Below are 57671 nucleotides of genomic sequence, written 5' to 3' on the forward strand. Positions count from 1 at the left end.
GTTGCCTCAAAAATATAACGCGGGGTGGAGCAGCCCGGTAGCTCGTCAGGCTCATAACCTGAAGGCCGCAGGTTCAAATCCTGCCCCCGCAACCAAAACTGTTTTATCAACTATATCAAAGGTTTCACTCTCAACGGGTGAAGCCTTTTTGTCGTTTGTTGCCGAATGACCCATTGCGAGATGCAGCAGCCCCGCAATCGCACCATAGAGGTCGATATCGAGACCGGCGCCGTCTGCCGATGGTGTCAGGACAATCTTCTCGATCAGATCGCGAAGCGCTTCCTTCGAGCCGAGCATCCGATCAGCTTCGCTCAAGCCAGCGATGAGCGTTGTAACCTGCTCGCGATAGCGTGCCGCCATCGACGGGTGGAACAGGACCGGCTCCGGCGCCTCGATGGATGCGAGCTCGTATTCAAGGGCCTTGCGGCGGCGATCGAGGTCGTTCATGCGGTCCTTGATCTGATCGGCTGGCACGCCCGCGACAATCGCATCAACCAGTTTGGCGTGGTCGTTCTTGACCCTGGCCAGCTCTGCTTCCTTGGTTTTGCGATCTGATGCCGCTGAATTGGCAAGCCGGTTCCGTTCCGCGGTATATTCTTCGCAGAAAATCCTGACAGCTTCCGGCTCCATCAGATTGTTGGTGAGCGCTTCAAGAACACGGTCCTCGAGATCTCGCTGCTTTATGGTGAGCATGTTGGTACAGACGGCGTTGCCCTTGTTGCGCGCGGCGGAGCATCCGAAAGCATCTTTCTGTATTTTGGAAAAACCGCTGCCGCAGCAACCGCAACGCATCAGACCGGAAAACAACGTGCGAGGACGACGCCGGTCCCAGACGGCAGTCCCTGTTCCCTTCGATTTGAGCGCGCCTTGCCGGGCTTTGGCTGCCTCCCAGACGCCCTGATCGACGATGCGGAGATCGGGGACTTCGGTGATGGTCAGATCCTCTTGTCTGTTTGGACGCGACACTCTCTTTCCCGTCTCGGGATCCTTGATATAGGTGAGGCGGTTCCAGACAAGCCTACCGATATAGAGTTCATTGTTGAGAACGCCGGTGCCTCGTTCCCGGTTTCCATGGATTGTCGAGGCGCCCCAGTGCTTTCCGCGGGGTGCTGGAACCTGTTCGCGATTCAGCGCTTCGGCAATCTTCTTCGGCGAGATGCCATTCGCATAGTCGCGGAAAATACGTCGGACAATGGCCGCTTCGCTCTGATTGATCGCGCGTTCTCCATGAACGGGCTCGCCCGTCTGATCGCGTTTGGCAACAACATCATATCCATAGGTCTTGCCGCCGGCGGATTTGCCCGCCGATGCACGGCCGCGAAGCCCTTCGCGTGTCTTTTTGCCAAGATCCTTGAGATAGAGCGCATTCATCGTGCCTTTTAAGCCGATATGCATCTCATCGATGCTGCCTTCCGAGATCGTCTCGATCATCACCCCGGCAAATTGAAGTTTTTGATATAGGCTTGCGATGTCGGCCTGATTGCGTGACAGACGATCGAGGGCGTGCGTGATCACGACATCGAACTGCCGCGACTGGGAATCGCGCATCAGCTTCTGGATTCCGCTGCGCATCAGGCTCGCGCCGGACGTTGCGCGGTCGGAATATGTCTCGACTACATCGAGACCCTGACGCGTTGCATAGTCATGGCACGCGCGAATCTGGTCATCAATCGAGGCGTCCCGCTGAAGGTCGGTCGAGTAACGGGCGTATATGACAGCGCGGATGGGACTGGACATCGCTGGTCTCCGGATAGCCTCTCACCCCGGATCGCGATCATGGTCCTTGCGTGCCTGATCACGAGCGAGAGCGCGGATGAAATTGTAGAAGTCTTCTTTATGGTCTGAAGGAGCAGTCGCATTGTCAACACGCAAAGCACGGGTGGCACCCGCTGCCTTGTTCCTGATTTTGGCATGCCTCGTCCGTTCTCGCGCCATAGGCCCCGAGTGCTCCAGTCCGGTGGAGGCCTTGCCTCCGCTGTGGTTGATGGGAGCACTTTACCCGGTGTGCGAAAATGTTATCCAGTCCAAATAACACGCAAAAATGCGTAAAATGTTGATAACTAAGAGAAATCTTATGAAAGATTTCCCTTATAACGCGAACGCATGTCGTTTGCGTTGAAACGCCTTCACGCTTTATCGACTGCGGCCAGATCTTTCTGCCATCGGTCGAGAGCCCGACCTTGAAGCCCCAGATGTCCACTGACGCCATTCTTCCCTCCTGATTTCATAGGTAGGGAGAAATTACCATCTGGCGATTTGGCTTCGATAGCCCAATTCTCAGGGGCTCGATGCAACGCTTACGGACTAAAAACTAGGCCTGCCCAAGTCTTCCGCAGGCGTCTTTTCGGTCAAGATACGGGAGGGACCTGCTGAGCTGGCACCCGTTCTTCTGATCAGCTTCAGAAACCGTGCGAAAAATTTTCTTTCAGGAGTTGTCCGGAGGTCTGGATTCAGGAATTTCTTGAGTTTTTCGGTGATATTCGGATTCGAGATTTGGAAGCCCCTTGGGGAGAAAAATATCTCGCCCCGTTCCGCTGCAAACAGCGTCTCCTCCATAGCAACCTCAAGCTTATCAAATGCTGAGACCCTGCCGGTTAAGTTCTTCTCTCGCCGCACGATTTCCTCTTCACGAAGCAAAAGCCGCGCTTCCCGTGCTTCAAGGTTCTTTACGAACGTCTTGGTCTTGTCCGCGATGTTTTGAGCCTCTGCCGCCGTTTCTCGCCGCATGTGTTTGACGTTCTTGATATCCTTTGCAAGTTTCGCGGCTTGTCGCTTGCGGGTGGCATGTTCGACGGTCGAAAGTCTCTCTTTGCGCGGCCCGTCGCGCAATAGTCCGCAGGGCTTTCCAACAGCATCGTGATAGTGGTCCTGAAGAGCACGCATAGCATCGTCGTAAGCCTTCATTTCTGGTACGTGCGTGCGGTGCTTTCTCGCTTCGCGAAGATGGGCACTATTTTCTTGGTGCCACAGCCGGAGCCGTTTCTGGTTTTCCTGATGGATTCGAGTGCAGGCTTGCTCCCATTCAAAGATGGCAGTCTCGTACTTCCGTTGATTTCGGACTCGCGTTTGCTGTTTTCTGGCCAGCTTTGGTTTTCGTGGTCTGCGCGAGCGCGGCAGAAGCTCTGGCTTTGGAAGCGGTGGGATCGCCGAGGAAGTGCCGTGTGCTGCGCGATACCTGGATGCTGCATTCTTGCCGCAATGCAGGCTGGCCGCATTGAGCTTCGGGTCGCCTGCATTGATGGCCAAGATGTGTGCGTGGACATACTCTTCGTCACGGTGCAGGACTGCGCTCCATTCGATACCAGACGGCATACGGTTTTCGAAGTCCTTAAGCAATAGTGTAAGCCATTGGTTAATTATAACCCGATTTTGCTCGTAGTTTTCCTGGAGCACCGAGCACTTCATAGGGTGAGAGTGAATTTCCGTATAGAGAGTTTGAGCATCCTTCCTCAGGCGGCGCTCATACGTTTTCCGTGTCTTGGACACAACCTCTTCGCGGATTGACAGGAGTAGTTCGCTCCGTCTCCGAGCGAGTTCCTCCACTGTGTGTGTACCACCCACGCAATGTGCTGGAAGCGGGTTGTCGACGTGCAGCGAGTAATCCGGCAGACGCATCGCCTCGCCGAACACCTGTTGTGCAGTGTTTACGTGGTTTTCGTTCTGCCCCACGCTTCGAGCGCTGTCACCGTATGTCTGTATATGAATAAACTGGTAGCTCATGCTGCACCTGACCTGTATTCCTATCCTCTGAACAGAATACGGGCCGGTTGTGAAAATCGAAAACGGGATGACTGACTTTTTGGTCGACGTAAAACTATCTACATTGACAGACTGTCGATAGTTTTTCGGGAGACATTTTCCGGGAGAATTTGAGAGGTATGTTCGGTGACTGGGGCCAGCCCTATATTCCCTTCAAGGTGGAGCAGGGACCCGGAACGGCCGTTTTGTCGCCCCGAAAGCGGGATGCGGGCGCGCGGCAGAAATGTCTTCTTTCTTTCCAGTCACCGAAGTGATCGATTGGCAGTCAGACGTGCCGCCAGTCGATCATAACGCCTCGGTGCGCTCGACGCCCAACGCACACGCCGTTCATTTTGGCGACCTCTGTCAGTGAAGAGCAATGTTATTTTGTAATACTGCGGAATCCGTCTCCATCGCCAATGCCATCTGATTTACTGATGAACCCACCGTTGTTCAGTTCGCGCTGACCGCGCAAGGTGGTTCCTTCCCCGCGCTCTGGCTCGACACGACCCAGAAGGTCTTCGAGCTGACGACCACTGAGTTCTCGCTTGCTTACCAAGACTTTGGCCATATCCTCCAGTAGTCTTCGATTGCGTTCGAGGATCTTTTCGGCGGTCATCTGCGCATCTTCCAACCGGCGCCTTACGCGCTGCATCTGATAGTCGTCGTGGAGCATGAGGGTGGCAGTTTCACTGCGCCAGACCGGACCGGCCGCACCAAGCCCGGTGCTGGTATCGATCTTCAAAGCCAGATTTGTCGCGATCGCGAGGTCTGAACCCGAGGGGCCGCCTGAGCCGGCGGACACATCTGCGAGCATGAGTTGCTCGGCGGCGCGCCCCGCCAGGAGAAATGTCATCTCCGCCTGGATATCTGACAGCAAGCCCTCATTCTTCTGAATCAACTTGTAGGTCTCGCCGCCTTGGGGTGTAATAGCGATGCGAGAAACCTCTCCAAGCTGCAGAGCCACCGCGACGATGGCATGTCCCACCTCATGGAGAGCGACACGTTGATCAAGTGCTGGAAATGTCTTTGTGCTGATATTCAGAGTGGCTCTGACATCATTCAGAGTGAATGTACGCCCGGCACCTCGTGCTGTGGATCGCGCCTGCCTGATAGCCGCATCGATCTCAGCGGCCGTTAGGCCGACAGCCTGACGTGCGAGCGGTTCAAGTTGATCTTCACTGCCAGCATCAGGTACAGCGCGCTTGAGCATGCCGATAAGTTCGGCAATGCCGGGACGCGGGACTTCCAGTTTGAGGTCGAACCGGCCAGCTCTAAGGATCGCCGGATCAAGCGCGGAGGGGTCGTTGCAGGCGCCGACCAACAACACGCCCTCATGCCGCATGATCAGGTCGATTTGCTCGAGAACGCCGTTGATTACCTGCCTTCTGTAGCTCCTTCCGTGATCGTCAGTGTCGAAACGGGACCCCGCGGAGTCGACTTCGTCGATGAAGAGAACTGCCGGTGATTTGCTTCTCGCTTCAGCAAAAGTTTGCTGCATGGCGGCCAGGAAGTGGCCAAGGTGTCCAGCCGCTTGCCATTCTGCGAGGCTGCTTTGAATGAACGAAACGCCGGCGCTATTGCCCATGGCTCTCGCAAGATGGCTCTTCCCGGTGCCTGGAGGGCCGTAAAGCAGAACGGATCGAGTCATATCATCCCAACTGCACTTGCCGTCTCGCCAAAGCATCAGGTCAGCGACCATGGATCTGGCGGCCATCAGGGCAGGGGACGAACCACTGAATTCCTCCAGTGTTGGGCTTTTTGATTTTCGAGGTTCGGTTCTCGATTTCAACGCTGCGGCCACGCCCCTTGCTGTCGGGTTTCGCAGAGCAACCGCGATCGACCTGAATGGCAGGGATGCCATCTCCTTGTCGTCGGGAAGCTGCGCTTCGACTTCGCCCATGTCGTCATTCTGGATGCCGTGACTTTCCCTGAGATGGATCGCCATTCCCTCACGAAAAAGCGGCGAAACAGCGATGGGGGCAGGTAGAAGCTCAAGCAGGTCGCCGGGCAGTGTCAATGCAGTCGGCAAGATGATTAGGCAAGGTGTCTGTTGCTCCAGAGCCGCGTAGATGTTGCTGGTGAACTGACGGAAATTGAAGTCTGAAATCTTGCCGTCTTCATTCTTTGGAAAAAGGAGGATGAGTTCGTAATTAAACCCGGTGAAATGAGACGGTTCGATTGTCACTGGGCAGTTGGACGGGATCAGCGTCACCGCAATCAACCGGTAAAGAGTGTCGATATCAATAGGATCCGTGCACGTTAGGACCGCCAACTTGCCCTGGCCAAGGCACTTCTGGTCAAAAGAAGCGTCATCCCCAAATGTCTGGGCAAGCCGGATTGCAAGTGACAGTGCGCGCGATGGGAGCGCATGATTGCTCGGTGCTTCGTCGTCGACAAATAGATCATCGGCGTGGTCTTCGCCATCGAAGTGTAGTGGGGCAAATGCCTTTTCCTCGATGGCGTTCAACGCGGCGATGAACGAAGGGGATTTCGCCTCCTCCTTTTGCCGTCCACCTCGGAGTGGTCCGGGATATTTGCCTTCAAAGAGTTTCAGGTCCGGATTCTTTTTGAGGCGCTCGATGAGCGTTGCGGCATAGAGCTGCCAGTCTGTGTTCTTTGTTGATGGAAACATGGAAATCTCCTTTTTAAAGGGGGAGTGCTTCAGCTAAACGGTGTGCGCCCGACGATGATGCGCGGTTATCGTGCACATGACGGGCGGCTTCGGACACGGTCCGTTTCGGGGTGACGGTTTTTCCGTTTCGTTGTCTCGGACCCGGAACAAGGCCTTGAGCTTTTCATTCCGGGTTCTGCGCTGACCCGGAATTTCAGTCATTCCGGAACGGATGCCTCACGGCTTCTTCTTGGTCCCGGTTTCTGTGATCTTCCGGATCCGCGTGGATGCTGATCGGGAACGCAAGCTTTTCCGCGTTGGCCTTGAGGAGGCCGGAACGCATTCGTGTCCTATTCTGACTTCCCGGAAGGTCCGGATGAACGGTTTCGTTCGATTTCCGTTTTCAGCAGACGTTGGATTTCAGTCAGGATGCGCGGACGATAGATCTCGCTCACGACGTTGACCCATCCGGAAAGCTCGCTTGCCGGTACCACCCAATCCGGAAAGCGCTGCTTCAGTTTGCCGTGCAGGGCCTTTTCCGTTTTCTGGGCGATATGGCCGGTCCGCATGGGAAACCGATACAGGAAACTGGCCTCAACGGAACCCGGAATGCCCAACTGATAGCGCAAGCGGCTTTCCGGATCGCGCGAATAGCCAAGTTTGATGAAGCTGCCCTTGTGTGGAACTTCGAAAGCGAGAACATAGATCTCGCTCGGTGCTGCGGACCAGCATGTGCCGCATTGCTCGCATCCGGCGCGACCGGTGATGATGTTGGCGATAGCGATCCTCTGGGTGTGACCGCAGCTATCATGTCTATATGAGCGGTAGTTCGGATTTGCGTCCGGATCTGGTCCAAGCAGTGTCCATCCCCGAGCGGCAGCATCCGAACTCAGTCTGGCTGCGTAGCAGGTCGGGCAGTGGAAGCCCGCTCTGCCGGCGGCCTTTCCCTCGCGCGCAAGTCGCTCGACCCGGCCGAATTGCAAGCGCGCGGCATGGCCGCATGGTAGTCGGTAATGTCCATATTTGTGGTGCATCTCGTCGCGCTCGAGCAGTGTGAAACCGCATTTGGCGGCATCCTGCAAACGGCGGGTCTCAAGGCAACCGCCGCAAATGGGTTGGGCTGTGCGCAGCACATAAGCTTTCTGGACCGTATCAGCGCCGCATTCTCGGCATCGAAGCACAACGTGGCTACGATCACGGACGCGGCCGACAATTGAAAAACCCTTGGCTGCAGCGATGTCCTGCCATTGCGGCGGAACCGGACCGGGATAGGTGTGCCGCCACTCGCTGTCCGGCACATGCCGTGATCGATGCGGGATGTGCAGGCGTCGCCGGGAGTGGCTGGACGATGAATTGCGTTTGCCATATGACTGGCGACCTTGTCTTTTTGACATGATTGTTCCTCCTGAACGCAGGATGAAAGGGGAGTGCACACCGGGCCGACCCGGTGCGATGCTTGATCTCTTGATGGAATAGTCGCGGTCGCCACTTCCAACCGGCAATGCTGGGTGGCCGGAAGGGCGCGACGGGATAAGCCCGGCACGCATGGCGGAAGCCGGAATGCGTGCCGCCAAAGGAAAGCGGTGTCAGGATCAGGAAAACCGACAGGCCTGTGCCGTCTATGAAGCGCGGCTATCCGGAAAACGTTGGTTCCGTATTCAGGGAAGGCTCGTTTCCGGCAGCATGGGCTTCCCGGAACAGCGCCAGTGTCTGCAGCGCCTCGACCAGGCACGTGCCTTGCTGCACGAGCCGGAATGCCCGGTGTCCCTCGGATGTCGTTGCGGTAAACTGCAGCAGGTCGGGCAGGCAGATCGCCTTGACGCGCGCAATTGCCGCTTCATTCGCGGTTTGCGCACTGATGAGCCCGGACAGGATCCCCGTGAAATGCAGCAACACGCCATCACCCTCGCAAAACTTCGGCAGAAGCTGCAGGGCGGCAACCGTATCGGTCAGCCGGTCCAGTGCGTTTTCCGCGTCATGCAGCCAGGCAGCGCACGCGGGATCAAAGACCCGGGCGACGCCGTCGATCTCGTGCTCGGTTTCAATGAAAACCTCAAGACGCAACAGCATGGCCGCAAAAAGCAGTGAAATCGGAGAGCTGGTGAGTGTTGATGGAGAGTATAAGTCTTCATCCGCCGCATGCGGCGTGATAGGAGCGTGAATAGCCATGATAACCTCTAGGCAGGTTTGAGTGGTCAGAGCGCTGGTCGAGGTTGCAGCCTTGCCAGCGCTCGTTTTTTATGCCATTACGCGACTCTGATGTCAACATCAAAAGGTGAAAAAGCGATGGCGCCTCCCAGAAAAGACAATATTCCCCTCACGCTTCGTGTTTCTCAGGAACTGCTGAAGGCGATTGACGACCGCCGTCGCGAGGAAGAGGACATACCGACCAGACCGGAAATGGTCCGCCGGATATTACAGGACTATTTTGACAGGGGCCGGTAGTGTCCCGCGACCACATTTATCGGCTTTTATATGTCGTTCGGGTTGTTCCAGCGGGTTGATGCTCATGCATCCTGCGTCAGAAACCCGAACAACGACAGGGCGGTATTCTCGTCAAGCGACGTCGCCAGCCGGACGATTCGGTTTCCGTGTCGCATGTTGATCCGGTAGTTGATCGATGCCCCCATGCGCGCGCCAAGCCCAATGATCCGGGAGGTCGTGTCGGCGGCCGTGACCATCGACAGTGCGGCGGTCATGCCGGCAGGCCCGCTCCCCGCCACGACAAAGCCCGGCACAATGCCGCCCGATGCGAATGTCTGCCCCTTCATGTGCGGATTGTCGATGAAGATCTCGCCGATCTCCCGGTAGGGATAGAGTTTGCCCTCCCGCTGCAATCCGGATGGCAGCAGACGGAATGCGAATCGCGCGCTTTTCAGTCTGTTGATCCCCCACAGCACCGCCACGTTGATGAGCACACCCAACGGATAGCCGGCGTTCTCCGGCAGGAATCCAAGCGGGCCGTTTACCAGATAGAAGGCGGTAGGCATTGCCAGGAACGACAGCGGGACGAACATCAGGATCATTCGCCCGATCGAAAGCCCGGCGCCCGTGCCGGTGATGAGAAGGCCCTCGCCTTGCTCCTCGATCTGGAAACCGCGATCGAACGTTGCCGCGTTTGTCATGGGAGACTCCTTGAAGATGCCGGCAGCGGACCGACCGAGTATGGAAATCGGAATGAAGTGAGAGGTCAAAGCCCGTGCCGGGCAAAGACCGGAGGGAGGCTGTCGGCATCGGCGCCATAGACATGCGGTGTGCCGTCCACCGAATGAGCGATCACCACCGATCCGTCGGATGCCTGCACCGCGACGGATGTGAATTCGCTGCTGCAGACATGCGCCCGGCATCCGCCATGGACATACCAGCCGTCCTTCTCTTCGAAACCGCCTGCGCTGACTGCCGATGCTCGCTGCAGCGCTTCGATATCGGCATTGCCGATGACAGCCTTGATTGCCGGGAGGAACCTGTCATCCTCAAAGATCTCGTAGGCCGTCAGACCTTCCATATCGCCGGGCAGGATGCGGTGGCCGGCAAGGTCGGCGGAAGCATGAGCCGGGACCGCTAAGTCCCGCGGCGCAAGCGTGAAGATCAGCGGCGTACGGTCCTCGGCGCCATCGACCGCATAAAGCGTGATCTCATGGTTGATGGTACCGCCCTGCCAGGGATCGGTCGGGCGGATATATTCCGGCGATCCTCCCATGTCATCGCCGAGGATGTAGCGCGCCGCGACTGCGTGTCCGGACGAGAAATGCTGCCCGCCCGTATCGCCCCGCAGCCATTCCGGATGATAGGCAATCTCGACATCCGAGCGCAGAAAGGCATCGACATTGTCGCCGAGCATCGCCTCGATGGCGGCGACATGATCTGCCCCGGGCAGGTCGACAACGCCTTCGGCGCGCGTCAGTTTCCATTCATCCTCGATCCTGTCGAAGATGAGAACTCCGCAGGCATCCGCGAGATGCGGTGTGCCGCAGTCAAGCCCTCTTCCTGTCGGATTGGTGTCGATCTCGCCGAGGGGCAGACGCGCCCGCGCCATGAAATCCTGATTGGCGAATATCCCGGCGACCATATCGCCATCATTGCCGAAGCCGACGCGGAATTGCGCAGCTTCATCCAAATCTTCTTCTTGGATCCGGCCTCCGACCATACGGAACCGGCCATCATCGTAGGCGCCGTTATCGCTCACCGCGAAACCGTAGCCGGCCGTCAATGCATCCCGGACAGCGCTCCAGTCCGATCCGATCGGCGGCAGGGATGCAGCGGCAAGAATGTCTGTCTGTGTTTTCTGGACCAGCGCCTCGACCGCCACGTCATCAAGCGCCGGCGTTCCCGGGGCATGAGCCATGCTGGCAATGATACCGCCATCGCCATCGACATAGTCGAACTGGTAGAGCGTGGCGAGCAGCCCGTTGGCATGTCCCGGATCGCGACGGAAGTCGCCCGCGCGCAGGATCGCCGAGTTCAGGGAAGATGACGCCTCCCGTTCCCTGATAGCGCGTCCTTCTTCCGGCGTTGCCGGCAGGATCGCGTAGTCGCTGCCGTTGGAGAACCGCAGTCCGCCCCCGACCCGCAGATAGGTGCCCGGTGCAAACAGGCTTACCGGAAATCCGCCGCGCGCCGCGTCATAATCCCCAAGCCTGACGGATGCCCGGATCACCACCTCCGTCTCGGGCCCGATCGGCGAATGCCGTGCCTCAAGCCGCGCCACCTGCTCGGCCAGCACCCCATCCCGGGAGAACTCATCCGCAGCCCTGTATTCCGGCGTCCGTTTCGCCAGCACCTCAAAATCCGGCCCGTCACCGGCAAACGACTGCGTCAGAGCCCGCCAGAAATCATCTTCGGGGAACTCGATGGTTTCTGCCTGCGCCGGCAAAGACAGAAACGCCAGCATGCCAGCGATAATGAGGGATGGAAGTCGCATGGAATGGGTCATGTCAGGATGCTCTGCTATCTGGGATCAAATTACATAAAGATGAGTATACTCCGTGGCTATATACTCATCAACCCATCGATGATCCGGATCATGGAAATCCGGAAAATCTTCGCGCAAAATCTAAAAGCAGCCCGTAAGGCCAAGGGTCTCTCCCAAGAGGAGCTTGCGCATCGGGCGGGCATCGACAGGACCTATGTCGGCGCCCTTGAACGATGCCGTTACGCCGTAAGCATCGATGTCGCGGATCGGCTTGCGGTGGTACTGGAAACTGAGGTGTGGAGGCTTTTGCGGCCGACGGACTGATCTCGGAGTTCAATCGGAGAACGCGCCCTAAGCGGTTCTGAACGTCCATGCGATGGTGGATGTCAGATATTGTTTCATGGATCCGGGAAGCCGGCAATCTGGTGGCTTCATCGCATCATAGGAAGACCACACTTATGGGATAAATCTTTGATAATACAACATTATCAATCATTTTATCAAAAAGACAAGCTGTGCGGTTTATGTCGAAAATTCTAGATTAAACCGCGCATATGATGTAGCCTTGCCTGCATGGATTCGCGCGCTGAAACACATGGATCAACCTTGACGGAACCCGCCCGGTTGCCGGGCTGGGCTTTGCCGCAAGCACTTGAAACGACGGAGGCGGATGCTGCCTTTTCCGCAGGTATCGCCTTGAAAATGCTGGATGATCTTGTGCGGTCCGATTCCGTTTGGGCCGGCTGCTGGCGCTCTCGTCAGGCGCTGAAATGTGCGGCAACGGCGCTGCGGCTGATGGGGCGCAGGGAGGATGAGCGAGGCCTGCGGGATGCCGTGTTGCTGCGGTCCGTTGACGATGACGCTGGGCCTGCCGGCCGCGTGTTTCTCGGCTATCGCAGAATGGCCATGCGTCGTCCCGCCCTGTCGGCGGACGCTATTGCTGTTCTTGCCGACCATTTCGGTCTGGCCGTTCCGGATGACCGGCTTGCCGTTATTGCAGGGCATGCGGATGCCGCACTGCAGTCGGGAAGACCCGCGCCGTTTGCCGCCGCCGCTTTGATCACGGCCATCTGCCACGATGCTGGCGAAGACGAACCATTGGCCTTTGCGCTGGCCGACATGCTGATGGCGGCGATGCTGGGCTGGAGCCGGCCCGTGCCGCTGCTTCTGGCCGAGCGCTATGCCAGTGCGTTTCGGGTCGGCGTGGGTAGGGGACGCGTGGGCAGCGGCGATGCCGGTTTTGACCGGGCCGTCTGCCTGGCTGTGGTGTCGGCGGCCGGACACGCCTTGTCTTCGGCGCGTGACATTTCCCGGCGGGCGGCAACGCTTCTGGCCGCGGCGCCAAAGATCAGGACCAAAGGTGCCGATGCCGTTTTTCGAAAACTGCTGGAGGAAGACGCCGTGTCCGCCTCCGGTACGGATCTGTCGCGCTGGGCCTCGGCGCGCCTGTTCGAGCGGCTGGAAGGGTTCGGCGCCGTGCGCGAACTCTCCGGGCGGTCTTCTTTCAGAATTTACGGGTTGTGACGATGACGGGTTCCGGTTCCACGCGCGGCAAACGACAGCCGAAAAAAGGCGAGGGCGGCGAAGGCCTGTTCGACCGGGAACTGGCGGATATGCCGCCGGCGCTGCGCTGGCGCGAATGGATGCTGAGGGTCGAAGCGGTGATCTTCGCTTCGTCCGAGCCGGTGACGCGTGATGTTCTGGCACGGGTCGTCGGCACGGACTGCAGCCTCGACCTGTTGATCGACGATCTGCGCGAGGAACTGCGTGACCGTCCTTATGAGCTGGTCGCGGTCGCCGGCGGCTGGCAGCATCGCACGCGGCCCCGTTTTTCCGAGGCCATTCGCGCCTCGGCCGCGCCGACCCGCGCGCCCGCCGCAGCGCTCTCGGAATTCGAGTCCATGGTCCTGATGGCCATCGGCTATTTCCAGCCCGTCACCCGCAGCGCCCTGTCGGATATTTTCGGCCGCACGGTCAGCCGCGACACCATCGCGTCGCTGCGCAGCGCCGGCCTCATCGCCTCCGGTCCCCGCAGCCCGACCCCCGGCGCGCCCTATACGTATGTCACCACCAAGCAATTCCTCTCCGCCTTCGGCATGCAGACATTGCGCGACCTGCCCGATATCGAGGCGATGGAAGAAGCGGGGTTGCTGAGCCGTCAGGCTGTGCAGGAGGAGGCGATGGCGGCCGTGGTGGAGGGCGAGGAGGAATAGGGCTGCTGCCGCAGGGCTCTGGCGACGCCTTTATCCTTCAGAGTAACTGCCATTTCGAACCCGCCTTCAGTTGAAGGCAGCCTGAAACTGGGTCGCCATCAGCGAAACATGGGTTTCGAGTGGCGGCCGGAGCTCGAATGCGCGCGCATTCCGGGAAAAGTCGAACAGACGCACCAGGCTCCATTCATGGCGACGGGCCTCTGCGACCGCCAGCTCGTTTCGCGAGATATAGAAAGGCGTGCGCTCCCATCCATTCGTCGTTTTCACCTCGATCAGTCGTGGCAATCCATCGGGTGCGAAACTGGCAATATCATAGCCTGCGCCATCACCATCCTCCTGGGAGACCCAGCGGACCTTCGCCGCCAGATCTCTTCGACCCGAGGCCGCAAGATGGGCGCGTTCGTGATGGAAAACGCGCTCTTCGCCAGCTTTGCCAAGCGAGCGGTTTCGCTCATCCCTTCCCGCCACGTCAAATCTGCGCGCGATCGCCTCGATCTGTGACAGTTCGGCCGGAGGCGGTGCATTCTTCATCGTCGGCGGTACGCCGAAAAACAGGGGTGGGGCTTCCGCGAAACCCGAAGGCAATTCGGCCGCGCTTGCAGTCTCGAACGACGGGTTTCTGACAAGCCATCGCGAAACGGCCTCCGCCAGCGCCATCTGAAAATTGAAGCGGGGTTGGTAGCCGCCGATGTAGGGCAGCCCGAAGCCGATCAGCGTGGCCGAGATGTTGCTGTTCTTGAACTCAATCGAGCCTTTGGACCGGCCAAGAGACTGCTGCAGGCGTCGGTTGTTCATCGCCTTGTTATAGGCGCGACCGGCCAGCTCCTCCTGCAGCATGTCGAAGTAGACGGCGACGATCGCGTCGTTTTCTGGATCGGACCAATGCTCAGCGTTCATGACGTCAGGCTATGATGGCAAAATTGCTTTGTCACGGGAAACCCGTCAGCTGAGCATCTGCAGCCCATGCTTCTGTACCAGCGACAGGAGCTTGAGCGCCGGCCCGCTCGGGCGTTTGGCGCCGGTTTCCCATTTCTGCACCGTCGACGGGCTCGTGTTGAGATAACGCGCGAAGACCGGCTGGCTGACATGGTTGTGTTCGCGCAGAGCCTTGATCGCGTCAGGCGTCAGTTCTTGCGGGACTACAAGGCAGTCCTCATCGAAGATCCGCATTGTTTCCTTGTCGATGGTCCCGGCTGCTGCCATGCCTTCGACTACACTGTGGATCGCCTTGAAGGCATCGCTCTTGAACCTGCGCTTAGTCGCCATGATCTATCTCCAGCAGGGCGCCGATCCCGAGTTCCGCCTCGAGGTCGGCAATCGTCTTTCGGCGGTAAAGCTCTGCGAGCTTCCGGAATGCCGCAAGCTCGTCGTCATTGATGTTTGCCCGGTCCCTCTTGGGGAAGAGATAGGCGAACACCCAGAACTCACCGGCCTTTGCCAGAACAATGGACCGATGCATGTTTTCGTTGAGCCGCTTCTTGAAGACGCCACCACCGAGATCCACATTCGCGCGGGCTTGATCGGTCGTTTCAACGCCTTCGGTACCGCCGAGCGCCGAGTTTCTACGCGTGACTTTGCCTCAGCCGGGGACAGGGCCTTCATGTCCCCAAGGCGACGTCTCCATCGACGCCGGTCCGATGCCTAGGTTTGGATCAGTTCGCAGACCCATCGTTGCTTGTCTTTCGGCGGGTCGTCCATATTCCGGCAATTGTTGTAGATCGGGAATGTCCGGCGCTGCGCTTCGACATGCATCTTCTGGTTCCCGAACCGCAGCGCGACCGAGGCCCGTGTCTCGTCATGCATCTCAATGCTTTCGATCGTCACAGGCGTGTGGTTCGCGCTGGCCTTCAGGTGGTGGCGCACCGCCGCTTCGGCGGTCTGTTCCAGTTCCGTCAGGGCGGGGTTGCCGCTGTAGCAAGGCAGATAGATATGCCCGCGCTCGACGGTGGCCAGAAACTCCGGCACCATATCCGGTGCCAGCCTTCCGTATCGCTGGCGGTCAGGCATGACGATGACCGAAGGGGCGAGATGGCAGCCGCCGATATGGGTGCATTGCAGGATGTCGATGCCGAATGCCGGAGCCGCGGCGCTCAGCGCCTTGAAGAGCGGGAAACCGTAGCGCGCGCAGCAGGCGTCGGTCTTGGCGTCGGTGCAGCACAGGATGGTGCGAGGGATCTTCTCTCCGTGCAGACCGGCTCCGCTGTGCCAGCGCTCGACAAGCTCCGTCGCATGGCGCTGGTCGCGCGCGATCACGCGGGTCGCATCGGGAAAGGAGATCAGTTCCAGAACGGCCCCATCCACCAGACCGACATAGCGACCCTCGCCCGAAGCGGCTTTCAGGGCGCTCCGCAGAGCGTCGTCCAACCCGACGGCGTCCAGACGCGGGCGCCGCCATTTGCCCTTGGGCCAGCGCAGGAACAGGTGCCGCTCGGCCAGAGCGGCCGTGCCGGCGAGCGGTTCACCGCAAGTGCGGGCGTGATCGGTGCAAAACGGGCGCATCAGGTCGGTCGATTGGAAATATCCTTGCGGTCTTCATGAATGCAAGTCCTGCCGAAGTCAACCTGACTAAATTTGTCACCTTTACAGGGCGAGGTCGATGGATGTACTCACGGGCCATGACATCCCCGTCCAGAACTGAGCGGTCTTCCATCATTTTGGGGTGTGCCCGATTGCTGCTTTGAGAAAGGATAAAGAATGCTCTTTTACACTGGTGTGTTGCGCGCCCTACTCGTGACGGCAGTCACGTCTGCGGCCATGGTCGGAGCTACGGCATTTGCCGGTCTTGCCCAGGCGCAGACCCATGTCATGACCCATGCGCGCGGCGAAACCGAAGTTCCCTCGACCCCGCAGCGGGTTGTGGTCCTGGAACCTGTCCAGCTCGATACCGCAATCGCCTTGGGCATCGTTCCCGTAGGCTCGCCGGTCGTCAATACGGCTGCGGGAATTCCGGCCTATCTGGGGGAGGCTGCCGCCGATATCGCTGTGGTCGGCACGTTCACCGAACTGAACCTCGAAGCGATTGCGGCGCTGCGCCCCGATCTGATCATCGGAACGGAACTGCGCTTCTCCGCCCTCTATGACCAGCTCAGCGCCATCGCCCCCACCGTCTTCATGGCCGCGCAGACCGATCCGTGGCGTGACAATGTCGATTTCACGGCGCGCGCCCTTGGCTCGACGACCGGTGCTGACGAGCTGCTTGCAACCTACGACGCCCGCTGCGCCGAGATCAAGGATCGCTACAGCGTCGAAGGCAAGACCGCCCAGTTCATCCGCCCGCGCGACACCGTGCTGAGCATCTATGCCCCCACCTCTTTCGCGGGCGCGACACTCGAGTGCGTGGGCTTCACCATTCCGGAGCGCGACTGGGACGATGCCATTTCGTCGGATATCTCGCCCGAGAATGTGCTGGGGGCCACCGCCGATTACGTCTTCGTCTCCTCCACACAGCCCGAGGATCCCAATGCCATTCCACCCTCGATACAGGCCAATGCGGAATCCTTCCCCAACCTCTTTGCCGTGCAAATGGGCTATTGGGTGTCGGGCGTTGGTTCGGTCGGCGGCATGGCCGTGCTCGACGATATAGAGAAGGCACTTGCTGCTGAGTAAGATGGTGACGGCGCAAGACAAATCGGGGGGCAAGCCGCCCGCTTCCTCCCGCTTTTGCCAGATGATGGTGGTCACACTGGTTTTGCTTGTCGTGATCCTGTCCCTGTCCATGCTGGTGGGGGCCAATCCCTTGCCGCCTCGGGCGATCTGGGAGTCACTGCACGGGAATGGCTCGACCGAGGCCGATTTCGTCCTGTGGACCCAGCGCATTCCGCGCAGCGTGGCGGGCATCATGGTGGGCGCCGCCCTTGGCGTGGCGGGCGCCTTGGTGCAGTCTTTCACGCGCAATCCTCTGGCCGATACCGGCCTTCTGGGGGTCAACGCAGGGGCGGCCTTCTTTGTGGCGATCGGCGTGGTGTTCTTCGCCATTTCCTCGCCCGCGGCATATGTCTGGTGGGCCTGCGCCGGCGCTTTCGCCCTGACCGCGATCGTCTATACCATCGGGGCGGGAGGCGGCCCTGCGGCGGGCCCCGTGCGCCTGACCATGGCGGGAGTGGCGTTGGGTGCCGTTCTGTCAGGACTGACCACGGGCATGACCTTGACCAATCCCGATGCGTTCGAGCGCATGCGCGGATGGAGCGCGGGCAGCCTGCTGGAACGCGATTTCACCGTTCTGGTCCCCATCGCGCCCTTCCTTTTGATCGGGCTGGGGCTGGCGGCCGTGATCGCGCCCAGACTGAACGCCCTCAGCCTTGGCACCGATGTGGCCCGCGCGCAGGGTGTAGATGTCGGGCGCACGCAGATCATGGTTCTGGCTTCAGTCACGCTTCTGGCGGGCAGCGCAACCGCGATTGCCGGACCGATGGTGTTTGTCGGGCTCGTCGTTCCCCATGTCGTGCGCTGGTGCGTCGGCGTGGACCAGCGGAAGATCCTGCTCGGGTCGGTACTGTTCGGGCCGTGCCTTCTGCTGCTGTCTGACATCATCGGACGGATTGCGGTCCTGCCCAGCGAGATGCCCGTCGGCGTCGTCACCGCCTTTGTCGGCGCGCCGGTCCTGATCGGCCTTGTGCGGCGGGCGAAGGCCACCGGATTATGAGCGGGCGTTTGCAACAGGGACCGTCTCCCGCAGTGCATGTGCTGGGCACCGCGCGCCATAATGTGCTGGTGGACCGCCGTGCCGGAGCTGTGGCGATCGGCGCCGCGCTCATCGCCTTGCTGTCTTTCCTTTTGGCGCTGGTTCTGGGGGATTTCCCGATCACATCTGCGGATCTACGCGATGTCCTGTCGGGACAGGCAGAGCCGCTGATCCGCACCGTCGTCCTTGAATGGCGGCTGCCGCGCGCGCTGGCAGCTCTTGTCTTCGGCGCGGCGCTGGCAGTGTCCGGGGCCATCTTCCAGACCATGACCCGCAACCCGCTGGCCAGCCCCGACATCATGGGCTTGGCCAACGGATCCTATACGGGAATGATCCTGGCGCTGTTGTTCTTGGGGCCGCAATGGCACCTGCTGACAGGGGGGGCGCTGTCGGGCGGACTCCTGGCAGCGGCAGTAATCTATCTTCTGGCCCTGCGCGACGGATTGCAGGGGTTCCGCTTCATCATCATCGGCATCGGCGTTTCGGCCATGCTGGCCTCGGCCAACACATGGCTGTTGTTGCGGGTCGATGTGGATGTGGCGCTGATGGCCACAGCCTGGGGGGCGGGAACCCTGAATGGCATGTCCTCTGCGGTCCTCTGGCCCACAGGGATCGTCATCCTGATCCTGATGTGTTGTGTGCCGGCACTCTCCGGTCCCTTGCGGCAATTGTCTCTGGGCGATGATGCGGCGGCCGCGTCGGGGGCGCATGTCAGGCGCGCGCGGATTGCGGCCATCGCCATCGCGGTGGGATTGGTCAGCGCTGTGACCGCCGTGGCCGGCCCCATCGCCTTCATCGCCCTTTCTGCCCCGCAAATCAGCCGCCGTCTGGCCCGAACCGCCGAGGTGCCGATGGTGGCCACGGCGCTTGTCGGCGCGGTGCTGCTTCTGGGCTCGGATATCGCGTCGCAACATGTGATCTCCGTGCCCATTCCCGTGGGGGTGGTCACGGTCGTTCTGGGCGGGATGTATCTGGTATGGCTGCTCATCAAGGAAGCGCGAAAAGTGTCATGACAAACCGAATGCCTGCGCCCCTGCAAAGCCTCTCGGCCACCTTGGCCTATGACGGACGTATCATTGCCGAGAACCTGTCTTTGGATGTGCCCGAGGGGTCCTTCACGACGATTATCGGACCCAATGCTTGCGGGAAATCCACCCTGCTGCGGGCGATGGCCGGTCTATTGTCCCCTTCGACGGGGCAGATAATCCTCGACGGCAAGGATATTGCGCGCATGGTCCCGCGTGACATCGCGCGGCGGCTAGGGCTTCTGCCGCAGACAGCGATCGCCCCCGAAGGCATCATCGTGTCCGAGCTGGTCGCCCGTGGCCGCTATGTCCACCAGCGCCTGCTGCGGCAATGGTCGACAGGTGATGCCCGCGCGGTGGCCGAGGCGATGGCCCTGACCAATGTCGGCGATCTGGCCGAACGGCGCGTCGAACACCTCTCTGGCGGACAGCGCCAAAGGGTCTGGATCGCGATGGTTCTCGCACAGGACACGCCGGTCATCCTGCTTGATGAACCGACCACCTATCTGGACATCACGCACCAGATCGAGGTGCTGAATCTGTTGCATGCCCTGAATGTGTCGGGGCGCACCGTGGTTGCGGTGTTGCACGACCTCAACCACGCGGCGCGCTATGCCAGCCATATCGTCGCGATGAAGGCAGGAAAGATAATTGCCGCAGGCGCACCCGACGACGTGATCACTGCGGAAACTGTCCATGAGGTCTTCGGCCTGCGCGCCGATGTCCTTCCCGATCCCGTGACGGGAAACCCTATGGTGGTGCCCCATGACATGCGCGGGAGATAGTCCCCTTGTTTCATGCGGCTCGGATTTCGCCAAACCGAGGTATGCGATGAGCACCTGTGAGCGGAATGATGTGCAATCCAAGGGTTTGATGGGCGCTGCCCTCCTCCCCTGAAATGCCCGCGGTTGCCTGCTCTTGTTCTGACCCCATAAACGATATGCACATTCTCCAACGCGGCCCGAAGAATTCCGATGCAAAGGTCGGAGCATTGTTCTGTGAGTATTGCAAGGGCTTCTTCCTGCTGTACCCTGTCGGCGGGAATGTATATCGTGACGTTCGGCATGGAGGTTGGCCTGCCTTTCCGGCAGCGGTGTTGCCATCCGGCGCTTCTGGGGCGAAGCGAAGACGCAGTATCCTTGAATGACCTTCCGCGCCTTCATCGGCGATAAAGCCCGGATGCCTGGCAAAGCTATGCGCAGGAAACCGGGATCGTACTCACCAATCCCGCAGTTGGTACCCGTTACGATCTTCATGCTATGCAGATCGAAGCCGCGCTGGCCGGTCTCGGCGTTGCCCTGGTGCCACGCCTCTATATCGAGACCGAGTTGGCCGAAGGCCGTCTCGTCGCGCCCTGGCCTGACGGCCGGTCGATCTCCAAGACCTTTTGCCTCGTCCTGCCAGAGCCGATCCGTTTGAGTGAGGGGCCGGTGCAGGTGTTCGCGAACTGGCTTCTTGCCGAAGCTCGATCATCCGATCCGATGACATAAAAACCTTACGTTTGCAGGTACCGTGTCGCGTCCTCGAGCTTTCATTCGATGACGGACCTTTTTCGGAAGGTGCTGGGGGGCAAGCCCACGCGCTGCGAAAATGCGCGCGTCAGGTGTGTGGAATCGCTATATCCGAGTAGATGGGCGATCTCGGTCACCGGCATGTCAGTGTTGACGAGCAGCGCCTTGGCCCGCTCTATCCGCACTTCGGTAACAAGCTGCCGATAGGTGCTGGATTCTGCCCGCAACCTGCGCTGCAGGGTTCTTGGTCCAAGACCAAGACGATATGCCACTGTATCGATTTGCGCTGCACCTACTAAAAGATCGATATGGATCGTCTCGCGCACGAGTGACGAAAACGTTCTGGGCGGACCTTTTGTCACCATGTATTTCAAATGATGGCGCCGGATTAGAGACGCGCTTGCATTCTGGCACTGCTGCGGCCGATCAAGAAGTGCCGGAGAGAAGGCGAACGACATGGCCGCACTGCCATGGCGGATCGGGACACGGAGCATTTTCGCAACTTCCTCGACGCGTTGATCATAGTCGACATCCAGTTCGATCCAGTCCGGCCTCCAGTCGTCGCCGGTATAAACCTGAAACGTCTTGAGCAAGGCGGGGATCGTGTGTTGCAGATGCTGCAGACGATCGGCAGGTCGCTTTCCAAAGATGCGATAGGAATAAAGCGTCTGCCCACCGTTGGTCGACAGCGCCAGCTCAGTGCCGGTCTGATGGTATTCTATTGCCTTAGAAGCACGCGCCAGACATGCGCGCAGTGTGGGGGCCGTGCGCGAATAGTCGACCCAGGTGCCATAGTCGTCGATCATTTCCTGTCCCGCCTTCAGTCCGAACAGCGGATCGCCGGTCATAGCGGCGGCGGCCTCGTAAAGCGCGATCAGGCTATTGAGCGGCAACATCCGGTCGGCTTCCCGCGCCACATCGACTGGCAGGCCCACTTCGGAAAAAACATGATCGGCCGCATAACGGCCTTCGCGTCTGTCGATCAGCGCGGGAAGCGGGCCGATACCCCGAACCGAGGTCATCGCGATTGAAGTTTCCAATCGAGGCATAACGGAACTCTGTCGTGAAATGGCAGGCTAATATTTTTTGATTCTAATAGACCTGAATGCGGGTGCGGCGGTCAAGGTTCCGCTTTTAGGGCGGAAAAGCCTGAAGCGGGACGATTGTGTGTGTGATCTCTGACGCGTGTTTGGCGGGGTTTGCCCGGGCTTTTCGACTGCACCCGCAATGTCTTCCAGTCTTGCCTTTGGAAGGGCGCCATTCTGGGTTCGGGGAATTTCGATATGCCAATGCCATCCATTGCCGATCGCCATCTTGCGCTTGCGCCTTTTGCCGGGGGCGAGCGGCATGCTTTTCGGCCCAAGCGGCTGCAAGCCGTTCTTCTCGCGACTGCCGCAGTTTCGGCGCTTGGCGCAAGTCCGGCCTTTTCCGAAGGCGGGTTGCCGGTTGGCGCCAGCGTGGTGTCCGGAGCGGCCAGCATTGAAACGACGGGATCGGCCATGACCGTCAGGCAGGGCTCAAAGCGCGCCATCGTCAACTGGAACGACTTCAGCATCGGCCAGGGCAACAGAGTCGATTTCGTGCAGCCGGATGTGCATTCGGCGATCCTCAACCGCGTCACCGGCAACACCCGGTCCTCGATTGCCGGCGCGATGACCGGCAATGGTCAGGTCTTCCTCGTCAACCCCAATGGCATTGCAATCACGCCGACCGGGACGGTCAAAGTCGGCGGCGGTTTCGTTGCTTCCACACTCGATATCATCAATGACGACTTCATGTCCGGCAACATGGTGTTCCGCGGCAATGGCGCATCAAGCACGGTTTCCAATGAAGGCGTGGTCACGATCGGGCGCGGCGGTTATGCCGCGCTGATGGGCGGCAAGGTGAAGAACAGCGGGTTGATCGCGGTTCCCTATGGCAAGGCCGGGCTTGGCGCTGGCGAGGAGATCACACTTGATCTCTCCGGCGACGGTTTCATGCAGGTGGCCGTTCCATCCTCTCTCGTTGATGACGGCGAGGCGCTGGTCGAGAATTCCGGCAAGGTGACGGCCGAGGGCGGCGTGATCGTGATGAAGGCGGCAACGGCGCGGGTGGCGGCCCGCAATGCCGTCAATCTTTCCGGCGTCGCCAAGGCGCGCTCGGTTTCCGGCCGCAATGGCAAGATCACGCTCGGCGGCGGCGCGGGCGGCAAGGTCAAGGTTTCCGGCACGATCTCGACCCGCGCCCAGCAGGCCGAGCCGAAGACGACCAAAGGCGGCGCGATCGAAGTCACTGGGCTTGAGATTAATATCGATGATGCTGTCATCGACGCATCCGGCTATGGCGCGGGCGGCAAGGTGCGCATCGGCGGCGACTGGCAGGGCACCGGCGATATTCCGCATGCCGACATCCTGACGGTGAGCGCCGGCACGGTGATCAGCGCGGATGCTGTGAGCGAGGGCAATGGCGGCTCGGTGGTGCTGTGGTCGGATCACCGCACCGCGTTCGCTGGCCGGATCAGCGCCACCGGCGCGACCGGAACCGGCGGCGATGCCGAGGTCTCCGGCAAGGCGGTTCTTTCCTATACCGGTTTTGCCGATCTGACGGGCGCTTCAGGCTTCGGCTCGCTGCTGCTCGATCCCTATAATGTGACCATCTCGAACGCCGCGGACCAGACGTCTTCCGGCTTCACCGCTTCGGGTGATAACAGCGTCATCAATGTCACAACGCTGCAAAACGCGCTTGCCGGCGCCAATGTCACGGTTTCGACCGGCGCGGGCGGCAGCCAGGACGGCGACATCACCGTGGCCGATGCCGTGACGTGGAACTCGGGCTCCACGCTGACGCTCTCGGCCTATCGCAACATCGCCGTCAACGCCAGTCTTTCTGGCGGCACGGGATCCAGGATCGTGCTGCGCGCCGATAGCAGCGCCACCGGTAGCGGCACGGTCAGTTTCGGTTCCGGCATCACGGCAACCGCCGACGGCGGCGTTTCCCTCTATTACAATCCATCATCTTACAGCGCGCCGGTCGATTATGCGGCCAATGCGGGCGTCGGCACGACGCTGACGGCTTACATGCTGGTCAACACGCTCGACAATCTCCAGGCCATCAACGCCACCCCCGAAAGTCTCGCCGGCACCTATGCGCTCGGAAAGAACATCGACGCCAGCGCGACCGCCGGCTTGAATGACGGCGCAGGTTTCGAGCCGATCGGCACTTACCGTACCCGTTTCAAAGGCACATTTGATGGTGACGGGCATGTGATCACCGGGCTGACGATCAATCGCTCCGATACGGATTATGTCGGCCTGTTCGGATATGCCGGTTCCGGTTCGATCCTGCGCAATGTCGGCCTTGTGGGTGGCAGCGTTTCGGGCAGCGGCTATGTCGGTGGGCTGGCCGGGTACAATTATGGCAAGATCAGCAATGCCTATGCGACCGGCAGCGTTTCGGGCGGCAGCTACTATGTAGGCGGGCTGATCGGGTACAATTTTGATGGCAAGATCAGCAATGCCTATGCGACCGGCAGCGTTTCGGGCGGCAGCTACTATGTAGGCGGGCTGGTCGGGTTCAATGATGATGGCACGATCAGCAATGCCTATGCGACCGGCAGCGTTTCGGGCGGCGGCGATGTCGGCGGGCTGGTCGGGTTCAATAATGATGGCACGATCAGCAATGCCTATGCGACCGCTAGCGTTTCGGGCGACAGATATGTAGGTGGACTGGTCGGGTTCAATAATGATAGTGGCACGATCAGCAATGCCTATGCGAGCGGCAGCGTTTCGGGCGACTCATATGTCGGTGGACTGGTCGGGTTCAATGATTCTGACACGATCACAGCATCCTATTTCGATACGGACAAGACGAACCAGTCGAATGGCGTCGGCGGAGGCTCCGCTGCTGGCGTGACCGGCTTGACGACGGCCGAGGCACGCACGCAAGCCGGCTACACAGGCTTCGATTTCGACAACACCTGGTATCAGGCCGGCGATATGCGGCCGATCCTGCGCTCCGAAGCGGCCGCGTCCGTGGATGGGGTGATCACGGTTTCCAACCTGCACCAGTTGGCGCTGATGGGCGCCGATCTTTCCGCAAGCTACCGGCTTTCCGGCGATATTGATGCCAGCGCCACGGACGCCGCAGCCGACGATTACGATGCGAGCGGCATCTGGGGTGCTGGCGGCTTCGTGCCGATCGGCACGAGTTTCAGTTCGGCTTTCGCCGGCACGTTTGATGGTGACGGGCATGTGATCAGCGGGCTGGCGATCAATCGTCCCGATACGAGTTACGTCGGCCTGTTCGGGCTTGCAGATTCCAGGTCGATCCTGCGCAACGTCGGCCTTGATGGTGGCATCGTCACGGGCAACTTATATTTCGGCGGGCTGGTCGGGGTCAATGCTGGCACGATCAGCAATGCCTATGCGACCGGCAGCGTTATGGGCAGCGGCGACTTTGTCGGCGGGCTGGTCGGGTTCAATCGGGGTACGATCAGCAATGCCTATGCGACCGGCAGCGTTATGGGCCGCGGCGAATTTGTCGGCGGGCTGGTCGGGTACAATGAAGGGGGCACGATCAGCAATGCCTATGCGACTGGCATCGTTACGGGCAGCGGTAAAGCTGTCGGCGGGCTGGTCGGGTACAATGATGGGGGCACGATCAGCAATGCCTATGCGACCGGCAGCGTTGCGGGCGGCTCCAATGTCGGCGGGCTGGTCGGGTACAATGATGGAGGAACGATCAACAATGCCTATGCGACCGGCAGCGTTACGGGCGGCTACGATGTCGGCGGGCTGGTCGGGTACAATGATGCTGGCACGATCAGCAATGCCTATGCGACCGGTAGAGTTACGGGCAGCGGCTACTATGCCGGCGGGCTGGTCGGGTTCAATCGGGGTACGATCAGCAATGCCTATGCGACCGGCAGTGTTTCGTCCCCAGACCATGTCGGCGGACTGGTCGGCGGCACTCTTTCTGGCACGATCAGCTATGCCTATGCGACCGGCAGCGTCACGGGCGGCTCCTATGTCGGCGGGCTGGTCGGGTCCAATTCTGGTGCCACGATCACAGCATCCTATTTCGATACGGACACCACGAACCAGTCGAACGGCGTCGGCTCAGGCGACGGCGAAGTGACCGGGCTGACCACCGAAGAGTTTCAGGATACGGCTGAGTTCTACGCACGGGCTTTGGCCGCCGGCTGGAATTTCGAGACGGTCTGGGCGCCGCCGAGCGAAGGCTATTATCCGGAGCTCTACGCACTTTCCGATGTGGTCTTCGTCAAGACCGACGGCCAGACGATCACCTATGGCGATGCGCCGGGCACACTCACCTATAGCGTTTACGGTGGTCACAGCGGCGCGGGCGTTTTCGCGCCGACGCTGACAACGGATGCCACGGCGACATCCAATGTCGGCAGCTACGCCATCACCGGCCAATCGAGCCTTGTCGGCGATGACGGGATCATATACCGAACCGTCTACGGGCCCGGCGAAATCGAGATCAGCCCGCGCGCGATCACGGTCACGGCCGACGACACCTCCAAGATCTATGGCGATACGGCCAGCCTCAGCTACAAGGTGACGTCGGGCACGCTCGTCAACGGCGATACGCTTTCCGGCGCGCTTGCCAGCGATGGCGCGGCGGCAACCGCCGACGCCGCGGACTACCTCATCACCAGAGGCACGCTGGCCAACAGCAATTATGCGATATCGTTCGTGAACGGCAATCTGCAGGTCGACAAGGCCATATTGACGATTACAGCCAATGGCGGATCGATGGTCTATGGCAACGCCGTTCCGAACGATCTCGGTTACACGACAGGCGGCTGGAAAAACGACCAGACGAGCGCGCTTCTTTCCGGCGTGACGGTCGGCAGCGATGCGACCGGCACGTCGGATGTCGGCGCCGGCTATATCACCATCGCATCGGGCGGCATGCTTTCAGGCGATGCGGCGGGCAATTACGCGTTCGATTATGTGAATGGCAGTTTCGCGGTGACCCCGCGGGCGCTCGTCGTAACGGCTTCGGACGCATCGAAGACCTACGGCGATGCCTTCACGCCGACGCAGTTCGCCGTCACCGGCCTCGTCAATGGCGACCAGGTGGATGCGGTCACGCTGACAAGCGCGGGCGCTGCGGTCGCCGCCAATGCCGGCAGCTATGACATTATCGCCGCCAACGCCACGGGCTCGGGCCTTTCCAACTATGCGATCAACTATGTCGACGGCACGCTGACGGTCGCAAAGGCCAAGCTGACAGTAACGGCCGATAATGGCGCGATGATCTACGGCGATGTTGTGCCGACAATCGGCTATTCAGTCAGCGGCTGGAAGAACGGACAGGGCGACGCGCTTTTGACCGGGGTGAACGTTGCCACGGATGCGACCTCGACCTCCAATGTCGGCAACGCTTATGCCACGATGGCCGCTAGCGGGAATCTGACCGGCGCGGCTTCGGGCAATTACACGTTGGAACATGTGAACGGCAGTTTCGCTGTGACCCCGCGGGCCCTGACAGTGACGGCATCGGATGCGGTCAAGACCTATGGCGATACGGCTAGCCTGACCGGCTTCACCACCACCGGGCTCGTCAATGGCGACAGCGTCGCCGCCGTTTCCGAAAAGAGCCTGGGCGCGGACGCAGAGGCTGATGCCGGCGTCTACGACATCATTGCCAGCGCCGCGACGGGCACGGGTCTTTCGAACTACGACATCAGCTACGGCATGGGCACGCTGACGGTCGACAAGGCGGCGCTGACGGTCACGGCCGATAACGGCTCGATGATCTACGGCGATGCCGTGCCCATGATCGGTTACGCGGTTTCGGGCTGGAAGAACGGCCAGAATGGATCGCTTCTTTCCGGGGTTGTCGTGACGACGGATGCGACATCGTCTTCCGATGTCGGGACCGGCTATAGCACCGCCGCTTCCCGGGGCGCGCTTTTGGGTGCCGCGGCGGGCAATTACGACATCAGCTATCAGGACGGGTCGATGACAGTCGAGCGCCGTGCGATCACGGTTGCGGCCAATGCTGGTGCCAAGACCTATGGCGATCTCGGCCTGTTGACCTACACGGTCGGCGGGATGGGTCTTGCCAATGGCGACAGGCTTTCAGGCAAGCTGGAGAGCGACGGCCAAGCCATGCTGGCGAATGTCGGTTCTTATGCCGTCACCCAGGGTTCGGTGACAGACGCCTTCAACCGCAATTATGCAATCAGCTATCGTGCAAATACGCTCGCCGTCACGCCGCGGCCGATCACCCTGACTGCCGACGATGCCGTCAAGCAGCTTGGCACGCAGGCAGGCGTCCTGGGCTGGCAGGTCACGGCAGGCAATCTCGTCGATGGCGGCGCATCGCTGAACGGCAGTCCCGCAAGCCGCGGCGCACCGTCCTCCGCGACGGTCGGCACCTACGCTATTACCGCAGGCAGTCTCACGGACGCCGAAAATCCCAACTATGCCATCACATTTCTGCCGGGCCAGTTGGAGGTGCTGCCGGTTCTGGCGCCGTCGGCTCCTGCTGGCGGCGTTCCGCTTCCCGGCCAGCAATTCGACCCGTACACGCTTGCCGGCGGGTCGCTTCAGGAGGCGCTCTTTGCCGACAACATCAATCCGCCGGGAACGCTGATCGTCACCGATCAATCCCCCATTTCCAATGCCGCCTGCGATGCAGGGCCGCAAGTCCTTTTCATATGCCCATAGACCTCGCGGAGCTTAAATATCAACGGCTCTGATCTGCGGGCAAGCAAAGAATGCTGGAGTGACTTCCCATGCGAATTTCCAGGATCGCCGTTCTTTTGGCCGGTACGCTCATCCTAGGCGCGCTCCAGTCTCACGGGACAAATGCGCAAACGGCAGGCCAAGTCGTTGAACCTTCCTACGCCCCGCCCGTCATTCGAGAATGGGGGGGCGGGCTGACATTGCCGCAATTGGCGGGACAGGAAGCGCCGGAAGGCGCGGATCAGCTGTTCGTAACGCCCTCGGGCCTCGATATAGAGGGCGGGTTTCCAGCGCTTGCCGGCGAGACCGCCCGCATCGAGGCGGAGTTCGCCGACAAGCGCGTCAGCGCCGCCGACCTGTTCCAGGCCGCAAACGAGCTGGAGCTTGCCTATATTCGTGCCGGCTATCCGCTGGTGCGGGTGTCGCTGCCGCCGCAGACGATCGAGGACGGGCAGGAACTGAAGCTGGTGGTCAGTTCCGGCTATGTCGAGGGCGTTGACGCATCGGCGCTGCCGCAAAACGTAGAGCGCCGTGTGGATGCCGTCATGGCGCCGCTGGTCGATGCCGAGAATCCGAGCGACAAGGAGATCGAACGCCGTTTGCTGCTGGCGGGCGATACGCCTGGTCTCGACATGAAATCCACCCTCAGGCGTGGCGATACGCCCGGCGGCACGCTGATTGAGATTTCCGGGCGCTACGATCCTGTGACCGGTTTCATCGGCGTTGCCAACGACCTGACCGAAGAACTCGGCGATTACTCCTTGAGCGCCGGCGTCAACTTCAACAATTTGCTGGGCCTCGGCGAGGTCGGTTATCTGCAGATCGGCGGTTGGCCGGGCTTTTCGGAAGGCAACTTCTTCTCAGAAGATCCGCGTAACCGCCAGATTGTGGCGGGCTTTACCCTGCCAATAGGAACGGATGGTGTCTGGCTCAATGTAGAAGGCGTTGACAGCCGCACGCGGTCTGAGACCGGTCTCGGCTATGACCTGCCCGATCATTACCAGCGGCTTTCGACCAATATTGGCTATGACTGGCTGAGAAACCGCGCCGCCAACGCGTCGACCACCATCAGCTTCGATGTCATCGATGAAGAACAGACATTCCGCGCGCCGGGGCTGACCACGCCGTTCACACTCGATCGGCTCCGGGTAATCCGGCTGACCCAGTCCGGCGACTATGTCTTTACCTCCGGCGCAACGGTTGCGGGCTCGGCGACGCTGTCGCTTGGTCTTGACGGGCTCGGCGCTTACCAGCCGACCGTGGCACTCCCGATGTCGCGCGACGGAGCGGAGCCGGACTTCCAAAAGCTGACGGCAGAAGGCAGTTATCTTCAGCCGCTTGGCGAATTGTTCAATCTGTCGCTCACGGCCAAGGCCCAGACCTCGTTCGGACAGCCGCTGGCCTCATCGGAACAGATGGGCCTCGGCGGCCTCAACTGGGTTTCAGCCTATATGGTAAGCGAGATCGAGGCGGATAGCGGCGCAGCCATGCGCGCCGAGTTTGTCTACCCGACCACGTTCCGCCCGTTTGAAGCTCATTCCGAACTCGCGGTCTCGGCCGCCCCTTACGTGTTTGCAGCCGGCAGCATCGCCAAACTTCAGCAACCGACCGTGCTCGAAGACGAAATTACCCGCGCCGGCACTTTCGGCCTCGGCATTCGCTTCGCCGCCGCCGAAATCGGCAGTTCCTATGACGGCAGCCTGACGCTCGAATACGCCCACGGCGCCAGCAGTGCCGACGGACAGGCCAATCGCTTTAATCTTAGCTTCGTTAGCCGGTTCTGAGCGGCCATTCTCGACTTGCCCTTCAAACGGAGAGGTGGCTCAGCTTGTTTGAACAGTTTCGGGCGTCTTGTTAAGTGGATTTCCGCCTCGATTATGCTGCCAGTATTATCGGTACCAGCCCGCGGGCGTCTTTGACGGGAACGAGATCGCACCCTTTATGAAGACTGGTGGTCAACTTCGAGTATGTCCAGGGAATAGCGATCCGACAGCGCGTCATCCCTCAAATGGCATTCCAGATTGGCAATGCAATCCGTCAGGAATGGCGCGGCGCTTCCGCTGCGGGCAATCGCCGAAAGGCCGAAGGCGCCAAATTTGTCGATATCCGCCCCCGAGCAATTGCCGATCTGGGTCACGACACGGCTCATCGCGACCCGCGGAACCGAGAGTACGCCGTGTCCGGTTTCCAGCAAGCTAGCGTAGCTGTGATCCCATGGCCCGATGACGCAGCCGATCAGCGGCGGGTCATGACGCACCATCATGTGAAACCCCATCGTCATAACGTTCGGACCGGTGCGACCGTTCGTTGTCACCAGAAGAACCGGCCCCGGCTCGATCAACCGAAAGCTCTGCCCTCGATCGATCTCATGCATGGCATCACTCCTTGGCAAAGAGCCGCCGCCGGTGCGAGCCGGCGGCGGTGGTAACTCACCAGCCCTGTTCGGTGGGCATGATGAACATTTCCGACATGTCCATGCGCTCTGGTGCCTTCAGGGCGAAGAGGATGGCGGCGGCGATGTCTTCGCCTTCCAGATAGGTCATGCTGGCGGCGAGATCGTCCATCTGTTTGCGGTAGCCCGGATCGCTGATCTGTTCGTAAAGCTCGGACTTGACCGCGCCGGGCTGAATGCTGGTGACGCGGATGTTGTGCTTGGGCGCAAGTTCCATGCGCATGCCATCCGACAGGGCCGCAACCGCCGCCTTGGTTGCACAATAGACAGACAGGCCGGCAAACACCTTGCGCCCCGCAATCGAGGAAAGGTTGAACACATGGCCCGATTTCTGCGCGATCATCTGCGGCAGCACAGCAGCCGAGACATTGAGCACGCCGGTGATGTTCACATCGACCATGCGCTGCCATTCGTCTGTCTTGAAACTGTCGATGTCCGACAAGGGCATCAGTCCGGCATTGTTGACCAGCACGTCGATCCGCCCATGGGCCGTGATCAGCGTGTCGGCTGCCTTTTTGCACGAGGCCATGTCCGTCACATCGGTTTCAAGCGCGATGGCACTGCCACCGTTTCCTTCGATTTCCGTGGCGAGCGCATCGAGCCTGTCGCGCCGGCGTGCAGCGAGCCCGACAATGACGCCTTCTGCGGCCAGCTTGCGTGCGGTTGCCGCGCCGATACCACTGGAAGCGCCGGTAACGAGGGCGACCTTGTTCTTGATGTCCATGTCTTTTCTCCGTCTGTGGTCCCGAAGGGCCGTGAATGACGTGAAAAGACCTAGAGATTTTATCCCCGCCGCGCGTTCGCACTCTTGCAGAGACTGTCGCGATTTTGCGCAAATCTCACATGGCGCGATAGGCCGTGGGGCTCAGGCCCGTGTTTTTCCGGAAGACCTGGGAGAAATGTCCGGGACTGTCATAGCCCACGGCCATGGAGATTTCGATCACGGGCATCGTAGTTTCGCGAAGCAGCGACTTTGCCTTTTCGACCTTGCGCGCCATGAACCAGCGTGAAGGAGACTGGCCCGTGGTGTTGCGAAAGGCGCGGCTGAAATGGAACCGGCTCATTGCACAGAGTTCCGCAAGGACATCAAGGTCGAACTTGTCTGCAAGGTGCGCGTCCATATGGGCTAACACGCGTCGCAGCAGCCAGGCGGGCAATCTGGCTTGGGAGCGCCCCCGCACCGCGCTGTGTTCAGAAAAGTTGCGCAGCAAATGTACGCAGAGCCCCCTTGCCAGACTTTGCACGAAATAGGCATTCCCGTCCGGGCCGCGCCGAAGCTCATCCGCCAGCGCTGCAAGAATGACGGCGACAAGCGGATCGTCCCCCGCTGAGATATCCCGCAGCCGCGTTGCCGAAAACTTCAACCCAAGCGACTCGGCAGCCGCCTCCATCAATGCGTGGCCCGGATAGAGTTGCAGCACCTCGAACGGGCGGTCATCCGACGTCCGCCAGCGCATGTGATAGGGCTCATCGGCATGGGTCAGGTAGAAAGCGCCCTCGCGCACCCTGGCGCCAATCCAGTCGCCATCCGGGTCGCGTTCCTCGACGAAGGCCTCACCTGACAGAATATAGACCACGAGCGGTTCCGCGACGGCTGGAACCAGAATTTCCTTTTCCTGAGCGGGACGGGAGAATATCTGGGCATCGAGATCGCGCCAGGCATCGCCACTTCCCTGAGCGATTTTTCTACCGGGGAGATAGTTTTCCAGCCCGGCGCCCGAACTGCGGACGAGGTGAGCGTAAATCCGCTGTTCTGTCATTTTGTCGTTCTCGAGGTCAAAAAGGAATCCTCCAGTATAGGAAAGGTCGATTGTTGCCTCACCATGATATATGGCGTCGACCGCACCATTTCCGCCCACGAGGGGCGTGCGGATGCTGCGCACGGCGTTCGGCCCGGGCATCGCCCGGTTTCTGCAAGACGCCTTCGTCGTCGAGGTGATGCTGAACCCGGACGGGCGTATCTGGATCGATCGACGGTCCGAAGGGTGGAGGACACGGGCGAGCATCCGTTGCTCTCGATTGACCTGCTGCTCGGTACCTGACTGGGAACAGCCATTCTGGCCTCACCCTGAAAGCGTCGGGCACATCGGCCCACGGTTTCCCGGTGCGAAAGTGCCAGAGGATTGAGCCTAACAGATATCATATAGCTACCGGATAGCTATCCGACAGCAAATTGTTACCGACAAAGGGTACTCGTCAGCTATGAGATGCCATACTGCTTCGCCTCTGAACCGCTTCAGATTTCGTGTGCGGCGATGATGGCGTCGGAGATGCTGGCGATGCTTTCCTTGCTTTGCATCGATCGGTCGCGGATGCGCTTGTAGGCTTCCGTTTCCGAGATCGATCTGCTTTCCGCCAGGATCTGCACCGCCCTTTCGATCTTGCGGCGGGCCTTCAGGGTCTCGTCCAGCGATTTCACCCGCTTTTGCAACCGGGATTCGTGCCGAGCCAGGCTGATGGCCGTTGTCAGGGCCGCCAGCACCCCGAACAGGCGGATCGGCTTTGACAGCACGCCATGAACGTGCAGACGTTCGAGTTCTGCCAGAATTTCGGGCGTTTCGAACGAGATGATGCCGATGCGGGCGATATTCTCCGCCGACGCCATCCACGATATCGCGCCCTTGTCGTGAATCCGGTTGACCAGAAACAGCACGACATCCGCCTCTCCCGGCAATGAGGAGGGCGCGGGCCACATGCTTTCGACCTGACAGCCGATCCGCCTCAGATGCGCCAGAAACATTTCGCGTTCGGCGTCATCCGGGTGGATCACGAGAACGCGCATGCGCCGCAGGCGGCGCAGCAGTGTGTCATTGCGAAGCGGCAGTTCATCGCTCATGCGCCTGCGTGCTCCACGATCGAGCGGTCATAGCCGACGAGATAGGGGTCCGGGCGGATGACGCTCGCGCCGCGCCAGACGATGTCGAATGTGCCAGCCCGCGTGGCCCGGCCAATCAGCGGGCGCAAAGAGGCATGATTGGTTTCCGTGTCGAGGAACAGATCGCCCGCCGGCCCCTTGAGCACGGCGCCGGAAAGCGCGGAGAGCAACGCATCCGTCTCGTCCGAACCTGCCTGGCGAACCGCGTCGGCAAACATGTGAACCTGCGAATAGCAGACTTCGCTGTAGACGCCCGGCTCTTCATCCGCGCCGAAACGTTCGAGAAAGCCGCGCCGGAAGGCATCGTTTGCGGGAACATTCAGGGTCGAGAAGTAGGAGGTGACCGAGATATGTCCTGCACGTGCGGCAGGCTGCATCGCCGCAAGCTCCGACTCCGTCGCGGTCAGGGAGGCAATTGGCAGTTGCCCGCCCTCAAGCCCCTGCGCGGCAAAGGCGTTATAGAGCGTCACGCTGTCCTCGCCGACCACGGTGGAGATGATCGCGTCGGCCTGCGACGGATCGAGACGCGACAGGACGACGCCGAAATGATCCGCGCTCGCGCCGATCGGCAGATAGGTTTCCAGCACGGTTTCTCCGCCGCTTTCGGCCAGAAACTCGGTCACGATCCGGTTGACCTCGCGGGCATAGAGCGTGTCCGAACCAATCAGCACGATGCGTCTGCCCTCGTGCTCGAACAGATATTCGAGCAGCGGCAGGACGACCTGGTTCGGGACCGCCCCGCCATAAACGACATTGGGCGAATATTCGAAGCCTTCGTAAACCGATGGATAGAACAGAATGCCGTTGAACCTTTCGATAACGGGCAGAACCGCCTTCCGGCTGGTCGAAAGGCAGGCCCCGAATATAACATTGACGCGGTGCTTCACGAGCAGTTCCGTCGCCAGAGATGCATAATGTTCGTCCGAGCCTGCGGGATCAAGCAGGATAGGATCGAGCATCCGTCCGAGAACACCGCCTGCCGCGTTGATTTCCTCGCAGGCCAGCAGAATGCCCTTGGTATGAGCGTTTTCGGTGACGGCCATCGGCCCCGAGCGTGAAAACAGCACGCCGATCTTCAATCCTTTCGCGCTCACATCCGATCCTTTCCGTTGATCCGGCGATCCATCAGCCCGGCAATTGCAAGCAATTCCTCGTCCTGGCCCGGCCGCCCCATCAGCATCATGCCCACGGGCAGCCCGGAAACAGGGTTTGGCACCGGGATCGTGACCGATGGAAGCCCGGCGAGATTGCCGATCCAGCAGAACCAGGTCATGCTATCCTGCGTCGTGACCCTGCGACAACCAAAGACCTGCCAGTCTTCACCGGCGACGGGCGCCACGACAGGCAATGCCGGCAGGACGAGTGCATCCCATTCGCCGAGCGATTGCAAGAGCAGCTCCATGAAATGCGTCCGTATGGCCTGGGCCTTCAGGAACTCCTCGGCGGTCAACTGGCTTCCGGCCACCAGATGCGCGCGCGTCACCGGCGAAAATCCCGCCGGGTTTAAAGCCATCCGCTGACGGTGATAGGCCATTGCCTCACAATGAAGGATCGTTTCCCACGCGGCGAAATAGCTTTGAACCTGCGTGATCTCGGCTGCCGGAACGTCAAGGCCGCTCTGCGCCAGAGCAGCCTGAAGCGCCATCTCCACCTCATCGGAGCGCTCAAGGCCCGCGCCTGTCAGCGCGACCAGTTTCGGGCTGGCCACAGGTTCGACGGATCGCATGGGGGAAGCGGCGAACGTCGAGGGGTCGGCGCTGTCCCTGCCGAGGAAGAATGGCAGAAGATATCTGATATCATCAAGCCTTGCCGAAAGCGGCCCCGGCGCATCGAGCGACCAGCTCAGCGCCAGAACGCCTTCGCGCGATGCCCGGCCATAGCCCGGTTTGAAGCCGTATATGCCGCAGGCGGCGGCGGGAATGCGCACGGAACCGCCAGTGTCGCTGCCGAGCGCGGCTGCGACAATTCCCGAGGCGACGGCGGCAGCCGAACCGCCGCTGCTGCCGCCCGTGATCCGGTCCCTGTCATGCGGGTTTTTCGTGGGGCCGAAGGACGAGGTGCCATTCGTCGCGCCATAGGCCCATTCATGCATATTGGTCTTGCCGAAGATCACCGCGCCGCCAGCGCGAAGGTTCGCAACCACCGTTGCGTCGCGTCCACAGGCCTCTGCGGGAAGTGCGTGCGAGCAGGCCGTGGTCGGGTAGTCCCGCGTCAGGTAATTGTCCTTGACGGCGATGGGAACGCCATCGATCGGGCTTGACGGCCTGCCCGCCTTGCGGCGGCGGGTGGCGGCTTCTGCCTGGGCAAGCACGATATCGGGATCGAGCGCGACGAAGGCATTCAGATCCCTGTTGGCGGCTTCCCTTTCCAGCGCCCGTTCGGCCAGCGTCACCGGCGTTTGTGCGCCATCGGCCAGCGCCGCGATCTGGCCGGCAAGGCTTGCGAGATCATAATTCATCGAAAATCTCCGGACTGAACAGGCTGGCGGGTTCTTTCGGCTGGTCCGCCTCAAAGCGCCTCAGCCCCGCGCGAATCCGCTTCAGTGTGGCCTCTATCCGGTCGCGCTGGTCCTGCGACAATTCGTCGGTCCTGTTGCTCATCTCAGACCCCCAGAAGCTCTTGCTGCAACGCCTTGTCGGCTTCCAGGGTTGCCCGGTCGGTTTCCAGCCGGATGGCCCCTTTTTCCATGACATAGGCGCGGTTTGCGATCGACAGGCAGAAATCGAGATCCTGCTCCGCAACCAGAATGGCGATGCCGCGTTCGGCGTTGATCCGTTTGAGAACGCCAGCCATTTCATCGATGATCGACGGCTGGACACCTTCGGTCGGCTCGTCGAGCAGCAGCACCGCCGGACGGATCGCAAGCGCCCGGGCAAGCGCGAGCACCTGCTGCTGACCGCCCGAAAGGCCGCCCGCAAGGTCATGGGCTTTCGGCTTCAGCATCGGAAAATCGGCAAGCGCTTCGGCAATGGCCGTCTTGCCGTCATGGCCGTTGCTGGCGGCTGCGACCGCGATATTCTCGATGACGGTCATGCGCTCAAAGACATAGCGGCCCTGTGGTACATAGCCGAGACCGGTCTTCGCCCGTTTCGCCGATAATGGCGGCGCGACACGGCCGTCGATTTCGACCGTGCCGCCCATTGGCGGGATCAACCCAGTGGCGTAGCGCATCAGGGTCGATTTGCCGACGCCGTTTCTGCCCAGGAGCGCCACGATCTCGCCGCTGCCGACTTCGAGTGAAACATCGCGGACAATGACCGTCTTGCCATATCCGCCGGTCGCATTGCTGATCCTAAACATGCTCGCGCCTTCCCAGATAGATATCCAGAACCCGGTCGTCGCCGCGCAGCGTATCGATATCGCCCTCGGCAAAAAACTCGCCCTGATGCAGAACCGTGACGTGGCCTTCGAGCGTGCGCACGAATTCCATGTCATGCTCGACCACGATCACGGTCGTGAATTTCGAAAGCGTGCGCACGAGGCCGGAGAGTTCCCGCGTTTCTTCATTGGTCATCCCCGCCGCAGGCTCGTCGAGCAGGACGACGCGCGGCGCAAGACACAGCACCATGCCGATATCCAGCCATTGCTGCTGCCCGTGCGACAGCACTGAGGCCATCACGCCGGACTGGGCCTCAAGCCCGAGCATGGCGATAACCTTTGCCGCGATAGCACTGGCCTGCTCCCGGCTCCGCACCCTGGCATAGGCGGCGATCCTGAGGTTTTCGCGCGTCGAAAGATCGGCGAAAACCTGCGGCTTCTGGTTCTTGACGCCCATGCCGGCATGAACGCGCCGGAAAATCGGCGCACGGGTGATATCGTCATCGCCGATGATGACCGAGCCGCCTTCCGGTGCATAAACACCCACGCAGGTTTTCAGAAACGAACTCTTGCCCGCTCCGTTAGGCCCGATCAGGGAAAATGGTTGGCCGGGTGCAAAGGCGAGCGAGACATTGTTGACGGGAATGACGCCGCCGAAACGCTTGAACAGCTTTTCGGTTTTCAACGGCTTGGCCGGTCCGGCCTGTCGCTCCGCCTCCGTCAGGATCTGTTCGAGTTCGCCGGTGTCGATCGCGACCGCACCGGCATTGCGCACCGCCTCATTGGGGTCCGGCAGCCGTGATGCCCAGAGCTGGCCAATCGCGCCCAGAACGCCGTTTTTCAGGAACAAAACTAGCAGGATCAGCACGATGCCGAGGATCAGCGTCGTCTGGCCGCCGACCGCGCCGCCGCCCAGCCAGAAGGAAAGTCCGCCGATCAAAAACGCGCCAACGAACGGCCCGGCAAGGGTACCAAGACCGCCGACCAGAACATAGATCGGGACCAGAAGCGCTTCCTGAACCGAAAAGATCGAGGGGTTGAGATAATTGGCCCATCCGGCAAACAGCGCGCCCGCGAGACCGGCAAGGCCCCCGGACCAGGCGAAATTCAGAACCTGATAGCGGCGAACATCATAACCGAGCAATTCCGTCTTCTGGATATCGAGGCGGATGCCATCGATGACCTTGCCGAACGTGCCGGTCATCAATTTGCGCGTGGCGAAATAGGCAAGCGCCGACACCACAACGACGAACATGAAGCCCGCCTGCGGTCCAAGCGCCTCGGCTCCCTTTCCGAAACCGGGCACGAAACCGGGAATATTCGACATGCCATTGTCGCCGCCGATGACGGCGGACCCGATCGTGAGTTTGAAGGACTGGCTGACGGACCACAAAAGCAGGGTGAACGTGTAGGAAAGGATCGTGGCCTGAAGCGGACCCATGCGGGCGTAAAAGATGATCCAGCCGAGAGCGGCGGCGACCAGCGCGCCAAACAGCGCCCCCGCAGGCAGGCTCCACAGGATGGAATGCCCGGTCATATCGGCAAGGTTGACGGCGACGAGACTGCCGAAATAGCCGCCAAGCCCGTAAAAGGCGGTCTGGGCAAGGCTGAGAAAACCGCCGCGGCCCCACACGATATCCAGACTGAGGCTGAGAAGACCGAAGATCACCCAGGATGTCGCGACATAGGCAAGATAGGGGTCGATGATGCTGCCTGCGGCCAGCGTGAGGGCCGTTGCGACAAGAGGAAAGACCGTTCCCGCGCGCGCGTAAAGGGTTTGTGAAAATGACATGAAGCGCCTCACAGCTTACGGCGCCACCTGGCCGAGATCCCGAGCGGGAACAGCCAGAGCAGAGCAGCGGTGATCAGGAAGAAGAAGATGTCGCCAGCGACCGAGGTGAGGAAGCTCGCCGTGATCGACGCGCCGCCACCCAGCCCGATCGCGGTCAGGACGGACCCCGTAAGCGTGACGGGACCGGCCACCACGACGGTCAGGAATGCCTTGATGACGAAGGCGAAGCCCATGGAGGGCGTGGCGGGAACGATCGGCAGCAGCACGGCGCCCGCAAAACCGGCAAGGCCGCAACCGATCGAGAAGGTCAGCGTATTGATCCGCGCGGCTTCAATGCCGATGGCCCGCGCCATTTCCGGCTGCTGGATCGAGGCACGCGCCTTCATGCCGTAGACAGTGCGGGTCATCAGAAGATAGACGAAAACCGCCATCAGCGCGGCGACGCCGATCATCAGCAGCGGATAGCCGGCAAGGCTGTAATCGCCGATCCTGATATTGTACTGCGGCATGCCGATGCCCGGCGTCACCGTCCCGAAAATCAGCACGGCGAGCTGATAGAAGACGATGGAAATGCCCCAGGTCGCCAGCATCGTATCGAAAATCCGGCCATAAAGCCGGTTGATGATCAGGATTTCGACCACGGCGCCGATTGCCATGGTGACGGCGACCGCTATCGGGATCGAAAGAATGAACGGAACGCCCATCTGCGTTGCCTTCAGGGCCGAATAGGCCCCGATCATGAGGAATTCCCCATGGGCCAGGTTGATGACGCCCATCAGCCCGAACACCACCGCAAGACCGATGGTGGCGATGAGCAGAATGGATGCGCTTGAAAGCGACGACAGCAGAACCGTCGCCAGATAGTCGATACTCATGGAGGTCTCCCGAAATCTGAGCCTGCCGGGCGGAAAAGATCGCCTTTCCCGCCCGCCGCGCATTGCGCCGGTCAGTTGCCTTCAGGTGAGAAATGCTCGACCAGATCGGGGTTTGCGATCAGATCGCATTTCTCGTTTTCATAGACCGGGGCGACGTCGGCGAAGGTCTCGAGAACGGTAAAGCCGTGGTTCGCGTCACCCTCGACGATATAGATGTTTTGTCGAAGATGGTGCGAACCGGGTTCGAGCATCACCGTGCCGTTCGGGGCCTCATAGGACAGCCCGCTTTCGAGCGCGGCGATTACGGCATCATTATCGCTCGTGCCTGCCTTTTCGACGGCGGCGGCCCAGAGCTGAACCGCGTTCCAGGTGTCCACCGCCTCCGAGATGATCGGTTCCTTGTTGCCATATCTGGCTGTCCAAAGTTCGATGAAATCGGCATTGGCGGGGTTGTCGACGACCTGGAAATAGCCCTGATTGGCGATCAGACCTTCACCGGCGGCGGGGGAAACGACGACCTGCTGATTGCCCGATCCGTAATTGGTGGAGACCACGCCGATCTCGTCCTTCAGACCGGCGGCGGCGAACTGTTCGAGAAAGCCGGTCTGGTTTGCGCCGACGGGCAGCGCCACGACGAAATCGGGTCTGGCGGCCTGGATTTTCTGGATGGTCGGCGCGTAATCGGTAACGGTGAGCGCGAGAATGTCCTCGCCAACCACTTCCGCGCCGAGTTGTTCGGCATATTCGTTTATCCAGTGCGCGGAAATGGTCCCGAAATTATAGTCGGGGGCCATGATGAAGATCTTCTTGCCGTATTTCTCGACCGCCCAGTCGATCAGCACGGAAAGCTGCTGCGAGGCGGAAGGCCCGGTCACAAAGGTCTGCTTGTCGCAGGCGCCGCCCTCATAAAGGGAAGGGTAGAAATAAGGAATATCGGCTTTGCGGATGATCGGGCGGATGGCCTCGCGCGATGAACTGGTCAGCCCGGCAAAAAGCGCGTCGACGCGATCCCTGAGGATCGCGGTATTGGCGTACTGGGTATATTTCGACTGTTCGGACTGGGCGTCATAGGAGACGACCTCGACCGGCTCTCCCAGAACCCCGCCCTTGGCATTGATGTCCTCTACGGCGAGCTGGAGTGCATTCATCTGCTGAATGCCGTAAATGTTCAGACCGCCGGTCAGATCGAAGATCGCGCCGATCTTTGTTTCGGCATAGGCGGCCTGCGCGGCCATAACCGCAATGGCCGCAACACCGTATCGAATGAATGGATGAGAGTTCATGATGGGTTCCCGTTCTCTGGATTAGAGCTGAACACCCGATCATGTGTGCCTTGAAAGCACAAAACGACGCACACGAGACGGAATGTCCAGCGACGTCGCTTTTGGATTTGATGTGCACCGATGCACCTTTAAAAGGTATGACTTCATCGATTGCGTGTCAAGATAGCGCAATGCGGATGCGTAAAGGCCATGTTTCCTATGAAAACCTTCAAAGGCGACAGCCCCTGAAAAGAAAGGCATCTCAACGTTCGCCCCTGCCTCGTTCTTCGGTTTCGGCGACGGCGACGAAACGGGACCGTTCAGTTCAGCGAGAGATGCTTTCTCCCGAATTGGAGGTTGATGATGAGTGAGGTTGCCGCCTGATATTTGCAGGAGATGCCGTCGCGTTGTGCTCGGTTCATCAGAACCATCTTTGAAATTGGACCGGAACATGGACGCTCTGTCTTGCAGGTCTTCAAAATGTCTGCAGGTTGGCTGACACGTTGAATGCGTATATCACGCTCGCGGAACGCTCGAGTCGCAAAGCTATGCACAACAACAATCAGAATATCGTCTACCGTCTCGTCACAGCCTTCGGGGCCTGGGGGATCGTAACATTTGCAAGACTTCTGACCGCAGTGCAGCCGTTCTGGCAAGGGGCAGATCCGACGCGGCAGAAGACATGTGTCTATTTTGCCAATCATGTCAGCCATGGTGACTTCGTGCTGATCTGGGCGACGCTGCCAAAGCGTCTTCGTTATCGCACCCGTCCGGTTGCCGGCGCGGATTACTGGCGCAAGAACCGGCTGCGGCGGTTTATCGGTGAAGGCATATTCAACAGCGTGCTGATTGCGCGCACGCCGCAGGCTCACGGCAGCCATCCGATCGCGCAGATGACCGAGGCCTTGGACGAGGGTGCATCACTGATCGTCTTTCCCGAAGGAACCCGCAACTTGAACGATACGGATCTGCTCGCCTTCAAATCGGGCCTTTTCCGGCTGGCCCAGGCCAGACCGGAGATTGAACTGGTACCGGTCTGGATCGACAACCTCAACCGTGTTCTGCCAAAAGGGGCTTTTGTGCCGGTACCGCTGATGTGCCGGGTGGTCTTCGGCGCACCGCTGGTTTTGCAGGATAACGAAACAAAACCGGATTTCCTCGATCGTGCGCGAAAAGCGCTGCTCGCCTTGCGTCCCGGCGTGGAGAAACCCTAATGTCCGAGATTCATCATGACCTGCTGCGCGTTTTCATCGGTATCGGTGGCGTACTGATTTTCGCATCTGCGATCGGTTTTGTGCTGCAGCGACGGCTGTCACCCAATGGCGAAAACGAGGCCATCGAAAACCTGAACGACCGTATTCGTGCCTGGTGGGTCATGGCGATAACGCTGTCGATCGCCTTTCTGGCCGGCCGCACCGGCGTCATCATTCTGTTTGCCGTCTGCTCCTTCGCCGCCTTGCGTGAATTCATGACCCTGACCAATACCGTCAGGGCTGATCATCGCACGCTGGTTGCGGTGTTTTTCGTCGTCCTGCCCGTGCAGTTCTATCTGATCTGGATCGGTTGGTACGGTCTGTATTCGATCTTCATTCCGGTCTATGTATTCTTGCTGTTGCCGATTGTCTCGGCGCTTGCGGGGCGCACGGAGGACTTTCTGACCCGTGTCGCCGAGATGCAGTGGGCGCTGATGATCTGTGTTTTCTGCGTCTCGCATGTACCCGCGCTGGTGAACCTGAAAATCCCCGGCTACGAGGGGCAGGGCGTGCTTCTGATCGCCTATCTTGTCATCGTGGTTCAGCTGAGCGATGTCCTTCAATATGTCTGGGGCAAGCTGATCGGGCGGCACAGGATTGCTCCCAACCTGTCTCCTTCCAAGACGGTGGAGGGGTTTATCGGCGGCATTTTGTCGGCGACGCTTGTCGGTGCGGGGCTGTGGTGGATGACGCCGTTCTCACCCGTTGAATCCGGCCTGATGAGCCTGTTGATCACCGTGATGGGCTTTTTGGGCGGACTGGTCATGTCGGCGATCAAGCGCGACCGCGGCGTCAAGGACTGGGGGCACACGATTGCGGGGCATGGCGGCTTTATCGATCGCCTCGATTCCGTGATTTTCGCTGCGCCGTTCTTTCTCCACGTTACCCGCTACTACTGGGGTGTTGCGTGAGCATTCTGAAAAACAGCGCCGTTCACGTGGCCGTTGCCTTTGTCGCGATGGGAAGCTGGGCCGTCTATGTCAACCGTGCCTATCCGATGCCCGCGCCGCTTGTTGCGGGGCTCAGCCAGGGCATGGCATCAGCAGTGATCACGCTGTTTCTCAAACGCATGATCGAATTCACGGGAAAGGCACTTAATGGCCTTGCCTCACTAGTTGTACCGCCGGCCGCTGCAGCCCTTTGTTCGCTGATCATCCTGCTCACCATACATACGCTGTCGCATACGCCGGACATTCTCGCCACGATTGCCCTGCCGCTTTCTGTGACCACGGTCTATGCCTGTGCCTACAATTTTCTAAACTGGAGACGCTCCGATGGCAGAAGAACCTGAAAACCGCCGGCCTCTTTCCAGTCGCAACACGGGCTGGGCCAGAAAGGTCGCACGCTGGCTGGCAGCGACGTCGGTAACACCCAACCAGATTTCGATGGCGGGCATGGTGGCGGCGTTTGCGTCGGGTCTGAGTTTCTGGTGTTCCTCTCTATTGCCCGGACAATGGGCTTTTCTGCTGATGGCTGCGCTGTTTTGCCAGCTGCGTCTGTTGTGCAATCTTTTCGATGGCATGGTGGCCATCGAAGCCGGACGCGCTGCGCCCGATGGCGGCTTCTGGAACGAGTTTCCCGACCGAGTATCGGACCTCCTGATCATTGGCGGTATGGCGCTTGCCACCGGCAGTCCCGATCTGGGCTGGGCCGCAGTCAGCTTTGCGTTCCTGACAGCCTATGTGCGGGAGCTGGGTGTTAACTGCGGCACGCCGGCGGATTTCGCCGGACCCATGGCCAAACAGCATCGCATGGCAGTGGTGACCGCCGCAGCTGTGATTTCAGCTTTTGAACGACTTTGGGGCGGTCGTGGTGAGATCCTTGAGGCCGCTCTTTGGATTATCGCCATAGGCGCGGCCCTGACCGCGCTGCGCCGGTCGTGGCGTCTCGTTTTGCGGTTGCGCAACCGTGGAACACGGCCTGAACGTTATTTGTGAGGAGCTTAACGGCGTTTCCCGCAGATCCTCTCCTTGGCTAATGGAGAATGCGTGTGTTCACGCTATTTCCGGCGATTTCGGTCGTTTCGGAGCCTCGTTCGGAGAATTCTTAATCCGAACTGCCAACCCTTTTCCGTTCCCACCACGCGCAACCAACCAAAAAACGCAATCAGTGCTACAATGGGCAAAGGCTGTATCAGTGCAATCAAAACATGCCTATGTGCGGGATCTACAGCTGGCGATCTCATCTCATAGGCCATTATAGCAAGAACAACCCACACCAAGAGGCAGCCCACCGCCAGGATACGGTAGTTTCGTCGCTTCCATTGCCTCATTCTGCATCACCGGTTTTGTTGGTGTGACGGCGCCAGAAATCGGCAATGTCCTGCTGCACGACATAATCGACGAAACTGCCATGCATGGCCGTGGCGCTGTTGTAGATATTGTCCGGCCAGGGGGAAAGCGAGGTCGCGGTGATGAAATCACCTTCTGGCCCCATGGTCACCAGCACGCTCACGCCGAGCTTCGCGCCATCGCCGGCAAGGTCGACCCGGAAGTAGAAACGCTTATGCCAGGCTGCGGCCTCTGCAAGCGCGTCATATGCCCAGCTTCTGCCGGCCTTGGTGTCGAAATCCTGATCGGGCAGCAGGTTCATCATCGAGATCTGCACGAGGTTTTCGGCAAGGATCTGGGCCTTTTGTTCCAGAGCTTCGCCTTCCGGCAGCGTGTCGCCGTGTTCGACCCAGGCAATCATTATCCCCAGATTGCGTCCAGGGTCGCTCATGTCGGTGTAAATCTGCGCGCCGGCTTTCGCCCCGGCTTCATGCATATCACCGGTCGGATCCTGCCACGCAGAAGGAAGCCGGAACAGCAAGCGCCTGTTGCCGCCGGCAGCGATCGTGTGGGAAACCATGTCTTTGCGGATGGGATCTCCCACATTCGGCTGGCTGAACACCATCGAGCCGATGAAACCGGCAATCGTCTCCGCATTGTCCGCAAACGTCTCCGGCGCGAACAGGACGCGCAGCACCAGCAAATGTTCGCCGCGGCGGAACGTGACATAGCGGGAGATCTGCATCTGGCCTGAAGTCTCGCCGCCGCCGATCACCTCCCCGAAATCGCGATCATGGGTGCGGACACCAAAATTGACCGGCGACCAGATCCGGCCCAGCATCCGGCCATAATCCGCAGCCACGGCCACGCGGTCCGGGATGATCCGGGCGCTGTAAACACGAATCTCGAGGGCATCGCGCTTGTCCCGCTCGTAGCCGACCCAGCGCAGGGTGAAATCGGAAAACATCTCGGCTGCGGCGAACGCATCGATGCTTTCATCGCGCGCCTCCCAGCGAAAGGTCTCGGGGCTCAAAGTGGAGAAATCGAGTTCTGCCGCGCCCATTGCGAAATCGCGATTGGGGTCTCCCCCAATCAGGGCAAATCTCGGATCGTCTTCCGTGGCCATCACCGCTGAACTTGTTGTGACAAGCAGGACGAAAAAGAGAGTTGTCAGCCAGCGTTGCATTGAACTTTCCCTGAATTCTATCTTTCACACCTCAATCCAGCCAGATCGGCAGGACCATGCCAGTGAAGCGGCCATAGAGATCATCAAGATGCAGCTCCGGCTGGAAATAGATGACCTCGTTGTTCACCCAGCCATTGCGGCCATCGCCGATGGGCTTTCAGGCTGGTGGCAGCGACAGGGCATCAAGTGAAGGCTCCGGAAATGCCATACTGCCCGGAAGCCAGAACCTCTGTTCGACACTGCCATGCGCAACCCCACCAGCCCCGTCAAGCGCGGATTCCATGGTGATTTCGTCCGCCTCCGTCTCGTCCCGGCCGAAATCGATCAGCAATGCCCCCAGATCGGCCAAACGTTGCGGCGTGGTGGCTATGACAAGGCTATCGGGCGTGGCCGTCTGTTCATGATTTTGCACCTGGTTCGACCATGAGAAGCCGGTCGCCAGCAGCTCCTTGTCATGCAGCTCCGATTGCGCGACGTCCGAGGAGTAGAAGCTGTGCCGTTCGATGCTTTCGGGAATATAGAGATAGCTAGTGAAACGGACCGGCTCATGCGTCAGAAGTGGTGACACACGCATCGGCGGACGTTTGTAGAAATAGATGTTTCTGATCCGGCTTTCACGGTGCGACAGACGGATTGTCAGGCAGGCAATATCGCTCAGCACAAACGCGATAAGCTGGATGCCGAGCGCGATATAGCCGTCACGCTCCGCATACCAGTTTGCGACCGGACGACGCTGCGTCACCTCCACCGGTAAATCGTCCTCGATCAGGCTGAAGAAGTGAAATGACCGGTCAAGGACCAGTTGCGGGAAGTTCAGTTCTGCCGCGTCCAGATGCCACTCATCTGCGGCGAACAGATATTCGTGGTCGTCATCCTCGACCTTCCAGCCCCGGAGGTCTTCAAGCAAGGCTCGGGTTCGGGCGTCCAGCATTGTCTGAGCCGTATCCAGTTTCAGTTTCCGTTCTTGCCCGTACGCTCGGACGAAGGGCACGTCACACGGAGGTATCACCGGAATCATCTGCCCGCAAACTTTACCGCACCCGGTCATTTTCGCACATTTTCATCCAGATGAAGGAAAGGGTTTGAGCTGCACGCTATGCGTGTTTGAAAAGTAAGTTGAATGTGACAAAATGGTGCGGCGCTACGACAGAGTCCTCTGCCCACTCCATTGCTCCAGCGGCGAACATGTCTCCATGTCATTTCAGTCCTTCATCAGAAAAATCCTGCTGAAAGCAATCACAGCCGACGAGCGCCGGTTCCTTTCTGCCGACAACACCCCGACGCCGGAACTGCCCTGGACGCCGGGCGGCGAGAATACTGTTCAGGACATTCTGGATGCGGTCGGGCTGCCGTGGCGAAACACGACAGAAGAGATTATCGCCCGTTATGGCCTTACCCATCATCAGGCCTATGAGCGCAAGCAAAGCCCCATAGAGCCATGTCCGCTCGGGCTCGACGGGCTGATCTATCCGCTTTCGCCGGAATTCGGTGCGTTCTACAACCGGGATCAGGTGCCTCTGTCGTTTTCAGCGGTTCTCTGGGGCAAGCACAGCCCGATTGCCAATATCGAGCACGCCGAACACCAGCTTTCAAAGTTGCTCGGGAACGGTCATATCTGTAAACGCTGGAATACTTACGACGTCACCTGGCGGTCGGGACCAGCCAGCATCTCGGCAACGGTCTGGCCTGAGTGGTATCAGGACTGGCCAGCGCCCAATCCCGCCCATGAGCGCGACAAGCGGCTGCAATCAGCCTGTACCATCAGGGTGCAACCCGGCTATCGCCGGCCGATGAGCGATCAGGAACGGGAGCAGCTCCGAAGCTTTACGCCCTTCGCCAGAAGCAAGGGCCTTGTCGCCCCGGACACGCTTGAGAAATTATGGTCCCGAGCCCCCGATACCACCGCTCAGGATTACATCCGCCTGCCGCCGACAGATCAGGACAATTTTCTCCGTCAGATCGGCTTTTCCGGCGACGGAAGATCGATGATCATCTGCGGTGGACAGCTTCATATCGTGCCACTGGAGCATATAACCGGCTTTACGCTGTTCAAACTGTTGCCTGCCAAAGGTCCCGGCGGCGCGGGCCTGTCGCTCACATATCGTCCACCCGGTGTCAATCTCGAACGCGACCGGACAATCGGCCTCATGGAATCCTGCGAAGACATGGACGATCTGGACGAGGTCACATACCAACTCAGCGAAAGGGTCGGGCGCCCGGTGACCTGCCCCGAACCGCAATATGACTGCTAACCGAAAACCCGCCCGGCGCTTCATGTCAACGAACTGAAATTACCAGGCTGCCTCCCGAAAACACAGGCTCGGACGCCTATTCAAACCGGACTTGCCGAAAGACGCGCATCGCATGCTCAAGACCATTCTCACCCGAACTGCCGTCATTGTTGTCGGTCTTATCATTCTCCTGTTTGTCTTCGCGCAGATCTTTCGCGGCCCGTCGGCGGGCGGGTATCGGTTTATCTCGGAATACCAGCTACAGGTGGAACCTGATGCTAAAGGGAGCCTTGCAGAAATTCCGGCATTCCTGCCGCTCGTCACCCTATATGGCGACTACGGCGAAAGGCGGATGAGACTGCTTCTTCTGCCCGGCGTGAAACTGGCCGTGCCGCTCGTCCATCCAGTTTCGGTTCTGCGTGATGCACTGCTGCTGCGATATGAAACGACGGAAGACGGGGCGATAACGTTCAGGCAGTTCATGGGCAGAAGGGGAACACGTCATATGTTCCCGATTTCGGCTCAGGAGACCGAAGCGCGTCGAGAACAATGGCAAGGCCTGCTTGACCTGCGCGTGGCGCAGATGCGCCAACTCGCCGAAGTTCCGGCGACAGAAAACGGTTGGGTCAGCGGTCTTGGCAACGGCACCACGACGCTGGTTTTGCCGCCGGATTACGTCTATCGCCGCGGGGTACTGGAATCGCTTGATGTCAACAAAGACAGCTACATGAAGTTTGAACGCGACATGGGGCGGCCTCTGCCGGACATAGAGGAGCAGTTCAGCAGGCGGTTTTATGACTTTATCCACACCGAGGATGACATATTCCTCTCAAAGACAGCGGATGGTGGCTTCTTCCTTCAGGCGATCCGCGAATTTGACAATGATAACTGGGTGATGACCGGTATCGCGAACGACTTCGAAGCCGCTGTCAAACATATTGCCATCATTCGCTCGCTGCGTGACGATGGCCAGCCCTGGCGTATCGTCGGTGACGATAGCGACTATCTGATTTCTCCCGTTCTTCGCCAGTTTCCGACCTATCAGGATCAGGTGAACCGGGCATTTCGCGAATGGCTTTCGGTATCGCTGCAACCGGGGAGCATCGTTCGGGAGGAGCCGTTCATGAAACGGACGTTCACGCCTGAAATCGAGAATGATGCTGGGGCAAAGCTCTACAATTCGTTTTCGGTCGGGTTGTCGCTGTCTGCGAAAGATCGCGACCTGAGCACCGAAAATGGTGAGGTTCTGGCCGTCTCCGCCGACCAGTCGGTTCACATCGAAACACTGCCGCGCACCGACAATATGCCGCCTTCGTGTCTGGCACAGGGCATATTTACATTGCTTCCCGCTGATGGGGACAAGCAGCTTGGCGTGGAGATTTCCGTCGAATCTGCCAGCCTGCCGGACTGCAGACTGGCAGCCGAGGTTCTGGTCGGCTTTGGCAAAAGCGGTCTTGCCGCTGGGTTTGATCTTGAGAGCATCGCTCCCTTGAGCGACTATTTCGGGCAGTTCAACGATGCCACGCTACATGACGGCGGCATCATGCTCCTTCGCCAGGGCCGGGCAGGTGCCGTGACCCGCACCACCGGCGAACCTGTTGTTCCTTTGAAGGAAAACACCCTCTTTCTGTTTCTCACCGAAGATATGCTGATTGGCAGATCGAATGACCCGGATCGGCCGGGCGTTACAGTCTATGATCCGGCCGGAAAAAAGATCGTCGAACTGGATTATGACGATCTTCAGAATACCGGCAACCCGGAGGGTGTCTGGCGCAATATTTTCGTGACGGCGAAGGGTGAGAAACACGGGCTTTATGACCTGAAGAATAAACGCGAGATCGCAGACGCGCGTTATGACCGTTTTTCGATCCTTCCTGACTGGAACATGGCTCTTGCTCGCCGGGGAGATGTGACGGATTTTCTCCGACCCGACGGCTCAGTGCTGATACCGGACGGCGCCAGCGACTATATTTTCGCCGCTCCCATGCGCGGCATTCCGCCCGAAGACGACTTCATCGCCGTCAGACACGTCTCAGATGGAAACTGGCGTTTTCTGACCAAGAAGGACATCCCCTTGCTGGAGGGTGTCTTTACCGATGTCAAACGTCTGCCGCGGCCCGTCGCGCGTGAGTTTGAACTCACGAAGTTGAACGGCGAGAGGCTGTACATCGCTGTCACCCGTGAAGGCAGGGTGCAAACCATTCCCGCTCCGGACTGATCTGCCGATTGCCGCGCCGTTGCGGACATCAAGATGCGTCCGCCGTTTGGCAATGCCCTGCGATATTGGTAGAAGCGGTGGAACAGAGCGACCGGGGGCGGAGTAAAATCCGGCCATCTATTTGCCTTCTGCAATGAGCGCAGGAGGGACAGAGGATTTACACCGTGGATCTTTATCTGAAGGTTCGTCTGGCCGTCTTGGAAGGGATGCGTCGACGTCAGGCAGCCAAACACTTCAACATATCCCGCGAAAGCGTAGCGAAGATGCTGTCGTATTCGACGCCTCCTGGCTATCAGCGACGATCACCAGTCCGGCTGCCGAAGCTTGACGCGTTTATCTCTACGGTCGACCACTGGTTGGATGAAGACAGACAAGTACTGCGCAAACGGCGCCATACGGCCAAGCGCGTGTTTGACCGGCTTCGTGATGAGTGCGGGTTCACCGGCGGCTACACGATTATCAAGGACTATATCCGGGAGCGAGAACAGCGCCGTCGGGAAACCTTCAGGCCGCTTTTTCATCCCCCTGACCATGCGCAGGCTGATTTCGGTGAGGCGACGGCCATGATCGGCGGTGTCGAGCAGAAGGCCCATTTTTCTGTTGGGTCTGCTGCACAGTGACGGTTGCTATATACGGGCTTATCCGGCGGCGGTAGCCGAGGCCTGGGCGATGGCCACGGCAATGCGTTTGCTCATCTCGGAGGCATGCCGCAATCGATCGTCTACGGCAACGATCGCTGTCTTGTGGCTAGGGTCCTGCCCGATGGCACGTGCAAGCGGGCGGCGCTGTTCAGCGGGTTCACTACCTGATCCGGGATCGCTATGGCCGTTCTGGCAAAGGTAACGACAAGGTAGATGATATGCAAAAGATAAAGTGTCGTCGGATCGGTAATCATGACCTGCTTCCGAGTGATCTGAAGCGTAGGCTCATTTAACCTGTGGTCGCAAAGATCTTGAAACTCCAATCTGCCTGAGAAGCTTGCTCCGGCTTCGCATTGCCCCATCACCAACCGCCGCCCCCGCCGCCTCCGCCACCGCCGCCGGAGAAACCGCCGCCTGAGAAACCGCCACCCGAACCGGATCCGTTGGGCGAGATGCAGGCGGTCAGGTTGGTGCTGAGCGCCTGGCATGCGCCAAAGATGGTCGCGCCATTTGCGCCGGTGTCGTAGAAGGTCGGATGGAGGCCGTAGGGGATCGGGTTGATCGTTCCGTGACCCGATTCCAGCACGGTGTCAAAGGCGTGGCTCCATTCGGATTTCATGTTGAGCGCCACCGCGAAGGGCAACAGGGTCGGAAGCGCGTCTCTTTCGCTGCGATTGGCGTGGCGCATGTCGCCGACACGCTCGAGATAAAGCCGCAGGCCTTCAATCTCCGCCTCGCGCGCGCTTCCTTCCTCCGTCGGCTGTCCGATCCGTGCAGCAAACACCCAGAACAACACCGGCGTCGCGACGAGGCCGAGCGCGGTCGCCCAGCCGAAGGCGCCGGTGAAGAACCCGACCATCAGCCAGAGACCTACGCTTGCGACAAGCCCGCCGCCCATGCCGTTTCCGGCGGCATTGCGGAACGTATCTGCGGAAGCTCGTGCATCGAAGCCGGCGAAGCAAAGGCCGAGCACGATGGGCAACAGCGGACCATAGACCAGGACCGGCCCTTCGCCATCCATACCGGTTAGCGCAAGTGCCGCGGCAACTCCGCAGCAGAGGAATGCGGCAACAAGCTTCCACTTGCCATTCGGCGCGTAATACCGACGTCCGTGGGCAGCGCGCACGGCGCGGCTGAAATCTCCGTAAAGCAGCCTCAGCGTCTTCCGGTTCTTGCGATCGACGAGGATACTGCCGCCTTCATCCCGTAGCCCCAGCACCAGGGTTTCCTCTTCCGGCGCCAGCTCACGGGCCTTGTCTGCACCTTCTTGCAGCACGATCCGCCAGGCCTTTCCCTCTGGCACGATAGTCATCAAGCCGCGCAGGCCGAGATTGATCACTGTGGCGACCAGGGCGGAATGGCCGAGCATCCGCCGCATCGTGATATACTGAACTTCAGCCGGCGTCGTGCCGCGCGGCGGCTTGCGTCGCTCGACCACCGGATATCTTTTGCTGTGCACTTCGGCAGGTTTCCTGATCCGCCTGGACACGAGCAGGAAGATGAGGGCCAGCGTTCCAAGGCCGATGACGGAAATCGCGGCCCCAGGATTGCCGCGCACCGACCACCAGAGCTGATCGGCGGCATCCGGTTCGCTGACGAAGCCTTTGGGGAACCCGACAGCAACAGTCAAGCCTTCCTCTGGGTCGAGAATATGGTAGGTCGCAACATCGACCGTGCCGCCATCCGGGCTGACGCGCCGGGTCACATCGGTTCGTGTCGATCCGAACGCTCCGGTATATCCGGCGATCCGGGAGGCCGCCGCGCCCTCAGGAAGGTGGATGATCGCAGCGGCGCGGTCGATCGGGAATGCCCAATAGGAGCCTGTCACATTCCAGTAGAACTCGCCCTGTCCTTCGCGGCTGTTCACCTGCGGTCCGGTGCGATAGGAGAGCACGAAAGTGTGGCTACCGGGCTCAAGATCTGTTCCGGCATCACCCAGGAAGATGCGGACATAGTCACTGCGGCGCGCAATCCGCATGGCCACCGGTTCGCCGTCAAGCGTGGCGGAGAGCACCTGCAACGCGCCCGGATAGATGCCGCCCTCCGACGTCTGTCCGGCAATCGGAAGGTCGCGATAGATGCCGTGTTCGATCCGGTATCCCTCGGCCTTGATCGCGATGGTTTCGGTGATGTCGAGCCGGCCGGTCGGACCGATTGTGATGTCGCTCTCGAAACGCTCGATCCGCTCGCGCGCGGCTGCCGGCGCAAGCGAGATCAGGAGAAGCAAAAATCCCATGATGATCCGCTTCGCCGAGATCGAACGGCCACGGACGCGACCATGCGATTTGAAATGGCGGGGATGAAAAAACGAATGCGTTCCCATGGCTGAATGCTGCTCACGGTCCTGACTTTTGCGTGGCGAATCCGGGTGACGGCGCCTTATAGACCGGCGCAAAAGCATAAACAAATCCGTTCGTTGCAAAGGAGAAAGCATGGTCAAACGACGCTTCTGGTTCGCCCTGCTTGTCGCCGCCATTCCCGGCGTGGCAGAGGCCGAGACCATCACTTTCGACCCTGCCGTCGGCAGCGAACGGACCTATCACCTCGAGATCTCCATGCATTCCGGCTTTACCGATTCGGACGGTTGTCTACGACAACACGTTCGTTTCGGCGCTGACCAGGTTTTCGGCCCTGATAAAACGGGAAGAAGCTCAAGCCATTCCAAGGCAAAGCCAGCCCCATCGACCGGCTGATCGCTTCTCAACCGTCATTTCAAGTGTTTCCTGATCTGTCTTTACAGTTGCGTACAGAAACGCGTCAAAATGTCCAGGGGACTGCGGTAGCGGCTTCAGTTCGCTGACCCCGTTTAATTCTCCAGCCTTCTGGACAGGCGGCACGGAACCATAGTTTTCCGGAATTCTGATACCGATTTTCTTACGTAAGCGACGCATATGTTTCCTGACGATTCATGGGAAAAAATGTAAGTCGAGGCCTAATTGAAAATCCGACCGAAAAAGAGGCGAGGACGATATCGTCGACAACTGCCTGCCGAGTGTTAGCTCATCGTCGGACTGCATGTTTGCAGAAAGCGTTCTTGGTCGGAGAGTCTACCGTCTTGTCGTTCCATCCACGATGACGTGGTCATAGTCCATCGAGCATTGTTCGATGCGCGCTTCGATCCGGTAGACTTCACGCAGCATGTCGACTGTCACCACGTCACGCGGAACGCCACAGGCGCGCATACGCCCTTGTTCGATTACCAGCACCTTGTCTGCGAAACGCAGCGCCTGGTTGAGATCGTGGATAGCAATCATCACGATCATCCGGTTCTGTCGTGCTTGCTTCTTCATCAGTGCAAGGACTTCGATCTGCCGGTGAAGATCGAGTGCGCTGGTCGGCTCGTCCATCAGCATGATGTCAGGCTGGCGTGACAGGGCCTGTGCGATTGATACAAGCTGGCGCTGGCCACCCGAGAGCGCGCCAAGGTCCCGGAAGGCAATCGGCGCGATGTTCAGCGCCTGCAGGATCGTGTCGATCAGCCTTGTATCCTCGTTGCTGACTGTCCAGGATTTCCCCTGCTTGCGGGCTAGCAGGATCGATTCATACACCGTCAGTACGGCATTGGCGGATGTATCCTGCGGCATATAGGCAATTGGGCTTTTCGCCCTCGCGCCTTCGATGTGCACATTGCCCGGCCCCTTGAGGATTCCTGTAATCCGTTTGAACAGGGTCGATTTTCCGGCGGCATTGGGGCCGATCACAGCTATAAGCTCACCCGCCTTCATCACAGGCGTCGTCACCTCCTCGACGAAGAGCTTTCTGCCATGATACGCCCCGACCGACTGAAGCTGCAGGGCTACCATGACCGGCTCCTGTTCGAGATGATGAGCGAAAAGAAGAACGGGACGCCCACCAGGGCTGTGATGATGCCGATTGGAAAGACCACGCCGGGGACGATGGATTTCGAAACGATCGATGTGACCGAGAGCAGGAGCGCCCCGGACAGAATGGCACCTGGCAGGAAGAACCGCTGGTCCTCGCCGAGGATCATGCGCGCGATATGCGGCCCGACCAGTCCGACGAAACCGATCGTGCCGACGAAACTGACCGGCACGGCCGAAAGCAGCGAGATGATCAGCATTGTTTCAAGGCGAATGCGCCGGACATTGATGCCGAAGCTGGCGGCCTTGTCCTCCCCCAATCTGATGGCTGTCAGCGCCCAGGCATTGCGGGCAAAAAGCGGAAGCGCAATGACGAGCACGGCAAGGGTCACCCAGATTTTCGGCCAGGTCGCCTTGGTCAGGCTGCCCATGGTCCAGAACACCACGGCAGAGAGCGCCTGCTCGGAGGCGAGATACTGAAGAAAGGCCAGAAGCGCATTGAACGAGAACACCAGAGCAATCCCGAGCAGAACCACGGTCTGAACGGAAACGCCGCGAATTTGTGAAACGAAATGGATGAAGAGCGTTGCGGCAAGGGCGACGATGAAGGCGTTGACGGGAACCAGCATGCCGGCTGCGACCGGAACCAGCGCGATGCTCGTGACAATGCCGAGAGCCGCACCGAAACTGGCGGCCGCGGATATTCCAAGCGTAAACGGGCTTGCAAGCGGATTGGCGAGGATGGTCTGCATCTGCGCGCCGGCGACAGACAAGGCCGCCCCCACCACGATCGCCATGACGGCGACGGGCATGCGGATGTCCCAAACCACGGTTCGAACCTGAGGCGATACCGAGGATGGGTTGAAAAGTGCCGCGACAACCTCACCCAGACCGTAACGGGCCGGCCCCCAGGCAAGATCGACGGCGAACGAGAGACAGAGCAGCGCCGTCAGGCCGATCAGGATCATGATCTTGCGACGGGCGAGCGCGCGATAGCGCACTCCCCCTGTTTCAGTCTCGAACGCTGTTGTCGAAACGTCCATCATGATGGCTTACTTCGAAGCCTTGATGTCGGCCCAATAGCCGGGCTCATAGGCAATCGGCAGGAACTTTTCATGGAAGTCCGCGAAGGTGGCATCGGGGTCAAGATCAGCGAACAGGTCCGGGTGGAACCATTTGGCAAGCTGCTGCACGGCAACGAACTGGTATGGGCTGGTGTAGAACTGATGCCAGATGGCATGCACGTCGTCATTCGCCACGGCACTGGAGCCGGTAAAGGCAGGATGCTCCATGAGGGCAGCAAGCACCTCGCCGCTTTCATCGGCAACGGAGGCAGCACCTGGGCCGACATTGACGAAATCGCTGGCGTTTTCCGTATTCGACCAGTTGGCTCCGGTGACCACTATCACATCAGGATTGGAGGCGAGCACCTGCTCGGCATTGATCGTGCCGGTATAGCCCGGCAGAAAATCGGAGCCGATATTGTGGCCGCCGGCCCAATCCACCATCAGGCCGAAATTGTTCGGTCCGAAGGTGCCGCAGCACTCCACCAGACCGGCCGCGCGATACATGAACACGTCAGGCTCTTCCGGCTGGGCCTCTTCCAGCGTGTCGGTCACACGCGCCATTTGCTCGTTCCAGTAATCGGCGACGGCCTGGGCGCGATCTTCATGACCGAACAGCTTTCCGAGCACTTCAAGGCTCGGCTCGGTATTCTCCAGAATGTGCTCACGGAAATCGATATAGACGATCCTGGCGCCGGTGCCCTCAAGGGTTTGTTCGAGATTGATTTCGTCTGCGGCTTCCTTGTCGCCGATCGGCAGCAGTAGAACATCGGGATCTAGATCGACGACGGTCTCAATCGAAAGCGTGCCATTTGAAAGCCGCCCCAGGAATGGGATATCCGCGGCTTCAGGGAATTTCGCGACATAAGCCTTATAGCCGCCCTTGTCGTTCATGTAGAGATCGTTGCGCCACCCAACCACTTTCTCAAAGGGATTTTCCCTTTCGATCGGCGCCAGCCCGTAAATCATGCGCCCTTCCCCGAGGATCACACGCTTCACGGGACCGTCGAAGCTGACTTCTCGGCCTGCAACGTCTTCAACCGTGAACGACTGCGCCCATGCCGACAACGGCATCAGGCTCACCGCAGCAAGCGCCGAAGCGGCAAGTGTCTTCGCGAAATTCATTCTGAAACTCCCTCATTTCATGGAATGAACCGACGCATATAAAACATGACTTGTTGAATCAAGTTTTATGTTTTAGAGCCTTTCCAAAGAGATAGCACTATGCGGGACCCCTTATGACGACGGCCAACAGCAACTACTCCATTCGTGACGAAATCCGCGACTACTGGTCCGAGCGCGCTGAAACCTTCGATCAGAGCGTCGGCCACGAGATCTTTTCCAAGGCGGAGCGGCAGGGCTGGCAAAGGCTGATCAGAAAGCACCTGGGAGAAGGTGATGGGCGCAAGGCGCTCGATCTCGCTTGCGGCACGGCGGTCATTTCGCACCTGCTGCACGATCTCGATTTTTCGGTAACCGGCCTCGACTGGTCGGACGCCATGCTCGCGCAGGCGCGGGCCAAAGCGCAAAAACGCGGTGCCGTCATCCGCTTCATTGCCGGCGATGCCGAAAACACGTTGGAGCCACCGGAAAGCTACGACGTGATCACCAATCGCCACCTGGTCTGGACATTGGTGGATCCCCCCGCCGCATTCGACGAATGGTTCTCACTCCTGAAACCGGGCGGAAAGGTCCTGATCGTCGATGGCAATATGGGCAAAGAGACTTGGGTCAAGAACCTGCAGAAATTATGGACACGCATCGTCGGCAAGCAGGTTACCGGCCCGGTAAGCCCCGATATGGCAGAGCGGCTCCAGAAAATCCGCGAACGGGTCTATTTCTCAGGCGAGATGCCGGCGCAAGCCGTCGCCGACCTTTTGGAGCAAACCGGATTTGAGAATATCGTGATTGATCGCAAGCTTTCCGATATCCACTGGGCGCAGGCCCGCCGCATGCCCCTCATGCGCGGTCTTGACCGCCTGGTTCAGGAGCGGTTTGCCATTTGTGCCTCAAAACCGG

The 57671-nt window shown here is 59.8% G+C and carries 48 protein-coding genes, 1 tRNA gene and 3 pseudogenes (1 of these 52 running past the window's edge); 24 read left to right on the plus strand and 28 right to left on the minus strand.

Translation table 11 applies throughout. The annotated features are described in order from the left end of the window. Positions 1–18: 18 nt before the first annotated feature. Both ABID12_RS19910 and ABID12_RS19915 read left to right on the plus strand, forming a co-directional pair. Positions 19–95 (plus strand) — tRNA-Met (locus ABID12_RS19910). A gap of 85 nt (positions 96–180) precedes the next feature. Continuing rightward, entirely contained in the window at positions 181–555 is a 375-nt protein-coding gene (locus tag ABID12_RS19915; protein ID WP_354435810.1) for a hypothetical protein, read from the plus strand. 99 nt (positions 556–654) lie between these two features. On the opposite strand, the pseudogene ABID12_RS19920 reads toward ABID12_RS19915, so the two are convergent. From ABID12_RS19920 to ABID12_RS19935, 4 genes and pseudogenes are all read right to left on the minus strand, one after another. Then, positions 655–1737 (minus strand): annotated as a pseudogene (locus ABID12_RS19920) (recombinase family protein); the annotation flags it as partial. A 567-nt stretch (positions 1738–2304) separates the two neighbouring features. Then, positions 2305–3720: a hypothetical protein gene (locus ABID12_RS19925; protein ID WP_354435811.1), complete on the minus strand. Its 1416-nt coding sequence runs from the start codon at positions 3718–3720 to the stop codon at positions 2305–2307. Between the two features lie 400 nt (positions 3721–4120). Next, a complete protein-coding gene (locus tag ABID12_RS19930) occupies positions 4121–6373 on the minus strand; it encodes an AAA family ATPase (protein WP_354435812.1) in 2253 nt (750 codons plus the stop codon). 329 nt (positions 6374–6702) lie between these two features. Further along, the gene (locus ABID12_RS19935; RefSeq protein WP_354435813.1) at positions 6703–7746 is read right to left on the minus strand and encodes a GIY-YIG nuclease family protein; all 1044 of its coding nucleotides are present in this window, start codon (positions 7744–7746) and stop codon (positions 6703–6705) included. Positions 7747–7912: 166 nt separating this feature from the next. Here ABID12_RS19935 and ABID12_RS19940 point away from each other — a divergent pair, with 166 nt between their 5' ends. Together ABID12_RS19940 and ABID12_RS19945 are read left to right on the plus strand one after the other, a co-directional pair. Then, complete coding sequence (locus tag ABID12_RS19940) at positions 7913–8440, plus strand: hypothetical protein (RefSeq protein ID WP_354435814.1); 528 nt, start codon at positions 7913–7915, stop codon at positions 8438–8440. A gap of 198 nt (positions 8441–8638) precedes the next feature. Further along, positions 8639–8797 carry a ribbon-helix-helix protein, CopG family gene (locus ABID12_RS19945; RefSeq protein ID WP_144409676.1) on the plus strand — a complete coding sequence of 53 codons (159 nt, stop codon included), beginning with the start codon at positions 8639–8641 and terminating at the stop codon, positions 8795–8797. Between the two features lie 62 nt (positions 8798–8859). Here ABID12_RS19945 and ABID12_RS19950 read toward each other — a convergent pair whose 3' ends face one another. Both ABID12_RS19950 and ABID12_RS19955 read right to left on the minus strand, forming a co-directional pair. Then, the gene (locus ABID12_RS19950; RefSeq protein WP_354435815.1) at positions 8860–9477 is read right to left on the minus strand and encodes a hypothetical protein; all 618 of its coding nucleotides are present in this window, start codon (positions 9475–9477) and stop codon (positions 8860–8862) included. A gap of 65 nt (positions 9478–9542) precedes the next feature. Continuing rightward, positions 9543–11273: an Ivy family c-type lysozyme inhibitor gene (locus ABID12_RS19955; protein WP_354435816.1), complete on the minus strand. Its 1731-nt coding sequence runs from the start codon at positions 11271–11273 to the stop codon at positions 9543–9545. Positions 11274–11375: 102 nt separating this feature from the next. On the opposite strand from ABID12_RS19955, the gene ABID12_RS19960 reads away from it, so the two are divergent. The 3 genes from ABID12_RS19960 to scpB all read left to right on the plus strand — a co-directional run bounded on the left by ABID12_RS19960 (position 11376) and on the right by scpB (position 13477). Next, on the plus strand, positions 11376–11588 hold the full coding sequence (locus ABID12_RS19960) for a helix-turn-helix domain-containing protein (RefSeq protein WP_354435817.1): 213 nt from the start codon (positions 11376–11378) through the stop codon (positions 11586–11588). 249 nt (positions 11589–11837) lie between these two features. Then, positions 11838–12788: a DUF1403 family protein gene (locus ABID12_RS19965; protein WP_435528270.1), complete on the plus strand. Its 951-nt coding sequence runs from the start codon at positions 11838–11840 to the stop codon at positions 12786–12788. Between the two features lie 2 nt (positions 12789–12790). Further along, a complete protein-coding gene (gene scpB / locus ABID12_RS19970) occupies positions 12791–13477 on the plus strand; it encodes an SMC-Scp complex subunit ScpB (RefSeq protein ID WP_354435819.1) in 687 nt (228 codons plus the stop codon). A gap of 66 nt (positions 13478–13543) precedes the next feature. Here the strand turns inward: scpB and ABID12_RS19975 are convergent, their stop codons facing one another. The 4 genes and pseudogenes from ABID12_RS19975 to ABID12_RS19990 all read right to left on the minus strand — a co-directional run bounded on the left by ABID12_RS19975 (position 13544) and on the right by ABID12_RS19990 (position 15976). Continuing rightward, a complete protein-coding gene (locus ABID12_RS19975) occupies positions 13544–14374 on the minus strand; it encodes a protein NO VEIN domain-containing protein (RefSeq protein ID WP_354435820.1) in 831 nt (276 codons plus the stop codon). A gap of 45 nt (positions 14375–14419) precedes the next feature. Beyond that, complete coding sequence (locus ABID12_RS19980) at positions 14420–14743, minus strand: helix-turn-helix domain-containing protein (RefSeq protein WP_354435821.1); 324 nt, start codon at positions 14741–14743, stop codon at positions 14420–14422. Then, a pseudogene (locus ABID12_RS19985) lies at positions 14733–15005 on the minus strand (type II toxin-antitoxin system RelE/ParE family toxin); the annotation flags it as partial. The gene ABID12_RS19980 and the pseudogene ABID12_RS19985, both read right to left, overlap by 11 nt. A 113-nt stretch (positions 15006–15118) precedes the next feature. Next, a complete protein-coding gene (locus tag ABID12_RS19990; protein ID WP_354435822.1) occupies positions 15119–15976 on the minus strand; it encodes a sucrase ferredoxin in 858 nt (285 codons plus the stop codon). 195 nt (positions 15977–16171) lie between these two features. On the opposite strand from ABID12_RS19990, the gene ABID12_RS19995 reads away from it, so the two are divergent. The 5 genes from ABID12_RS19995 (at position 16172) to ABID12_RS20015 (ending at position 20673) form a co-directional block, all read left to right on the plus strand. Next, on the plus strand, positions 16172–17083 hold the full coding sequence (locus ABID12_RS19995) for an ABC transporter substrate-binding protein (protein ID WP_354435823.1): 912 nt from the start codon (positions 16172–16174) through the stop codon (positions 17081–17083). After that, positions 17070–18119 carry a FecCD family ABC transporter permease gene (locus tag ABID12_RS20000; RefSeq protein ID WP_354435824.1) on the plus strand — a complete coding sequence of 350 codons (1050 nt, stop codon included), beginning with the start codon at positions 17070–17072 and terminating at the stop codon, positions 18117–18119. The genes ABID12_RS19995 and ABID12_RS20000 overlap by 14 nt, the downstream gene beginning before the upstream one ends. Further along, complete coding sequence (locus ABID12_RS20005; RefSeq protein WP_354435825.1) at positions 18116–19171, plus strand: FecCD family ABC transporter permease; 1056 nt, start codon at positions 18116–18118, stop codon at positions 19169–19171. Before ABID12_RS20000 ends, ABID12_RS20005 begins: the two co-directional genes overlap by 4 nt. Before the next feature lie 8 nt (positions 19172–19179). Next, positions 19180–19968: an ABC transporter ATP-binding protein gene (locus tag ABID12_RS20010; protein ID WP_354435826.1), complete on the plus strand. Its 789-nt coding sequence runs from the start codon at positions 19180–19182 to the stop codon at positions 19966–19968. A gap of 426 nt (positions 19969–20394) precedes the next feature. Further along, positions 20395–20673, plus strand: coding sequence for a LysR substrate-binding domain-containing protein (locus ABID12_RS20015; RefSeq protein ID WP_494337879.1), 279 nt, complete (start codon positions 20395–20397; stop codon positions 20671–20673). A gap of 41 nt (positions 20674–20714) precedes the next feature. Here the strand turns inward: ABID12_RS20015 and ABID12_RS20020 are convergent, their stop codons facing one another. Beyond that, entirely contained in the window at positions 20715–21743 is a 1029-nt protein-coding gene (locus ABID12_RS20020) for an AraC family transcriptional regulator ligand-binding domain-containing protein (RefSeq protein ID WP_354435827.1), read from the minus strand. Between the two features lie 234 nt (positions 21744–21977). Here ABID12_RS20020 and ABID12_RS20025 point away from each other — a divergent pair, with 234 nt between their 5' ends. Together ABID12_RS20025 and ABID12_RS20030 are read left to right on the plus strand one after the other, a co-directional pair. Next, the gene (locus tag ABID12_RS20025) at positions 21978–28376 is read left to right on the plus strand and encodes an MBG domain-containing protein (RefSeq protein ID WP_354435828.1); all 6399 of its coding nucleotides are present in this window, start codon (positions 21978–21980) and stop codon (positions 28374–28376) included. A 68-nt stretch (positions 28377–28444) separates the two neighbouring features. Continuing rightward, a complete protein-coding gene (locus ABID12_RS20030) occupies positions 28445–30178 on the plus strand; it encodes a ShlB/FhaC/HecB family hemolysin secretion/activation protein (protein ID WP_354435829.1) in 1734 nt (577 codons plus the stop codon). A gap of 155 nt (positions 30179–30333) precedes the next feature. Here the strand turns inward: ABID12_RS20030 and ABID12_RS20035 are convergent, their stop codons facing one another. The 11 genes from ABID12_RS20035 to ABID12_RS20085 all read right to left on the minus strand — a co-directional run bounded on the left by ABID12_RS20035 (position 30334) and on the right by ABID12_RS20085 (position 40989). Continuing rightward, a complete protein-coding gene (locus ABID12_RS20035) occupies positions 30334–30768 on the minus strand; it encodes a flavin reductase family protein (protein WP_354435830.1) in 435 nt (144 codons plus the stop codon). Between the two features lie 55 nt (positions 30769–30823). Next, on the minus strand, positions 30824–31570 hold the full coding sequence (locus ABID12_RS20040; RefSeq protein WP_354435831.1) for an SDR family oxidoreductase: 747 nt from the start codon (positions 31568–31570) through the stop codon (positions 30824–30826). Between the two features lie 115 nt (positions 31571–31685). Next, positions 31686–32747 carry a helix-turn-helix domain-containing protein gene (locus ABID12_RS20045; RefSeq protein ID WP_354435832.1) on the minus strand — a complete coding sequence of 354 codons (1062 nt, stop codon included), beginning with the start codon at positions 32745–32747 and terminating at the stop codon, positions 31686–31688. 335 nt (positions 32748–33082) lie between these two features. Beyond that, positions 33083–33682, minus strand: coding sequence for an ANTAR domain-containing response regulator (locus ABID12_RS20050; RefSeq protein ID WP_354435833.1), 600 nt, complete (start codon positions 33680–33682; stop codon positions 33083–33085). Further along, a complete protein-coding gene (locus ABID12_RS20055) occupies positions 33679–34815 on the minus strand; it encodes a transporter substrate-binding domain-containing protein (protein WP_354435834.1) in 1137 nt (378 codons plus the stop codon). Before ABID12_RS20055 ends, ABID12_RS20050 begins: the two co-directional genes overlap by 4 nt. Further along, positions 34812–36179 (minus strand): amidase, encoded by a 1368-nt coding sequence (locus tag ABID12_RS20060; protein WP_354435835.1) that lies wholly within the window; start codon positions 36177–36179, stop codon positions 34812–34814. The genes ABID12_RS20055 and ABID12_RS20060 overlap by 4 nt, the downstream gene beginning before the upstream one ends. Beyond that, the gene (locus tag ABID12_RS20065; RefSeq protein WP_354435836.1) at positions 36169–36321 is read right to left on the minus strand and encodes a hypothetical protein; all 153 of its coding nucleotides are present in this window, start codon (positions 36319–36321) and stop codon (positions 36169–36171) included. Before ABID12_RS20065 ends, ABID12_RS20060 begins: the two co-directional genes overlap by 11 nt. Before the next feature lies 1 nt (position 36322). Next, entirely contained in the window at positions 36323–37021 is a 699-nt protein-coding gene (locus tag ABID12_RS20070; RefSeq protein ID WP_354435837.1) for an ABC transporter ATP-binding protein, read from the minus strand. Beyond that, complete coding sequence (locus tag ABID12_RS20075; protein WP_354435838.1) at positions 37014–38831, minus strand: branched-chain amino acid ABC transporter ATP-binding protein/permease; 1818 nt, start codon at positions 38829–38831, stop codon at positions 37014–37016. The genes ABID12_RS20070 and ABID12_RS20075 overlap by 8 nt, the downstream gene beginning before the upstream one ends. A gap of 8 nt (positions 38832–38839) precedes the next feature. Then, complete coding sequence (locus ABID12_RS20080) at positions 38840–39706, minus strand: branched-chain amino acid ABC transporter permease (RefSeq protein WP_354435839.1); 867 nt, start codon at positions 39704–39706, stop codon at positions 38840–38842. Positions 39707–39777: 71 nt separating this feature from the next. Beyond that, positions 39778–40989 carry an urea ABC transporter substrate-binding protein gene (locus tag ABID12_RS20085; RefSeq protein WP_354435840.1) on the minus strand — a complete coding sequence of 404 codons (1212 nt, stop codon included), beginning with the start codon at positions 40987–40989 and terminating at the stop codon, positions 39778–39780. A gap of 527 nt (positions 40990–41516) precedes the next feature. On the opposite strand from ABID12_RS20085, the gene ABID12_RS20090 reads away from it, so the two are divergent. Genes ABID12_RS20090 through ABID12_RS20105 form a run of 4 tightly spaced genes read left to right on the plus strand, consistent with a single transcriptional unit; the run spans position 41517 to position 44158 of the window. After that, positions 41517–42182, plus strand: a complete 666-nt coding sequence (locus ABID12_RS20090) for a lysophospholipid acyltransferase family protein (RefSeq protein ID WP_354435841.1) — start codon at positions 41517–41519, stop codon at positions 42180–42182. Next, positions 42182–43132 carry a phosphatidate cytidylyltransferase gene (locus ABID12_RS20095; protein WP_354435842.1) on the plus strand — a complete coding sequence of 317 codons (951 nt, stop codon included), beginning with the start codon at positions 42182–42184 and terminating at the stop codon, positions 43130–43132. Before ABID12_RS20090 ends, ABID12_RS20095 begins: the two co-directional genes overlap by 1 nt. Beyond that, the gene (locus ABID12_RS20100; protein WP_354435843.1) at positions 43129–43512 is read left to right on the plus strand and encodes a hypothetical protein; all 384 of its coding nucleotides are present in this window, start codon (positions 43129–43131) and stop codon (positions 43510–43512) included. The genes ABID12_RS20095 and ABID12_RS20100 overlap by 4 nt, the downstream gene beginning before the upstream one ends. Then, complete coding sequence (locus ABID12_RS20105) at positions 43496–44158, plus strand: CDP-alcohol phosphatidyltransferase family protein (RefSeq protein WP_354435844.1); 663 nt, start codon at positions 43496–43498, stop codon at positions 44156–44158. Before ABID12_RS20100 ends, ABID12_RS20105 begins: the two co-directional genes overlap by 17 nt. Before the next feature lie 331 nt (positions 44159–44489). Here the strand turns inward: ABID12_RS20105 and ABID12_RS20110 are convergent, their stop codons facing one another. Then, the gene (locus tag ABID12_RS20110) at positions 44490–45617 is read right to left on the minus strand and encodes a hypothetical protein (RefSeq protein ID WP_354435845.1); all 1128 of its coding nucleotides are present in this window, start codon (positions 45615–45617) and stop codon (positions 44490–44492) included. Between ABID12_RS20110 and ABID12_RS20115 the strand changes: the two genes are divergently transcribed. Beyond that, the gene (locus tag ABID12_RS20115) at positions 45610–45867 is read left to right on the plus strand and encodes a hypothetical protein (protein WP_354435846.1); all 258 of its coding nucleotides are present in this window, start codon (positions 45610–45612) and stop codon (positions 45865–45867) included. The genes ABID12_RS20110 and ABID12_RS20115 overlap by 8 nt on opposite strands. On the opposite strand, the gene ABID12_RS20120 is transcribed toward ABID12_RS20115, so the two are convergent. Continuing rightward, positions 45835–46608 (minus strand): hypothetical protein, encoded by a 774-nt coding sequence (locus tag ABID12_RS20120; RefSeq protein ID WP_354435847.1) that lies wholly within the window; start codon positions 46606–46608, stop codon positions 45835–45837. The two genes, ABID12_RS20115 and ABID12_RS20120, sit on opposite strands and share 33 nt — an antisense overlap. Before the next feature lie 262 nt (positions 46609–46870). Here ABID12_RS20120 and ABID12_RS20125 point away from each other — a divergent pair, with 262 nt between their 5' ends. The 3 genes and pseudogenes from ABID12_RS20125 to ABID12_RS20135 form a co-directional block, all read left to right on the plus strand. Further along, a complete protein-coding gene (locus tag ABID12_RS20125; protein WP_354435848.1) occupies positions 46871–47929 on the plus strand; it encodes a hypothetical protein in 1059 nt (352 codons plus the stop codon). A gap of 112 nt (positions 47930–48041) precedes the next feature. Further along, positions 48042–50126, plus strand: a complete 2085-nt coding sequence (locus ABID12_RS20130; protein ID WP_354435849.1) for a hypothetical protein — start codon at positions 48042–48044, stop codon at positions 50124–50126. A 164-nt stretch (positions 50127–50290) separates the two neighbouring features. Next, a pseudogene (locus tag ABID12_RS20135) lies at positions 50291–50976 on the plus strand (transposase); the annotation flags it as partial. 152 nt (positions 50977–51128) lie between these two features. Here the strand turns inward: ABID12_RS20135 and ABID12_RS20140 are convergent. After that, positions 51129–53003: a DUF2207 domain-containing protein gene (locus tag ABID12_RS20140; RefSeq protein ID WP_354435850.1), complete on the minus strand. Its 1875-nt coding sequence runs from the start codon at positions 53001–53003 to the stop codon at positions 51129–51131. 196 nt (positions 53004–53199) lie between these two features. Here ABID12_RS20140 and ABID12_RS20145 point away from each other — a divergent pair, with 196 nt between their 5' ends. Beyond that, positions 53200–53460: a hypothetical protein gene (locus ABID12_RS20145; protein WP_354435851.1), complete on the plus strand. Its 261-nt coding sequence runs from the start codon at positions 53200–53202 to the stop codon at positions 53458–53460. Positions 53461–53814: 354 nt separating this feature from the next. Here ABID12_RS20145 and ABID12_RS20150 read toward each other — a convergent pair whose 3' ends face one another. Genes ABID12_RS20150 through ABID12_RS20160 form a run of 3 tightly spaced genes read right to left on the minus strand, consistent with a single transcriptional unit; the run spans position 53815 to position 56777 of the window. Then, positions 53815–54570 carry an ABC transporter ATP-binding protein gene (locus tag ABID12_RS20150; RefSeq protein WP_354435852.1) on the minus strand — a complete coding sequence of 252 codons (756 nt, stop codon included), beginning with the start codon at positions 54568–54570 and terminating at the stop codon, positions 53815–53817. After that, the gene (locus ABID12_RS20155; protein WP_354435853.1) at positions 54564–55634 is read right to left on the minus strand and encodes a FecCD family ABC transporter permease; all 1071 of its coding nucleotides are present in this window, start codon (positions 55632–55634) and stop codon (positions 54564–54566) included. The genes ABID12_RS20150 and ABID12_RS20155 overlap by 7 nt, the downstream gene beginning before the upstream one ends. Positions 55635–55640: 6 nt before the next feature. Further along, positions 55641–56777, minus strand: a complete 1137-nt coding sequence (locus tag ABID12_RS20160) for an ABC transporter substrate-binding protein (RefSeq protein ID WP_354435854.1) — start codon at positions 56775–56777, stop codon at positions 55641–55643. Between the two features lie 113 nt (positions 56778–56890). Here ABID12_RS20160 and ABID12_RS20165 point away from each other — a divergent pair, with 113 nt between their 5' ends. Next, positions 56891–57671, plus strand: the 5' portion of a protein-coding gene (locus ABID12_RS20165) for a class I SAM-dependent methyltransferase (protein WP_354435855.1). Its footprint extends 5 nt past the window's final position; only the first 781 of its 786 coding nucleotides appear in the window; it begins with the start codon at positions 56891–56893; the stop codon falls past the right edge of the window.

It is taken from the genome of Martelella mangrovi, assembly GCF_040545495.1.
Lineage (GTDB): Bacteria > Pseudomonadota > Alphaproteobacteria > Rhizobiales > Rhizobiaceae > Martelella > Martelella mangrovi.

Excerpts from the sequence above, each read along its gene's own strand:
- ABID12_RS19915 (WP_354435810.1), top strand. The coding sequence starts at position 181 with ATGCAGCAGCCCCGCAATCGCACCATAGAGGTCGATATCGAGACCGGC.
- ABID12_RS19925 (WP_354435811.1), bottom strand. The coding sequence starts at position 3,720 with ATGAGCTACCAGTTTATTCATATACAGACATACGGTGACAGCGCTCGA.
- ABID12_RS19930 (WP_354435812.1), bottom strand. The coding sequence starts at position 6,373 with ATGTTTCCATCAACAAAGAACACAGACTGGCAGCTCTATGCCGCAACG.
- ABID12_RS19935 (WP_354435813.1), bottom strand. The coding sequence starts at position 7,746 with ATGTCAAAAAGACAAGGTCGCCAGTCATATGGCAAACGCAATTCATCG.
- ABID12_RS19940 (WP_354435814.1), top strand. The coding sequence starts at position 7,913 with ATGCGTGCCGCCAAAGGAAAGCGGTGTCAGGATCAGGAAAACCGACAG.
- ABID12_RS19945 (WP_144409676.1), top strand. The coding sequence starts at position 8,639 with ATGGCGCCTCCCAGAAAAGACAATATTCCCCTCACGCTTCGTGTTTCT.
- ABID12_RS19950 (WP_354435815.1), bottom strand. The coding sequence starts at position 9,477 with ATGACAAACGCGGCAACGTTCGATCGCGGTTTCCAGATCGAGGAGCAA.
- ABID12_RS19955 (WP_354435816.1), bottom strand. The coding sequence starts at position 11,273 with ATGCGACTTCCATCCCTCATTATCGCTGGCATGCTGGCGTTTCTGTCT.
- ABID12_RS19960 (WP_354435817.1), top strand. The coding sequence starts at position 11,376 with ATGGAAATCCGGAAAATCTTCGCGCAAAATCTAAAAGCAGCCCGTAAG.
- ABID12_RS19965 (WP_435528270.1), top strand. The coding sequence starts at position 11,838 with ATGGATTCGCGCGCTGAAACACATGGATCAACCTTGACGGAACCCGCC.
- scpB (WP_354435819.1), top strand. The coding sequence starts at position 12,791 with ATGACGGGTTCCGGTTCCACGCGCGGCAAACGACAGCCGAAAAAAGGC.
- ABID12_RS19975 (WP_354435820.1), bottom strand. The coding sequence starts at position 14,374 with ATGAACGCTGAGCATTGGTCCGATCCAGAAAACGACGCGATCGTCGCC.
- ABID12_RS19980 (WP_354435821.1), bottom strand. The coding sequence starts at position 14,743 with ATGGCGACTAAGCGCAGGTTCAAGAGCGATGCCTTCAAGGCGATCCAC.
- ABID12_RS19990 (WP_354435822.1), bottom strand. The coding sequence starts at position 15,976 with ATGCGCCCGTTTTGCACCGATCACGCCCGCACTTGCGGTGAACCGCTC.
- ABID12_RS19995 (WP_354435823.1), top strand. The coding sequence starts at position 16,172 with ATGCTCTTTTACACTGGTGTGTTGCGCGCCCTACTCGTGACGGCAGTC.
- ABID12_RS20005 (WP_354435825.1), top strand. The coding sequence starts at position 18,116 with ATGAGCGGGCGTTTGCAACAGGGACCGTCTCCCGCAGTGCATGTGCTG.
- ABID12_RS20010 (WP_354435826.1), top strand. The coding sequence starts at position 19,180 with ATGCCTGCGCCCCTGCAAAGCCTCTCGGCCACCTTGGCCTATGACGGA.
- ABID12_RS20020 (WP_354435827.1), bottom strand. The coding sequence starts at position 21,743 with ATGCCTCGATTGGAAACTTCAATCGCGATGACCTCGGTTCGGGGTATC.
- ABID12_RS20025 (WP_354435828.1), top strand. The coding sequence starts at position 21,978 with ATGCCAATGCCATCCATTGCCGATCGCCATCTTGCGCTTGCGCCTTTT.
- ABID12_RS20030 (WP_354435829.1), top strand. The coding sequence starts at position 28,445 with ATGCGAATTTCCAGGATCGCCGTTCTTTTGGCCGGTACGCTCATCCTA.
- ABID12_RS20035 (WP_354435830.1), bottom strand. The coding sequence starts at position 30,768 with ATGCATGAGATCGATCGAGGGCAGAGCTTTCGGTTGATCGAGCCGGGG.
- ABID12_RS20040 (WP_354435831.1), bottom strand. The coding sequence starts at position 31,570 with ATGGACATCAAGAACAAGGTCGCCCTCGTTACCGGCGCTTCCAGTGGT.
- ABID12_RS20045 (WP_354435832.1), bottom strand. The coding sequence starts at position 32,747 with ATGCCCGGGCCGAACGCCGTGCGCAGCATCCGCACGCCCCTCGTGGGC.
- ABID12_RS20050 (WP_354435833.1), bottom strand. The coding sequence starts at position 33,682 with ATGAGCGATGAACTGCCGCTTCGCAATGACACACTGCTGCGCCGCCTG.
- ABID12_RS20060 (WP_354435835.1), bottom strand. The coding sequence starts at position 36,179 with ATGAATTATGATCTCGCAAGCCTTGCCGGCCAGATCGCGGCGCTGGCC.
- ABID12_RS20065 (WP_354435836.1), bottom strand. The coding sequence starts at position 36,321 with ATGAGCAACAGGACCGACGAATTGTCGCAGGACCAGCGCGACCGGATA.
- ABID12_RS20070 (WP_354435837.1), bottom strand. The coding sequence starts at position 37,021 with ATGTTTAGGATCAGCAATGCGACCGGCGGATATGGCAAGACGGTCATT.
- ABID12_RS20075 (WP_354435838.1), bottom strand. The coding sequence starts at position 38,831 with ATGTCATTTTCACAAACCCTTTACGCGCGCGCGGGAACGGTCTTTCCT.
- ABID12_RS20080 (WP_354435839.1), bottom strand. The coding sequence starts at position 39,706 with ATGAGTATCGACTATCTGGCGACGGTTCTGCTGTCGTCGCTTTCAAGC.
- ABID12_RS20085 (WP_354435840.1), bottom strand. The coding sequence starts at position 40,989 with ATGAACTCTCATCCATTCATTCGATACGGTGTTGCGGCCATTGCGGTT.
- ABID12_RS20090 (WP_354435841.1), top strand. The coding sequence starts at position 41,517 with ATGCACAACAACAATCAGAATATCGTCTACCGTCTCGTCACAGCCTTC.
- ABID12_RS20095 (WP_354435842.1), top strand. The coding sequence starts at position 42,182 with ATGTCCGAGATTCATCATGACCTGCTGCGCGTTTTCATCGGTATCGGT.
- ABID12_RS20105 (WP_354435844.1), top strand. The coding sequence starts at position 43,496 with ATGGCAGAAGAACCTGAAAACCGCCGGCCTCTTTCCAGTCGCAACACG.
- ABID12_RS20110 (WP_354435845.1), bottom strand. The coding sequence starts at position 45,617 with ATGGCCACGGAAGACGATCCGAGATTTGCCCTGATTGGGGGAGACCCC.
- ABID12_RS20120 (WP_354435847.1), bottom strand. The coding sequence starts at position 46,608 with ATGCTGGACGCCCGAACCCGAGCCTTGCTTGAAGACCTCCGGGGCTGG.
- ABID12_RS20125 (WP_354435848.1), top strand. The coding sequence starts at position 46,871 with ATGTCATTTCAGTCCTTCATCAGAAAAATCCTGCTGAAAGCAATCACA.
- ABID12_RS20130 (WP_354435849.1), top strand. The coding sequence starts at position 48,042 with ATGCTCAAGACCATTCTCACCCGAACTGCCGTCATTGTTGTCGGTCTT.
- ABID12_RS20140 (WP_354435850.1), bottom strand. The coding sequence starts at position 53,003 with ATGGGATTTTTGCTTCTCCTGATCTCGCTTGCGCCGGCAGCCGCGCGC.
- ABID12_RS20145 (WP_354435851.1), top strand. The coding sequence starts at position 53,200 with ATGGTCAAACGACGCTTCTGGTTCGCCCTGCTTGTCGCCGCCATTCCC.
- ABID12_RS20150 (WP_354435852.1), bottom strand. The coding sequence starts at position 54,570 with ATGGTAGCCCTGCAGCTTCAGTCGGTCGGGGCGTATCATGGCAGAAAG.
- ABID12_RS20155 (WP_354435853.1), bottom strand. The coding sequence starts at position 55,634 with ATGATGGACGTTTCGACAACAGCGTTCGAGACTGAAACAGGGGGAGTG.
- ABID12_RS20160 (WP_354435854.1), bottom strand. The coding sequence starts at position 56,777 with ATGAATTTCGCGAAGACACTTGCCGCTTCGGCGCTTGCTGCGGTGAGC.